The organism is Stenotrophomonas sp. 78350_Sma (assembly GCF_056482105.1).
On record NZ_CM151182.1, the window covers coordinates 810,555 to 866,897 of the forward strand.

Here is a 56,343-nt window from a genome sequence, read left to right on the forward strand (position 1 = left end):
GTTGGGCAGCAGGCCGATCTGCACGAAGATGCCTTCCAGCTCGACGCGGTGGGCGTCGCCGCCGACGCGGTCCTTGTAGACCAGGCCGGTGACGCGGCTGCCGTCGCCCAGCACTTCAGTGGTCTGCGCGCTGGTCAGCACGGTGACGTTGCCGAGGCTGCGCAGCTTCTTCTGCAGCACTTCATCGGCGCGCAGGCTGGAATCGAACTCCAGTAGGGTCACATGCGACACGATGCCGGCCAGGTCGATGGCCGCTTCCACGCCGGAGTTGCCGCCGCCGATCACCGCCACGCGCTTGCCCTTGAACAGCGGGCCATCGCAGTGCGGGCAGTAGGCCACACCCTTGTTGCGGTACTGGTCCTCGCCCGGCACATTCATCTGCCGCCAGCGCGCGCCGGTGGACAGGATCACCGAACGCGACTTCAGCACCGCGCCGTTTTCCAGCTGCACCTGCACCAGGCCGTCTTCACCGGCTGGCACCAGCGCACTGGCGCGCTGCAGGTTCATGATGTCCACCTCGTACTCGCGCACGTGCTGTTCCAGCGCCGTGGCCAGCTTCGGGCCTTCGGTCTCCTTCACCGAAATGAAGTTCTCGATCGCCATGGTGTCCAGCACCTGGCCACCGAAACGCTCGGCGGCGATGCCGGTGCGGATGCCCTTGCGTGCGGCGTAGATTGCCGCTGCAGCGCCGGCCGGGCCACCGCCCACCACCAGAACGTCGAAGGCGTCCTTGGCAGCGATCTTCTCGGCATCGCGCTTGCTGGCATTGGTATCCAGCTTGGCCACGATCTGCTCGAGGGTCATGCGGCCCTGGTCGAACACTTCACCGTTGAGGTACACGGTCGGCACCGACATGATCTCGCGCTTCTCGACTTCGTCCTGGAACAGGGCACCGTCGATGGCCACGTGCTGGATGCGCGGGTTGAGCACCGCGGCCAGGTTCAGGGCCTGCACCACGTCCGGGCAGTTCTGGCAGGACAGCGAGAAGTAGGTTTCGAAGCGGTAGTCGCCTTCCAGGTTCTGCACCTGCTCGATCAGCTCGGCGGTGGCCTTGGACGGATGACCGCCCACCTGCAGCAGTGCCAGCACCAACGAGGTGAACTCGTGGCCCATCGGCAGGCCGGCGAAGGTCAGGTGGATGTCCTGGCCCGGGGTGCCCAGGTCGAACGAGGGCACGCGGCCCTGGCCGTCGCGCAGCACCTGCAGCGAGATCTTGTCCGACAGGCTGTCCAGGGTCTGCAGCAGTTCCAGCATTTCCTGCGACTTGGCGCCATCGTCGGCGTGCGCGGTGATCTGGATCGGGCGGGTCACGCGCTCCAGATAGGTCTTCAGCTGCGACTGCAGGTTGGCGTCCAACATCGGGTCTTCTCCTGGCTTCAGGCAAACAGGGGGCGTGGCACCGCTGTAGAAGGTAGCGGACCAGCAGGGGGTAGGGGTGAACCCAAGACAGCGACCGTGGAAGGGGCTGGCTGGCCAAAGCGAGCGGGCGTTGGCTGTCTTGGGTTCACCCCCACGCCGGCGGGGGGACCGGCACGGGGATGAAGGGCGCACCGTGGCGTGGGGCCACGGCAGGCCGGTACTGCGTTAGATCTTGCCGACCAGGTCCAGCGACGGGGTCAGGGTCTTCTCGCCTTCCTTCCACTTGGCCGGGCAGACCTGGTTCGGGTTGGCGGCGGTGAACTGGGCAGCCTTCAGCTTGCGCAGGGTCTCGGCGACGTCACGGGCGATCTCGTTGGAGTGGATCTCCAGGGTCTTGATCACGCCTTCCGGGTTGATGATGAAGGTGCCGCGCAGGGCCAGGCCTTCCTCTTCAATGTGCACGCCGAAAGCGCGGGTCAGCTGGTGGGTCGGGTCGCCGACCAGCGGGAACTGGGCCTTGCCGACGGCCGGCGAGGTTTCGTGCCACACCTTGTGCGAGAAGTGGGTGTCGGTGGTGACGATGTAGACCTCGGCGCCGGCCTTCTTGAACTCGGCGTAATGGTCAGCCGCGTCCTCGATCTCGGTCGGGCAGTTGAAGGTGAAGGCGGCCGGCATGAAGATCAGGACGGACCACTGGCCCTTCAGGCTGTTGTCGGAAACCTTGATGAACTCGCCATTGTGGTAAGCGTTGGCTTCGAACGGCTGGATCTGGGTGTTGATGAGGGACATCATTTTTCCTCTGGTGAAGGGGAGTGGGTGAATCGACAGGACCTAGGTTACCGATTCGCTTGCGATAAGAACAATCCATTGATTGCATCTATTTGATAGATGGAGTCTATCAAAGTGCCATGAGCAGGCACTGAATCTTGCCGTTCCCATCGTGCAACTGCCTGTATGACAAGGGAAATCGTCCTGAGCGGGTGAAGAGGGCTGATAGCCCCTCCTTATGCCCTCTGGCGAAACCTGAACGGATTCCAGCTTTTCCAGAGCCGAGCCCATGCTCGGCTGCGGACCTGTAGCCGGGCCTACGCTCGGATGTTCCAGAAGCAGCCGAGCATGGGCTCGGCTCTACAATTGCGGAATGTCTTTCCAAACCGAACCCACCCTGCGCCAGATCGTGGCCGATGCCAGCGCCCGCCTGGGCGGCATCGAAGCCCGCCACGAGGCTGAACTGCTGCTGCTGCACGTACTGGACCGCCCGCGCAGCTGGCTGTTCGCCCACGCCACCGATCCGCTGGCCGCCAATGACCAGGCCGCCTTCGAGGCGTTGCTGGCCCGCCGCGTGGCCGGTGAGCCGGTGGCCTACCTGACCGGCCGCCGCGGATTCTGGACGCTGGACCTGGAGGTCGACCCGGCCACGCTGATCCCGCGCCCGGAAACCGAGCTGCTGGTCGAGTTGGCACTGGAGCGCCTGCCGCAAGACCAGTCGCTGCAGCTGGCCGACCTGGGCACCGGCAGTGGTGCGATTGCACTGGCACTGGCCAGCGAACGGCCGCAGGCGCAGGTGCTGGCCACCGATGCCAGCCCGGGCGCGTTGGCCGTGGCCGCGCGCAACGCGGCCCGCCATGAATTGCGCAACGTCCGCTTCGCCGAGGGCGGGCACGACTGGTATGCGCCGCTGCAGGGCGCGCGCTTCGACCTGATCGCCAGCAACCCGCCGTATATCGCCAGCGACGATCCGCATCTGGAACAGGGCGACCTGCGTTTTGAACCGGCTACCGCGCTGGCCTCCGGCGTGGATGGCCTGGATGACATCCGTCGCATCGTCGACGGTGGCCAGGCCCACCTGCTGCCCGGCGGCTGGTTGCTGATCGAGCACGGTTGGGACCAGGGCGAGGCGATCCGCGCGCTGTTCGACGCTGCTGGTTTCACCGAGGTGCAGACCGTGCAGGATCTGGAGCAGCGCGACCGCATCACCCTGGGTCGGCGTCCGGCCTAGAATGGAGGTTCTCCTGCCCCGGCAGGGCATCACCCTGGAGCTGCAAGCATGCGTACGCTGTACCCCGCCATCACCCCCTACGACGTCGGCACCCTGAAGGTCGACGACCGCCACACGCTGTACTTCGAACAGTGCGGCAACCCGGACGGCAAGCCGGTGGTGATGCTGCACGGTGGCCCGGGCGGTGGCTGCAGCGACAAGATGCGCCAGTTCCACGACCCGTCCAAGTACCGCATCATCCTGTTCGACCAGCGCGGTGCCGGCCGTTCCACCCCGCACGCGGACCTGGTGGACAACACCACCTGGGACCTTGTTGCGGATATCGAAAAACTGCGCGAGCACCTCAAGGTCGATCGCTGGCAGGTGTTCGGTGGCAGCTGGGGTTCGACCCTGGCCCTGGCCTATGCCGAAACCCACCCGCAGCGCGTGACCGAACTGGTCCTGCGCGGCATCTTCATGCTGCGTCGCTGGGAGCTGGAATGGTTCTACCAGGAAGGCGCCAACCGCTTGTTCCCGGATGCGTGGGAGCACTACCTCAAGCCGATCCCGTCGGTGGAGCGTCATGACCTGATCTCGGCCTTCCACCGCCGCCTGACCAGCGAAGACGAGACCACCCGCCTGGAAGCAGCCAAGGCCTGGGCGGTGTGGGAAGGCGCGACCAGCTTCCTGCATGTCGATGATGACTTCATCAACAGCCACGAAGACCCGCATTTCGCGCTGGCGTTTGCCCGCATCGAGAACCACTACTTCGTCAACGGCGGTTTCTTCGAAGTGGAAGACCAGCTGCTGCGTGACGCGCACCGCATCGCCGATATTCCCGGCGTGATCGTGCACGGCCGCTACGACGTGGTCTGCCCGCTGGCCAACGCCTGGGACCTGACCAAGGTCTGGCCGAAGGCCAAGCTGGAGATCACACCGGCCTCGGGCCATTCGGCGTTCGAGGCCGAGAACGTGGACGCGCTGGTACGCGCCACCGATAGTTTTGCCTGATACCCACGGGGTCAGAGCCCTTTCCCACGGAAAGGGCTCTGACCCCGGTCCGGAACCCCATCCACGCATGGCGTGGATCTACCACAGCCTGGTAGTGCCGGCCGCTGGCCGGCAACCGGGAAACGGTTGGATCGCGCAGACGCCGACCAGCGGCCGGCGCTACCAATCGCCGGCCAGCAAGGCGTCAGCCAGCACCTGCAGCTTTGGCGAATGCTGGCGCGACGGCGGGTAGATCAACGACAGTTCGCGGCTGCGGCCTTCGAACGGCTGCAGCACGCGCTGCAGCCGGCCATCGGCCAGCGCGTCGGCCACCGCGAAATCCATCACCTGCACGATGCCGATGCCGGCGATGGCCGCTTCCACCAGCGGATCGCCGCTGTCGAATACCATGCGCGTCGGTGGCGTGACCTCGCGCAGTTGCCCGTCCTGCAGGAACTGCCAGTCCACCAGCCGGCCACTGCGCAGGTTGCGCACCGCCAGGCAGGCATGATCCTGCAGCGCGGCCACATCGTCCGGTGCGCCACAGCGGGCCAGATAGCCCGGGCTGGCCACCGTCACCCAGCGCAGCGGCCGCAATGGCCGCGCAACAATGCGCTGGTCGGCGATGACGCCGGTGCGCAGCGCGGCATCGAAGCCTTCCTCGACCAGATCGACCAGGCGGTCGCTGAGCACGGCTTCCACCTGCAGCTGCGGATGCCGTTGCAGCAACGGTGCCAGCATCGGCACCAGCACCTTGCGCCCGAACATCGACGGCGCACTGATCTTCAACGTGCCTGAGGGCGTGCACGGGCGATCGGCCAGCTGCCGCTCGGCATCGTCCAGGCCGGCCAGCAGCGGTGCCACCTGTTCCACGAACTGGCGGCCATCCGGGGTCAGCGCCACGTTGCGGGTGTTCCGCTGCAGCAGCTTCACCCCCAGCGATACTTCCAGCCGCCCGATCGCACGCGACAGGCCGGACTGGCTCAGGCCCAGCTGGCCGGCGGCCACGGTGAAACTGCGGGCTTCGGCCACCTGCACCAGCATGCGCACCGCATTGAGGTCCATCGAGGCTGCATTCATGCGGAAAATCATGACAGAAATGGCGGGTAGGGGGTTTATTGATTCGGCCGCATCAATGAGACTGCGCTCCCCCACCGATCCAGACCGCCGATGCCTCCCCTCAAATACCCGCGCTGGGCGCTGACCCTGCTGGCCACCGCACAGCTGATCATCGCCCTGGATGCCACCATCATCTTCGTCGCCCTGCACGACATGGGGCGCGCGCTGCAGATCAATGCGCAGCAGCTGCAATGGGTGGTCAGTGCCTACACCGTCGCCTTCGGCGGCAGCCTGCTGCTGGGAGGCCGTGCCGCCGACCTGATCGGCCGCCGCCGTTTCTACCGGCTGGGCATGCTGCTGTTCGCACTGGCGTCGCTGCTCGGTGCGCTGGCACCGAATGCCACCCTGCTGATCATCGCGCGCGCCGCGCAGGGCGTCGGTGCGGCCCTGCTGTTCCCCGCCACGCTGGCACTGATCAACACGCTGTACGCCGAAGGCCCGGTGCGCAACCGCGCGCTGGCGATCTGGAGCATGGCCAGCGCGGTGGGCCTGGCGCTGGGCACGCTGCTGGGTGGCGTGCTGACCCAGGCGTTCGGCTGGCCGGCGGTGCTGGCTGTAATCGTGCCGCTGGCCACCGCTTGTGCGGTCGCTGCTGGTGCGTGGCTACCGGCCGATGGCCCGCAGGTGCGAGGCCGCTCCTTCGACCTGGCCGGTTGCCTCACCGTCACCGCCGGCGGCAGCCTGCTGGTCACCACCCTGGTGCAAGGGCCGGAGTGGGGCTGGACGGCGCCGGCCACGCTCATCTGCCTGCTGCTTTCAGCGGTACTGCTCACGGTGTTCGTGCAGATCGAAAAGCGCAGCCGTGACCCGCTGATGCAGTTTTCGCTGTTGCGCCTGCCGGGCCTGCGCGCGGCACTCGGCCTGACCTTCGCCTTCATGAGCAGCTATGGCGTGCAGTACTACTTCCTGGCGCTCTACTTCCAGGATGGCTACGGCTGGAGCCCGCTTCAGGCCGGCATGGCGTTCCTGCTGCCGACATTGGTGTGCACCTTCGGCATCCGTATTGCCGAACGCATGCTGCGGCGCCGTTCGCCACGACAGGTACTGGCCTGGGGCTTCGCCGCTGGTGCCATCGGCATTGCCGCGGTGGCGCTGGCGATGCCGCATGGCGCCAGCTACTGGCCGCTGCTGCCGGGCATCGTGGTGCTGAGCGTGGGCCAGGGCATGAGCTGGACAGCAATGTGGATCGTGGCCGGCCAGGGTGTGCCGGGGCCGCAGCAAGGCGTCGCGTCTGGCATGGCGGCCACCGCCCAGCAGATCGGTGGCGCTTTGGGATTGGCGGTACTGGTGATGATCGCCAACGCCGCGCGTGGCGCGCAGGCGGCAACGAGTCCCGATGCCCTGCAGGGCATGGTCAATGCACAGTACGGCGCCGCGCTGTTCGCCGCGCTCGGCGTGGTGATCGCGCTGGGCCTGCGGCCGGCGCCGGTAGACTCGGCTGCAACTACCTGCCTGAGCAACGAAGCATGATTGCGCTGCTGGACCTGCGACAGACCCTGCACGCCTTCGCAGCCTGCAACGATGATGATGAGGTGTACGGCTCCTTCGGTTGGGTGCACGCCACCGATGACGACCTGCTGCAGGCGCGCTTCTGGTTGCCACCCGATGAGGATGCCGCCTTCGATGAGGAGAGCGAGGTGCCGGTCGAAGCGCGCGCGCTGGGCCTGGGCACGCTCCTGGAACCTGCGACGTTTGCGGATGTGCTCGACGTGCAGAAGCGGCAGCGTCCGTTGTCTTCGTTGCACGACTACGCGCAGGCGCTGGCGTACTACGCCGAGTACGACGCGTTCCAGCAGGTGGAAGGCGTTGACGAGGCACTGGGTGAAGCGGAAGCTGCGGAACAGGTGGCTGCACGCGAGGCAGGTGTGGGCACAGGCATCTTCGCGTCCTTCGATCTGGCGTTGAACGCGTGCCCGGAGGTGCGGATCAAAGCTGCAGCCCAACGCGTGGCGCGGCTGCTGGAGATTCCGGTGGGCGATGCATTGGCGCGCTGCCGCGCGTTGCCGTTGCTGCTGGGCGAAGCCCTGGACCGCAACCGCGCGCAGGCGATCAAGGATCAGTTCGAAGCGATCGGTGCGACCGTGCAGGTATACGGGTTCAAGCCGTTCCCGTGGATGGAGGCTCCAACGTTGCGGTAGTGCCGGCCTCTGGCCGGCAATGCAATGATCCAACTACCCTGAGGTTGCCGGCCAGCGGCCGGCACTACCGATCAGGAATGGATCCACGCGCGTTCAACCGAACGCCAGCAACTGAGGCTGCAACGCGCTGAAGATCCGCGCCAGCCGATCCGCCCACGCGAGCTGCCCAGCCACATCGGCAATCAGGTCCTGGCGGATTTCCAGTTCCACGTGCACCAGCCCACGGCCTTCGCCATGCACCGGCACCGCGTAGTCGCTGGTGCTGCTTACCGAATACGGTTCGTTGTCACCCACCACCAGGTCGCCCTCGTCGCGCAGTGCGTGCAGCAGCGCATGCGCAAAGCGCGTGTCCTGGTGGTAAAGCACGCCGGCATGCCACGGACGCTGCGTGCCGTTCATCGCCGGGGTGAAGCTGTGCATCATCACCAGCAGGGTGGGGCGGCCGGCATCGCGGCGTGCATCAAGCTCGGCGTCGATGCGCGCGTGGTAGGGCGCGTGGATCGCATCGATGCGCTGCTGGCGCTGCGCTGCCGACAGCCCGGCATTGCCTGGCACCACGGTGTGGTCGCTCACTTCCGGAATCAGCGTTGGCGACACCAGCGGGCGGTTGCAGTCGATCAGCAGCCGCGAATAGGTCTGTTCGATCGCCCAGGCATCCAGCCGTTCGGACAGTGCACGGGTGGTGCCGGCAATGCCGATGTCCCAGCCGATATGGCGGTCCAGTTCGGCCTGCGGCAAGCCCAGGCCTGCAAGGGCACGCGGCACCTGCTGGCCGGCATGATCGGCCAGCAGCAGGAACGGCGAGGCGCCCTGCGGCCGGTGGATCGTGTGGATCGCCGGGTCGTCTGTGCCCAGAAGCGCAGGCAGCGCGTGCAGATCGGCGTCAGCCACGCGGGCGTCCATCCAGGTGGTGCTCGATCATCCACAGTCCGGCCCACAGCTTGGCGTCCAGCTCGTAGCCTTCGCCCATCTTCTGCACCAGCCACGCGGCGGCCTGCGCGCGCGGAATCTCATGCACGATGATGTCTTCGCTGTCGTCACCACCGCCCTCACCAACGCGGCGCAGGCCGGTGGCACGCACGAAGGCGATCTTCTCGCTGCTGGCGCCGGAGGAGGTCGGGCCTATCAGCAGCACTTCGGCGTGATCGGCGGTCCAGCCGGTTTCTTCTTCCAGTTCGCGCACGGCCGAAACTTCGATCGATTCGCCTGCATCGATGTCGCCGACCAGGCCGGCCGGCATCTCGATGGTGGGCGCCTGCAGCGGTACGCGGAACTGTTCGACGAACAGCACGTTGTCGTCAGGGGTGACCGCGATGATGATCGCCGCCAGGCCACCGGCATGGGTACGCTCGCTGTATTCCCAGGTGCCTCGCACCAGCATGCGCTGGTACTTGCCTTCATAGACGACGCGCGGGGCTTCGGTATTGCGCTGGCTCATGCGGGCTCGCTGTGGGTGGGAAGAATATCGGGCACGCCGGCGGCATCGAACAGCCGGCGGCGGGTCATCGGGCCGAAGCGCAGGGTCTGGCAGAGGCCGCCGAGCAGCTCGGGATCGGCGTTCTGGCGCAGCAGGCCGGGCTGGCTGCCTTCCAGCGGCGCGTCCAGCGCGATGGTGGTGAGCTGGCGCCAGAGCAGGGCGTGCTCGCGCTGCTCGCGCAGGCGCACTGCCATCTGTGCGGCGCCGCGCAGGCGCAGGAACGGCACTTCGTCCAGGCGTTCGTACAGCACATCCATGCTGCCGAAATGGGCCAGCAGCACGGCGGCGGACTTGCTGCCGACACCACTGACACCGGGAATGTTGTCCACCGCGTCGCCACACAGCGCCAGGTAATCGGCGATCTGGTGCGCATGCACGCCATGTCGTGCCTTCACCCCGGCCACGTCCCAGCGCTGGTTGCGTGCGTAGTCCCACTGTTCGTCGTGGTCCAGCAGCAGCTGCGACAGGTCCTTGTCGGCGGAGATGATCACACCGCGGTGGCTGCCACGGTGCACATGCAGGGCGCTGCCGATCAGGTCATCGGCCTCGTATTCATGGTGGGCCAGAACGGCAAGGCCCAACGCCGCGCACAGCGCCTTGCAGTGCACGAACTGGCGCTTGAGCGCCTCCGGCGCCGGGTCGCGGTTGGCCTTGTAGGCGGGGTACAGACGGTGGCGGAAGCCACTGTCCAGCGCTTCGTCGAAGGCGATGGCGATGTGACGCGGGCGCTCGCGCTCCAGCAGGTCCAGCAGGAAGCGGGCGAAGCCGTGCACGGCATTGGTCGGCCAGCCCTGCGCATCCTGGAACTGATCCGGCAGCGAGTGCCAGGCGCGGAACACGTAGATGCTGGCGTCGACCAGGTACAGCGACGGCGGTGGTACCGGCAGGGTCATGCCGGTGGCGTCCAGTCGCGCAGCAGGGCGGCCGGATCCGGACGCTCGCGCTCGGGCACAGCGGCCTTCGGCGTGCCGACATGGATGAAACCGGCGATGCCTTCGCCCTCGGCCAGGCCCAGGTAGGCGTGCACGGCGGGGTCGAAGGCCATCCAGGCGGTCAGCCACTGCGCGCCGAAGCCCAGCGCCTGTGCGGCCTGCAGCAGGGCGAAGCAGACGCAGCCGGCGGTCATCAGCTGTTCCTGCTCGGGCACCTTCGGGTCCGGGCGCGGGCTGGCCACCACCACGATCACCAGCGGCGCATGGCTGAAACGCTGGCGGTCCTTCTCGAATACCGCCTCGCCGGCATGCGGGTCGCGCTGGCGGCTGCGCTCGGCCAGGAAGTCGCCCAGAGTGTGACGTGCATCGCCGGCGATCTTCAGGAAGCGGAACGGCACGCGCTTGCCGTGATCGGGCACGCGCACTGCCGAAGCCAGCATCCGCTGCAGGGTGGCCGGATCCGGGCCGGGCTCGGCCAGTTGCCGCGAAGGCACGGAGCGGCGGGCATCCAGGGCAAGCAGGGCAGCGGGGTCGGGCATGGAGTCTGAACCGGTCATCACGGGTGTTTGATTATAGTCGGGGTGGTCAATGACGCCGTCTGTGTCGCGTCCTGCCCCTGAATATCAAACTGTGATGAACATCATGCCACTGGCGGGAAAGGGACGACCGCTTCCTCTCGCCTCGTGGGCCTCGCACGGCTTACGATATCTATCTTGCCGGGCCGCCGGTCATGAGGTTTGAAGTGAGGACTGTTTCACTGTCCGTGACGGGCTGGCCGGCCTACCATCGACGTACCGGTACATGGGGTGTACCGGCCGTCGCGATGTCCATGCTGTCTGTCGTACCAGAGAAGGTGGGGAGCCTTCCCGAATGATGAGCGCGCCCACACCGATGGGATCGCCGGGCCGTGACCCGGCCCAGCTTCAGCGTGCCCGGGACATGGTCCTGCCGGCGCTGTGCCAGGCTTTCGGGGCCGCACTGGCGCGTTTCGACGATGCACTGTTCGATCGGGCCGGCAATGCAGGCTCGTCGCAGCTGCTGTTCCTGGATGCGATGCGCGAGCTGCGCCGCCGCCGTGAGGACATCGCCGCCGCCTTCGCCGGCCACCTGCAGCGGGCCTGGGATGCACTGGCCAGTGGCGAGCCGCTGTCGGCCGAAGCCACCCTGTCCGGGCCGGCCGAGGATGGCCTGAGCCTGCTGGCTGAACATGTACTGGAGTCGCGGTTGGCGGTGCGCAATTTCGCCACCGTGCTGCTGCGCGACTTCAAGCCGGTGCTGGCGCGGCTGGACCGGCGCCTGGGCCGCTTGATCGGCGGCGCCGAGCTGGATGCCGACCACAACCCGGTCAGCCCCGAACACCTGGGCGTGGCCATCCATGAGGCCTTTGCCGGCTGCGAGCTGGCGCCGGAAGTGCACCTGGTGCTCATCAAGCTGTGCGAGCGCGACCTGCGCGCGCCGGTGGGCCGTATCTACGAGAAGCTTGACGAGCAGCTGGCCGCCGCTGGCGTGATGTCGCAGATGGGGGCGCCGCGGCGTCCGCTGTCGGCCGCGCCCGACCCGCGCATGGCGCCGGGCGCGGACGATCTGGTCGAGCCGCGCCACGCGGCGGGCTTCGAATCCGACTTCAGCGATGATGAACAGGCCGCACCGGCCTGGGCGCAGCGCTTTGCCGCGCGCTGGTCCGAGCGGCGTGGCCACATGCAGCAGCACCTGGGCGCCGAAGACGGCGACACCGGCGAGGCCCATGCGGGCCAGCAGGGCATGCTGCTGGAGGCGCTGCACGAACTGCTGCAGCAGACCCGCCACGTGCGCGAGGACGCGACGTCGGCCGCACAGGTGGCGATCGGCCAGCAGCGTCCGCTCAGCCAGCGCGAGATGATGTCGGTGCTGTCGCTGCTGCAGGCCACGCCCAGTGCGACGCTGCGTGCGGCCATCGGCGAGGATGGCGAATCCCTGGCGCAGCGGCTGAAGAGTGAAGTGCTGTCCAGCGCCACCCGTCTCGGCGTCGATCCTGGCCAGACCCGGCTGGACCCGCAGGACGAGGACGCGATTGATCTGGTCGGCATGCTGTTCGATGTGATGCTGGACGAACGCGAGCTGGAAGGTCGCTCGCGCGAGCTGATCGGCCGCCTGGTCGTGCCCTTCGTCAAGGTCGCGATGCTCGACCGCCGCATGTTCGTGCAGAAGACCCACCCGGCACGCAAGCTGCTCAACTCGCTGGCCGAGGCCTGCGAAGGCAACACTGGCGAAAGCCAGGCCGAGCGGATGCTGATGGCCAAGGTCGAGGAGATCATCGAGCGCCTGGTCGCCGAGTTCAACGAGAACCTGGCGATCTTCCTGACCCTGGAAGAAGAATTCCGCGAGTTCCTCGTGCAGCACCGCCGCCGCGTGGAAATCGCCGAGCGCCGCGCAGCCGAAACGCAGCGCGGCCAGGAAAAGCTGGAAATGGCCCGCAGCCGGGCCGGTGCCGAACTGGACCGCCGCATCGGCGATGCCACCCTGCCGCCGGCCATCGCCGGGTTCCTGCGCCAGCCATGGCAGCACCACCTGACCCTGGCGCTGCTGCGCGAGGGCGAGGAGGGCGCGTCGGTGACCGAGGCACTGAGCCTGGGCGACGGCCTCCTGGAGGAAGTGGCCGAGGCCCGCCGCCAGATCGTCGGCAAGCCGTGGCTGCAGGCCTGGCAGCCGGTGCTGGCCAAGGTGTTCGCCAGCGTGGGCGTGCACGGCGATGCCGCTACCGGTGCCATCGACGCCCTGCATTACACCCTGCAGGGCATTGCCGAATCGCGGCCGGAACTGCAGCGCGCGCTGCCGGAGCTGCCACAGGTTGCCTTGCCGGCGCCGCCGGTGGCTGAATCGCCGGCGGTGGAGTTGAGCGGCCAGATCGATGCCGATGATTTCGACAATGCCGACGCCGATCGCTTCCGCCGCATGGAAATCGGCAACTGGCTGGACTTTGTCGACAAGGACGGCAAGGTGCAGGCAGGCAAGCTGTCCTGGGTCAGCCCGATTTCCTCGCGCCTGCTGTTCGTCAACCGCCGCGGCGTGCGCTTCTGCGTGGCTTCGCCGGAGGAGCTGGCGGTGATGGTGCGGCTGGGACGGCTGCGTGCGCACGTGGATGACGGTGCCTTCGACAGCGCGATGCAGGGTGTGATCGATCGGCTGGACCCGGGCAGCGCAACACTGCACTGAGCCGTGGCCGCCTGCTAGGATCGGGAAAACTCACCGATCAGCGGGGACCTGCATGGCCGTGGCGTTGCTGGGGATCAAAGAGACCGCGCCGGGCGAACGGCGCGTGGCGTTGACGCCGGAAACCGCGCGCAAGCTCGGCGCCCTGGGCATCACTGTCTGGTACGAGCCCGGTGCTGGACTGGCCGCGGGTTTCACCAATGCAGCGTATGACGATGCTGGTGCCCGCGCGTTCGATGCCAGCCGCTGGGCCGAAATCGACATCCTGTTGTGCGTGCAGGCGCCGGCGGCGGCGCTGCTGGAACAGCTCAAGCCGGGTGCCACCGTGGTTGGCCTGTTGACTCCTGCCAGTGATCCGGCCCTGGCGGCATTGGCTGCCGATGACCGCCTGCACTTGTTCCCGCTGCAGCAGCTGCCGCGCACCACCCGTGCGCAGGCGATGGACGTGCTCAGTTCGCAGGCCGGCATGGCCGGTTACAAGGCCGCGCTGATCGCCGCCGAACGCGCACCACGCTTCTTCCCGATGCTGACCACCGCTGCCGGCACCGTGCGGCCGGCCAAGGTGCTGGTGATCGGTGCTGGCGTGGCCGGACTGCAGGCCATTGCCACCGCGCGCCGGTTGGGCGCACAGGTGGAAGGTTTCGACGTGCGCCCGGAAACCCGCGAGCAGATCCAGTCGCTGGGCGCGCGCTTCCTGGACCTGGGGGTGAGCGCGGCCGGCGAGGGCGGCTATGCGCGCGCGCTGACCGACGAGGAGCGCGCCGAGCAGCAGCGTCGGCTGGCCGACCACCTGCGCGGTGTGGATGTGGTGATCTGCACGGCGGCGGTACCGGGGCGCCCGGCACCCACCATCGTCACTGCCGCAATGGTGGAAGGCATGGCCACCGGCAGCGTGATCGTGGACTTGGCGGCCGAGAGCGGCGGCAACTGCGCACTGACCCAGCCGGGGCAGTGCATCGAGCATCAGGGTGTGACCATCGATGGCCCGCTGGGCCTGGCCAGCCGCGGCGCGACCCAGGCCAGCGAGATGTATGCGCGCAACCTGCTGAACTTCGTCGCGCTGTTCGTGCACGAGGGGCAGCTGGCGTTCGACTGGGAAGACGAGTTGCTGGCCAAGACACGCTGGCTGGCGTGAGTCGGTAGATCCACGCCATGCGTGGATGAACGGCCCCGTGTGCGGACCAAGGTCCGCACCCACCCTGCGGATGCCAGCGTTACCGCGGCTTCGCCGGCGGTGGGTTGTCGCGCACCCAGTCCTTTCGCTGTTCCGGCGTCATCTGCGACCAGCGCTCGCGCAGTGCGTCGCGCTGCGCGGGGGGCAGTTCCCGCATCTGGCCGAACAGGGCCCGGGCCTGCTCACGCTGTTCCGGGCTCATGTGCTCGAAGCGGCGCAGGCCACGGCGGGCCTTGTCGCGTTCCTCAGGGCTCATCGTCTGCCACCGCTGGCCGTGCGAGAGCATGCGCTGGCGCTGGCCGGCATCGGCGCTGTTCCAGCGGTCACGCAGCGGCGCCAGCAGCGATTCCCGCTGAGCTTCGCTCAACTGTTCCCAGGCCGGCAGCGGCGTGGCCGGCGCAGGGCGTGCCGCAGGGGCGGGCGCGGCGCTCTGCGCCAGCGCCGGGAGGGCCGGCAGCAGCAACAGAGTCATCAGCAGGGGCAGGGTGTGCAGTCGGGACATGATTCACTCCATCGCCAGGTCGGTATCGCCCAGCCACAGGTACAGATCGGGATTTTCGTCGTAGAGCGCGCTGTTGTCTTCCACCGAGGCAAGCACAGGTGCCGGCGCCGGGCCCGTCAGCGTGCCATGGCCAGTGAACTGCAGGCCGATACCCAGTGCCACCACCAGCGAACAGGCGCTGGCCAGCCACCAGCGCAAGCGCCCGCGATGGGCGGCCGTGGCGCCGTGGCGGGCCTGGCGCAGCCGTGCCAGCGTGGCCGGCGACAGCGCCTGCAGCGACTGCGCGTGCAGGCTGCGCAGGATGTCATCGGAGGGCAGGGAGCGGTTCACGGGTGGGTCTCCAGGTAGTCCTGCAGCGCCTGCCGGGCGCGTGCCAGGTGGGTTTTTACCGCGCCTTCGCTGCAGCCCATGGCGCGGGCGGTGGTGGCCCCGTCCAGGTCCTGCAGCACGCGCAGGGTGAAGGCTTCGCGCTGGCGGGCGGGCAGGGTGCGCAACGCGTCCACCAGCTGCTGGTACTGCTGGCGCTGTTCATGCGCCTGTGCGGGGTCCGGGCCGGGATCGGCCCAATCGATCTCGCCGCCTTCCGCATCCTGGTTGTCGCGCCAGAACGGCAGGCGGAAGCGGCGCCGGCGCTGCACGTCGATCACGCGCCGGCGCAGGATGCTCCAGAACAGCGGCGCCCATTCGGCAGCCGGCTTGTCGGCGTAGTCCAGCATGCGCAGCAGCGCGTCCTGCACCGCGTCCATGGCGTCGTCGCGCTGGCGCAGGCCGGCCTCGGCGAAGCGGAACGCACGCGGGCCAACACTGGCCAGGAACGCTTCCAGCGATGCTGGCAGTGCATCGGTCTCGGCGCTCGGGGGGACGGGGCTGCTCACCAGCACAGGGTACGGTTCCTCGCTCGGGGTCACCATCGACAACGCGTGAGTGCGGCTTCGGTTGACGCCGGGTGCGCACCGGGTTCAGCCCATGGTTATGATGGGACGACGAAGACAGAGCGGGAGCGTTGCCAGTGAGTGACGGGTTCGTGGCGCTGTACATCTTCATGCTGGCGGCCATCGCCGGCCACGTGATCATTTCGCGGGTGCCGGTGATCCTGCATACCCCGCTGATGTCGGGTTCCAACTTCATCCACGGCATCGTGCTGATCGGCGCGATGGTGGTGCTGGGGCACGCGCAGACACCGCTGGAAAAAGCCCTGGGCTTCCTCGCCGTGGTGCTCGGTGCCGGCAACGCCGCCGGTGGCTACGTGGTCACCGCGCGCATGCTGGAAATGTTCAAGCCGAGCGCGCCCAAGGGCGGCAAGGACGAGCCGAAGGAGCCGCAGGCTTGAACATCAGCACCGTCGAACTGCTCGATTGGCTGGTCAAGGCCAGCTATCTCGTCGCCGCCACGCTGTTCCTGCTGGGCCTGCAGCGCATGGCCTCGCCGCTGACCGCGCGCAGCGGCATCCGCTGGGCCGGGCTGGGCATGCTGCTGGCCACGGTGGCGACCGTCTTCCTTCCCGAACTGCACAACGTGCCGCTGATCCTGGTGGCGCTGCTGCTGGGCGCGGGCCTGGCCTGGTGGTCGGCCGGCAAGGTGGCCATCACCGACATGCCGCAGATGGTGGCGCTGTACAACGGCATGGGCGGTGGCTCGGCGGCGGCCATCGGCGCGGTGGAACTGCTGCGCTACGCCTTCCTTGCCAATCGCGATACCAGCCACTGGAGTGCGCAGGCGCTGGCCGACCTGGCCGCGCGCCAGCCGTCGGGCATGGTGCTGCTGCTGGCGGTGGTCGGCGCGGCGATCGGTGCGGTGTCGCTGTCCGGTTCGGTGATTGCCTGGGCCAAGCTGGATGGCCGGCTGGACAAGCGCGTGACCTGGCCCGGCCAGCAGGTGATGAACCTGCTGGTGGCACTGGCGGTGGTGGTGCTGGCGATCATCGCGGCCAGCACGCTCAACACCTGGGCGATCGTTGCCTTCTTCGTGCTGGCGCTGGCGCTGGGCGTGCTGATGACGCTGCCGATCGGTGGCGCCGACATGCCAGTGGTGATCTCGCTGTACAACGCCTTCACCGGCCTGGCGGTGTCGTTCGAAGGCTACGTGCTGGGCAACGAGGCGTTGATCATCGCCGGCATGATGGTCGGCGCGGCCGGCATCCTGCTGACCCGGTTGATGGCCAAGGCGATGAACCGGCCGATCCGTAACGTGTTGTTCTCCAACTTCGGCGGTGGTGCTGGCGGGGAAGCGCAGGCGATCAGCGGTTCGCAGAAGCCGATCGAGGCGTCGGATGTCGCGGCGATGATGGCCTACGCCGAGCGCGTGGTGATCGTGCCTGGATACGGCATGGCCGTGGCGCAGGCCCAGCACAAGATCTGGGAACTGGCGCAGCGGCTGGGCCAGCGCGGGGTCAAGGTGAAGTTCGCGATCCACCCGGTGGCCGGGCGCATGCCTGGGCACATGAACGTGCTTCTGGCCGAGGCGGGCGTGCCCTACGACCTGATCGCCGACATGGACGACATCAACCCGGAGTTCGCCAACACCGACGTGGTGCTGGTGATCGGTGCCAACGACGTGGTCAATCCGGTGGCACGCACCGACCCGGCCAGCCCGATCTACGGCATGCCGGTGCTGGACGTGGTCAACGCGCGCAACGTGGTGGTGATCAAGCGCGGCAAGGGCACTGGTTTTGCCGGCATCGAGAATGCGCTGTTCTATGCCGACAACACCCGCATGCTGTACGGCGATGGTGCGGAAGCGGCAGCGTCGCTGGTGAGCGAACTGAAGGCGCTCGACGGCGGGCATTGAGGTCCGGCTGCATCCGGTGGGTGCGGACCTTGGTCCGCACGCTCTTGCCGGCCAGCGGCCGGCACTACCCTCCCATCCACGCATGGCATGGATCTACCCGCGCATCCCCGGTAGCGCCGGGCCATGCCCGGCGGGCGCAGCAAGCGGCACGCTCAGCGCGCCAGCCAGGCACCCACGGCGACACCCACGGCCAGCCAAAGCCATTCCACGGCGCCATTGGCCAGGGTGATCAGGGTCCAGGCCAGGTGCGGGCCCATGCGCAGGCTGGCGTCCCACAGGTCCAGCCCGATCGAGCCGCCCATCCAGGCGCTGGCGATGGCCCAGTTGGCCGCGGCGGCCACCAGCAGGGTGCCCAGTACGACCAGGGCAATGCGCAGCCGGCCCGGGCCCAGCGTGCCCATGCGCAGCATGAACACCAGTTCCAGGGCGGTCAGTACCGCCATCCAGCCGACCTGCCGGCCGGTCATCAGCGCCAGCACCATCCAGGCAAGGGGAGCAACAACCAGACCCAGCAACAGCATGATGGGCCAGAGCCAGGTCACGGTCCTGGCACGCGCGGCATTGGAGGACATCGAAGCTCCCTGAAGATCAGCCACAGGATACTGTGGTTTGCCGCAGTGCACCGGCGGCCGCGGGGCGGCTGGGCTAGAATGCCGTCTTGCGTGGCCCCGGCCACGGCCCCATATCGGTACCCATGTATTCCCGTAGCAGCGAACCTGTCCACTTCGAACGCGATTGCGAGGCCGTGATGGTCCCGCAGGGCGACACCGTGACCCTGCCCGCCGGCAGCTATGGGTACATCACCCAGGCGCTGGGCGGCAGTTATTCGGTGTTCGTCGAGGGCAACCTGTTCCGCATCGCCGGCAAGGATGGCGACGCCATCGGCAAGGAGGCGCCGGCACCGCTGGAACTGCCGGCCGACGCCACTGATGAACAGGTGGAACAGCTGGTATGGCAGCAGCTGCGCACCTGCTTCGATCCGGAAATTCCGGTCAATATCGTCGAACTCGGCCTGGTTTACGAGGTCGAGATCAAGCACTTGGATGAAGGCCAGCGCGAGATCGACGTGAAGATGACCCTGACCGCACCGGGCTGCGGCATGGGCGACATCCTGGTCGACGACGTGCGCAGCAAGCTTGAAATGATCCCGACGGTGGCCGAGGCCGACGTCGACCTGGTGTTCGACCCGCCGTGGAACCAGCACATGATGTCCGAGGCGGCCCGGCTCGAGACCGGCATGCTTTGACCCAGGGCCCGCAGTGACGCGGGCCCGGCACTACCCGCAACCAGAACAGGAATCCTCCGGTGTCCCAGTCCATCCCCAGCTTCGCCGTCACCCGTTCGGACCACCCGCGCAGCGCTGAAGAGCGCGCCCAGATCCTGGAGAAGCCGGGCTTCGGCCTGCATTTCACCGATCACATGGTGGAGGTGCGCTGGGACAAGGATGCCGGCTGGCACAACGCCAACGTGCGTGCCTACGGTCCGCTGCAGCTGGATCCGGCCGCAGCCGTGCTGCACTACGGTCAGGAAATCTTCGAAGGCATCAAGGCCTACCGCCATGCCGATGGCTCGATCTGGACCTTCCGTCCGGATGCCAACGGCCGCCGCCTGCAGCGTTCGGCACAGCGCCTGGCGCTGCCGGAACTGCCGGTGGAGATCTTCGTCGAATCGCTGAAGCAGCTGATCGCCGTGGACAGTGCCTGGGTGCCGTCGGCTGATGAGTCCAGCCTGTATTTCCGTCCGTTCATGATTGGCGATGAAGCCTTCCTTGGCGTGCGCGGCGCGCACAAGGCCGGTTACTACGTCATCGCCAGCCCGGCCGGCCCGTACTTCGCCAAGGGCGTCGCCCCGGTGTCGATCTGGCTGTCCACCGAATACGCGCGCGCGGCCAAGGGCGGCACCGGCGCCGCCAAGTGCGGTGGCAACTATGCTGCCTCGCTGCTGCCGCAGCAGAAGGCGCAGGCGCAGGGCTGCTCGCAGGTGCTGTTCCTCGACCCGGTGGAAGGCAAGTACCTGGAAGAGCTGGGTGGCATGAACGTGTTCCTGGTCTACAAGGACGGCACGCTGGTGACCCCGGAACTGTCCGGCAGCATCCTCGAGGGCATCACCCGCGAGAGCATCCTGCAGCTGGCCCGCGACCGCGGCATGAAGGTCGAAGAGCGCAAGGTCACCATCGACGAGTGGAAGAACGGCGTGGCCTCCGGTGACATCGCCGAAGTGTTCGCCTGCGGTACCGCCGCGGTGGTCACCCCGATCGGCCAGCTGAAGGGTGAGGGCTTCTCGGTGGGCGATATCAACGCCCCGGCCGGCGAGGTGACCATGTCGCTGCGCAAGGAACTGACCGACATCCAGTACGGCCGCCTGCCGGACCGCCACAACTGGCTGGTCAAGCTGGGCTGATCGCCCGCGGTCAACTGTAGAGCCGAGCCCACGCTCGGCCGGTTTTCCGGAAAGCCCGTCCCAGTGACGGGCTTTCTGCGTTGTGGGCCCGCCCGCCAGACCGCAGCAGGTGATTGCTTGACGCAAATAGGTTTGCGATGCAAACTGAATTCAAGCGACCCCGGTGGAGCGTGTCATGCAGCAGCCGTCCGTCATTGATCCTTCCTCGCGCCTGCAGGCGCTGACCCGTGAGTACTCCCGGTACTCGCGAAGTGCCGGGGGCCTGTCGGCGATGGCAGGCGGCTTCGCCTGCCTGGCCTCGTTCCTTGCCGGCGCCCTGTTGCCGACCACCCTGGCGCTGCGCATCGTGCTCATTGCCCTGCCGGTGTTGTGGATCGTCGGCAAGCAATGGCTGGCACGCCGTTACTACCAGCGGCTGGGTCAGGTCGAGGAGCAGGTCACGCCGGTTGAACGCAATTTCCAGCGCTTCTTCATCGCCTTCACCGCGCTGGTAAGCGTGCTGGTGATCGGCAGCGTGCTGCCCCGGATGGTGCCGATGGGCGAGTTGCCCTGGGATCTGCGCGCCATCGGCTATCTGGTCGTGGTGGCACTGTTGCCCTGGATGGTGTGGCGCTGGCTGCGTACGCCGCTGGAGTTCATCGTGGGCGTGTTCCTGCTGTGCCAGGCCGCGCTGGCCTTCACCGGGCAGGCGTATGGCTTCGGCCCGAGCACCGCCGTGTTCCCGTTGGCATCCATCGCGCTGATCGTGGTCGGTTGGCGTGACCACCAGCGCTTCCAGCGGCTGCAGGTGGAGATGCGCGCGTTCATGGCGGCGCGGACGAACGTCGAATGACCCAGCTGCCTGATTCCAGAGCGTTGCTCCAGCTCGACCGCTTGATCCATGAGCCGGCACGGCTGCTGATCCTGTCGATCCTGGCAGGTGCCGAATCCGCCGAGTTCGGTTTTGTCGAGCATCTCAGCGGGTTGAGCAAGGGCAACCTCTCCAGCCATTTGAGCAAGCTTGAAGCGGCAGGGCTGGTCGCCATCGACAAGTCGTTCCGTGGCAAGCGCCCATTGACCACCTTGCAGTTGACGCCGATGGGCCGCACTGCCCTGGCCGAGTACCGCACGCAGCTGGCGGCGATCGTTGCCGGCATTCCCGATCCGGATCGAAAGGACTCCTGAAATGACATTGCTCCCGCGCCTGTTTGCAGTTCTGGTTGTTTCCTTCTCTGCCCTCACCGGCGTGGCCGCGGCCGCAGATCCGCGCCAGCAGGGAGCCGCGCTGACCGCGCAGTTCTACGAAGGGCACATCGATGCCCTGTGGGAACGGATGACCCCGCAGATGCAGGCGGGGCTGCAGTCCCCGCAGAGCCTGGTGGCGCTTCGCGAGCAGGTGCTGGCGGGCTGGGGCACGGAAACCGAGCTGGTCAGTGAGAAGGTCGAGAAGGTTGATGGGTTCGACACCTATCTGCGGCAGGCGCGCTTCGCCAGGAGCCCGGCCATCATCCAGGTGCTGTGGGCCATCGATGCCGACGGGCGGATCGGCGGCTTCTACATCCGCCCGCTGCAGACCACGCCGCCGCAGGCCGCGGCGAGCGGGTTCCTCGACTACCAGACCCGCACACGGCTGCAACTGCCGTTCGATGATGAATACTTCGTGTTCTGGGGCGGGCGAACTGTCGAACAGAACTACCATGCGGCCCATGCCGGCCAGCGCTTCGCGCTGGATCTGCTGATGATCCGCGATGGCCGTTCGCACCGTGGCGATGGCCTGCGCAACGATGACTACTACTGCTTCGGTCGCCCGATTCTCGCACCGGCCGACGGCACGGTGGTGGAGGTGATCGAGGGGGTCGCCGACAACGTGCCGGGCCAGATGAATGCCGCCCAGCTCACCGGCAACCGCGTCATTCTCGATCACGGCAATGAGGAGTACTCGGTGCTGGCGCACCTGCGCCAGGGTAGTGTGCGCGTCGCCCAGGGACAGGTGGTCCGCAGTGGCGCGCACCTCGGTGACTGTGGCAACAGCGGCAACTCGTCCGAGCCGCACCTGCACTATCAGCTGCAGGCCGGGCCCGTGTTCGGTGTCGGCGAAGCGCTGCCGGCACAGTTCTCCGGCTACGTGGCCGATGGCCAGCCGGTTGTACGCGGTGAACCGGTCAAGGGGCAGCGTATCCGGCCTGCCGGCGTTGCGCAGGCGAAATAGCCAGCGCGTCCAACGCAGCGGGCAGGGCACCGTGCGGATGCTGCGCGACCGCTGGTGTGGGCAGTCGACGCCGATGTCGGCAAAGTCATTCCAGGACACGTGACGACCCAGTCAGGTCTGTGCAGGACACGAGAAAGTTCCTTCACCTTCACAAACCCTCGACCCGAAAAGTCTCAGAACGAACATTTCATCTTGCTGAAAAGACGCTGAAAATCTTGTGGTGTCCGGTTTCGGCCTTTAGCGTCATCTGCACGGCGGATCGTTAGGGGGATCCGCTGACTCACCGGACTTCGAACCTCGCCAATGCAAGCCAGCCCATGGTTCGGGCCGGTGCTTCTGCCGATTCCGGCATTCACACCACAAGAAAGGGAAATACGATGTCCCAGGTAACGCAACCGCGTGTGCGTCGAGTGTGGGTGGTCCTTGGTGCGTCCGTTCTGTCATCGCTGCTGCTGGCCACGCCTGCGCTGGCCGGTGATGTCCAGCTCAGCGGCCTGCAGTCCGCTCCGACGCACCAGCGTTTCATCGTGAAGTACCGCGACGGCAGCGCCGCCGTGGCCAGCACCACTGCGCTGGCTTCGTCGCTGAAGACGGCCGCCGCTGGCCTGGCCAGCAGCCAGGGCCGCGCGCTGGGCCTGCAGGAGGTCCGCAAGCTGGCCGTTGGCCCGACCCTGGTCAGGACCGATCGTCCGCTGGACCGGGCCGAATCCGAGCAGCTGATGCGCAAGCTGGCCGCCGACCCGAACGTGGAATACGTCGAGGTCGATCAGATCATGCGTGCGACCCTGACCCCGAATGACACCCGCTTCAGTGAGCAGTGGGGCTTCGGCACCACCAATGCCGGCATCAACATCCGGCCGGCCTGGGACAAGGCCACCGGCACCGGTGTCGTTGTCGCGGTGATCGATACCGGCATCACCAACCACCCGGACCTCAACGCCAACATCCTGCCCGGCTATGACTTCATCAGCGATGCGGCGATGGCGCGCGATGGCAACGGCCGCGACAACAACCCGAACGATGAGGGCGACTGGTACGGCGACAACGAGTGCCAGGCCGGTTACCCGGGTTCGAACTCCAGCTGGCACGGTACCCACGTCGCCGGCACCGTGGCAGCAGTGACCAACAACAGCACCGGCGTGGCCGGTACCGCGTTCAACGCCAAGGTCGTGCCGGTGCGTGTGCTCGGCAAGTGCGGCGGCTACACCTCCGACATCGCCGATGCGATCGTGTGGGCTTCCGGCGGCACCGTCAGCGGCGTACCGGCCAACGCCAACCCGGCCGAGGTCATCAACCTCTCGCTCGGTGGCGGTGGCAGCTGCTCGACCACCTACCAGAATGCGATCAATGGTGCGGTCGGCCGTGGCACCACCGTGGTGGTTGCCGCTGGCAACAGCAACACCAACGTGTCCTCGTCGGTGCCGGCCAACTGCCCGAACGTGATCGCGGTGGCGGCCACCACCTCGGCCGGTGCGCGTGCCAGCTTCTCCAACTATGGCAATGGCATCGATATCTCGGCACCGGGCCAGGGCATCCTCTCGACCCTCAACAGCGGCACCACCACGCCGGGCAGCGCCAGTTACGCCTCGTACAACGGCACCTCGATGGCGGCACCGCACGTGGCCGGCGTGGTCGCGCTGATGCAGTCGGTCGCTCCGAGCCCACTGAGCCCGGCGCAGGTCGAAAGCATCATCAAGAGCACCGCACGTCCGCTGCCGGGCGCCTGCTCGGGTGGCTGCGGCGCCGGCATCATCGACGCCAATGCCGCCGTGGCTGCGGCGATCAACGGTGGCGGCAATCCGAACCCGGGTGGCAATGTGCTGCAGAATAACGTGCCGGTGACCGGCCTGGGTGCTGCGACCGGTGCCGAGTTGAACTACACCGTTGCGGTTCCGGCTGGCAGCACCCAGCTGCGCGTGGCGATCAGTGGCGGCAGCGGTGATGCCGACCTGTATGTGCGCCAGGGCAGTGCCCCGACCGATACCACCTACACCTGCCGTCCGTACCTGAGCGGCAACAGCGAGACCTGCACCATCAACAGTCCTGCCGCCGGCACCTGGTACGTGCGGGTGAAGGCGTACAGCACCTTCTCGGGCCTGACCCTCAACGCCCAGTACTGAGCCCAAGCCCCTCTCCATGGGCACGCCCCGGCCTAGGCCGGGGCGTTTTTGCTTTGGGCAGGTGCCGACCTTGGCCGGCACGCTGTTCCTCAGACCGACTCGAAGCGGTTCGCGGCCACGTTCTTGCGTACGTGCTGAGGGTCGAAGATCCGGCCGTTCATGGCGATGTACACGCCGCTCGGCAGCGACTGCACCGCACCGATCGCGCAGCCGATGTTGAACTCCGCATCCGAACCTCGGAAACGCGCCGGGCTGAGTGCGCCGGTCATCACGATGGTCTTGTCCGGGATCGTCGCCAGCACCTTGCCGGTCTGCACCATCGAATCGGTGCCGTGAGTCACCAGCACGTGGCGGGTCGGCTGCGCGGCGATGGTGGCGCGGATCAGTTCGCGGTCCTCATCGTTGATGTGCAGCGAATCCTTGCGCAGGATCGGAATCACGTTGAAGCGGAACGTCACGCCCAGCTCGCGCAGGATCATGCCGATCTGGGGGTCGCCGATCTGGTAGTCCGACTTGTCGTCGAAGTAGATCTTGTCGATCGTGCCACCGGTGGTGACGACCAGGAGCTCTTCCATCATGTGCATGCGCGAAACCAGGACAGGTACAGCGGCGCGGGGCCAGGAACACAGATGATACGGCCCGGCGGGCGCAGCGTCAGCGTCGCTTGCCGAAGCGGGCGCGCAGCCCTGGCAGGCTGGCGCTGAAGATCACCAGCAGGGCCAGCGCGATCTCGATCAGCGCCAGCCAGCGCGTCTCCGGGTGGCTCCAGGCGCTCATCACGCCGTGGCTGAACCAGCCCAGCGCCAGCACCGAGGCCCAGAAACCCGCCTTGCGCCAGCCCAGGCGTAGTGCGATGGCCAGCGCCAGCGGTGGCGCGGTGAACACCAGCTGGGTGGCCAGCCAGTGCTTGTCATTGATGAACCAGCCGGCGAACAGCGCGGCCAGCCCCATCAGGGCCAGCAGCAGGACCGTGCGCGGCGGCCGGTTCATCGGGCCAACCGCTGCGCGATGTCGGCCACCCGGCGGCCCAGCGCACGGGCCAGCACGGCCTCGTCGTCGGTCGGCTGCGGATCGTCGGCGGCACCGGCCACGTGGCTGGCGCCATAGGGCGTGCCGCCACTGGTGGTATGGCTCAGCGCCGGTTCGGTAAACGGAATGCCGACGATCACGCAGCCGTGGTGCAGCAGCGGTACCTGCATCGACAGCAGGGTCGATTCCTGGCCGCCATGCATCGAGGCGGTCGAGGTGAACACCCCGGCCGGCTTGCCCGAGAGGGTGCCGTTGACCCATTCGGCGCCGAGACCGTCGAGGAAATGCTTCACCGGCGCGGCCATGTTGCCGAAGCGGGTCGGGCTGCCGAGCAGCAGGCCCTGGCACTCGACCAGGTCCTGCACGCTCACATAGGGGGCGCCATCGTCGGGTACAGGCGGCTGCGCGGTCTGGGTCACCGCGGCCACCGGCGGCACCGTGCGCAGGCGCGCGCTCATGCCCGGCACTTCGCCGATGCCCCGCGCGATCTGGCGCGCCAGCCGTGCCACCGAACCGCCCCGGCTGTAGTACAGCACCAGAATCTCGCCCATCGTGCCCGCTTCTCCTCGTCGTGTGGCCACCAGTATGGCTATCCTGCCAGCATTCCGCATCGGGTACCCTTCCACCGATGGAACCTCTGGATACGCTCAACCTGTGGATGGAGCGCGCGCGGGATCGCGCACGGGCCATCAGTTTCGGCCGCTTCCTGTGGCATCGCTTCCTCGACGACCGCCTGTTCCAGGCAGCGGCGGCGCTGGCGTACACCACGGTGTTCGCGCTGGTGCCGCTGGCCATCGTGGTGTTCGGCGTGCTCTCGGCCTTCCCTGTCTTCGACCGCTGGAGCGACCAGCTCAGCGATTACGTCTTCTCCAACTTCGTGCCCAATGCCGCGCGCGCGGCGGAGGGCTACCTGCGGCAGTTCTCGGCCAGTGCCGGCCAGCTCACCGCCGCCGGCTTCATTGCGCTGGTGGTGTCACTGCTGATCACCCTCAACAGTGTTGAAGAGACCTTCAACCAGATCTGGCGGGTTGGGTCGACCCGGCCCAAGCTGACCCGTTTCCTGGTCTACTGGACGGTACTCACCCTGGGCGCGATGCTCGCCGCCGCTTCGCTGGCGGTGTCGGCGCGGGTGTTCGCGATGCCACTGTTCGGGACCCAGGAAGGTCGTTGGCTGGCCGAGTTCGCATTGCGGCTGGCGCCGATCCTGATCGAGTTCGTCTGCATCACGCTGATGTTCCGGGTGGTGCCGCACCACACCGTGAAATGGCGGCACGCGGTGCCCGGCGCGATCCTGGCGGCGGTCATCCTGGAACTGGTGAAATGGGGCATCGGTGCCTACCTGGGCAGTTTCCAGTCCTACCAGAAGCTGTATGGCACGGTGGCCTTCGTGCCGATCCTGCTGCTGTGGATCTACCTGTGCTGGGTGGCAGTGCTGCTGGGGGCATCGTTGTCTTCGTCGATGGCCGCCTTCCGCTACCAGCCGGTGGAACTGCGCCTGCCGCAGGGTTACGAGTTCTATGGCCTGCTGCGCCTGCTGGGCCGCTTCCACCATGCACGTGCCAAGGGCAAGGGCCTGGCCGATGATGAAATCCTGCGGCTGGAGCCGATGCTGACCGATTCGCTGCTGCAGGACCTGGCCTGCAACCTGCAGGAGATCGGCCTGCTGCGCCGCGATGAACGTGGTGAATGGCTCTTGTCGCGTGACCTGGACCAGGTCAGCCTGGCCGATCTGTACGAATGCACCCAGCTGCGCATCCCGGTGGCCGAGCAGCATCTGCCGTACCGGGACGACAGCCTGGGTCGCGCCGCATTGGCGGCACTGGACGACCTGCGACTGCCCCTGCGCGAACGCCTCAAGCGCAAGGTCAGCGATATCTACACCGAATCTGGAGACATGCCATGACCCGCAAGACCCCGTTGCTGCTGCTCCCGCTGGCCCTCCTGTTGGCCCTGGCGGCCTGCAAGCCGGCACAGGAGCCGACCCCGGCCAGCAGCCAGCCGCCGGCGCAGGCACCGACACCGAGCACGCCGGCACCGGTCGAGGAGACCCCGGCCGAACGCATCACCGCCGAGTTCCCGACGCTGAAGATGAAGGCGGTCGATGGCAGCGACTACGACCTGGCCGCGCACCGCGGCAAGTGGGTGGTGGTGAATTTCTGGGCGACCTGGTGCGCGCCGTGCCGCAAGGAAATGCCGGAGTTGTCGGCGCTGCATGCGATGCGCAGCAACATCGAAGTGGTCGGCCTGGCCTATGAGGACATCGAAGCGCCGGAAATGCAGGCGTTCCTGACCAAGCATCCGGTGACCTATCCGATCGTGATCGTCGACCCGTTCGATCCGCCCGCCGATTTCGCCACGCCGCGCGGCCTGCCGCTGACGCATCTCATCGATCCGCAGGGCAAGCTGGCGCACAGCTTCCTCGGCCCGGTGACTGCCGCCGACATCGAAAAGCAGATCGCGGCTGCCAAGTAGTGGGTTGGTCGGCAGGGCCTGCGGCCCTGCACCCGCGGTAGTGCCGGCCGCTGGCCGGCAGCAACAGCAACAGCGTGCATTCCGTGGGTGGGCGGGGCGGTGTCGGAGTGCGGGGACGCCGCAAGTACGTCCCTGTAGGCTTGGCAGCCGCTTGCTCGTGTGCGCTTTCCTGCGCACACGGCAAGACCGGGGTTGGGCGTCCTGCCCAACCCGCCCGAGGCATGCCTCGGGCCCATGCGGCTGACACCCCGCACTCCGACACCGCCCTACCTCTGACAGATTTCTGCGATCTGGTAGATCCACGCCATGCGTGGATGAATCTCCATCGAGTTCGAATACTTCGACAATCGGACAAAGAGCATCCACGCATGGCGTGGATCTACAGAATGCAATGCCGACAGATCGCGGAGATCTGTCGAAGGCGGGGTGGGTCCGGTTGCGGGGGCGTGAGCCGCATGGATGCGGCGACCGAGCTTACATGGACGTACTTGCAGCGTCCCCCGAAACCGGACCCGCCCCGCCATCCCTCAGGAAGCCCGCCGTTGCTGTTGCTGTTGCCGTTGCTCTGGCTTCGGCAGGTGCAGGGCCGCAGGCCCTGCCGAACAAACCCTATTCCTCGACCGGGAAGTCCTCGATCGGCTTCAGCACATCGTAGTGCTCGCGGTGCAGCTTGCCCTTCAGCTTCGGCAGCTCCGGCAACGGCGCATCCACGCGCGTATCCGGCAGCCGGTCCAGCAGGTTGCGCACCAGCGTCAGCCGGCCCAGGCGCTGGTCGTTGAAATCCACCAGCGTCCACGGCGCCGCTTCGCGGTGGGTGGCGCGCAGCATCGCCTCGCGTGCCTCGGTGTAGGCGCTGTACTTGCTGCGTGATTTCAGGTCCACCGGAGAGAGCTTCCAGCCCTTCAGCGGGTCGATATGACGCTCGGCGAAGCGCTTTTCCTGCTGCTCCTGGTCAACGCACAGCCAGTACTTGAACAGCAGGATGCCGTCGTCCACCAGCAGCTGCTCGAACACCGGCGCCTGGCGCAGGAACTGCTGGTACTCGGTCTCGCTGCAGTAGCCCATCACCCGCTCCACGCCGGCACGGTTGTACCAGCTGCGGTCCATCAGCACGATCTCGCCGGCGGCCGGAAGGTGCGACGCGTAGCGCTGGAAGTACCACTGCGTGGCTTCTCGGTCGGTGGGCTTGGGCAGTGCCACCACCCGGCACTGGCGAGGGTTGAGGTGCTGGCTGATGGCCTGGATCGCGCCGCCCTTGCCCGCCGTGTCACGCCCTTCGAACAGCACCAGCAGGCGTTGCCCGCTGTGCTGCACCCAGCGCGCCATCGCGGTCAGTTCCAGCTGCAGTGGCAGCAGCAGTTCGTCGTAGTCCTTGCGCTTGAGCTTGGCCATCGTCACACCACGCGGGAAGGAAGCCCGAGCGTAGCGCACCGTCGCGTCACCGCATGTAGAGGCAGGGCGACCGCCGCTGGGATGAGATCGATTGGGTATCGATTGGGTGCCGACTGGGTAGAGTCGACTATCGCGCGCAGCGCGGGGTTTTCGGCTTCCGGCCGAGAGCAGTCGACTGACAGTCGACTCTACCCAGCAGGCATTTTCCAGTAGACATTACCCAGTCTGTTCCGCTGTTCCCAGCCAGCCGTGCTCGCGCGCCAGCTGCTGCACCAACGCCGACAGATCATGGGCAAACCCGCCCATGTCGAACAGCCCGCTGCGCTCGCGTGCCTGCGCCAGTTCAGCACGCAACGCGGCCAGCGCAGCCGGGTCGTTGCCCAGTGCACTGGCGGTGGCGATGAACGCGGCATCGTCGGCGACGTTCAGCCGGGCCAGGCCAAGGTGATGGTTGAGGCTGCCGGCCACGCGCGCGGCGAAAGTGTCGCCCGGGCAGGTCAGCACCGGGCAGCCGGCCCACAGCGCATCGGAGGCGGTGGTGTGGGCGTTGTACGGATGCGTGTCCAGGAACAGGTCGGCCAGCTGATAACGGGCCAGGTACTGCGGATGCGGCAGCTTGTCCATGAACACCAGGCGCGCCGGGTCCAGGCCCGCGGCCTCTGCGGCGGCACGCAGGCGCGCGTCGGCCTGGCCGGGCCCGGACAGCAGCCACAGCACGCTGCAGGGCACCGCCTGCAGCACTGCAAAGGCACGGCCCATGCTGCGCGGGTTGAGCTTGTAGCTGTTGTTGAAACAGCAGAACACCACGCCCTGCACGGGCAGACCGCAGTCGGCACGCGTCGGCGCAGGCTCCAGCACGCGCGTGTTGTCCGACGGCTGGAAGGCTCGCGGCAGGCGCAGCGCGCGTTCGTTGTAGTGCGGCTCCAGTGCGGGCGGCAGCGCGAAGGCATCGCCGATCACCGCATCCATCCACGGCCCCCCCGACGTGCCCGGATAGGCCAGCCAGTTCAGCTGCAGCGGGGCAGGGCGCATCGCCAGCACTTCCGGCGCGCCGCCACCGCCCCAGCCACGCAGGTCGAACAGCAGGTCGATGCCCTGTGCGCGGATGCGTGCGGCGGTATCGGCATGACGCAGGCCGGCCACATCATGCAGCTGCGTCGCTGTCTGCAGGCGCTGGCGGATGCGGCTGCCATCGTCGCGGTTCAGTGCGAACAGATGCAGTTGCAGTGCGGGGTCGTGACGCAGCTGCTCGAACAGCGCCACGGTCAGCAATCCGGTCGGATGTGCGCCGAACCCATTGGAGAGGAAACCGACGCGCAGCGGGCCGTGCGGGCGCACCGTTGCCGGCGGCAATGGCCGCACCGAGGCAGCCACAGCCACCGCACGGGTGCGTGCGCAGGCCAACTGCTCGGCAGCGCTGGCGTCCTCGCTGAGGAAGGCAAACGGCTCGACCACGCCCTGGCCGCTGGCCACGGCGGCGCGCACCTGTGCGGCCAGCGAGTCCACGTCCTGCCAATCGCACAGGCGACGCTGCCAGGCCAGGCGCTGGGCGGCGATGTAAGGTTCGGCCGGCATCAACCCATGTGCGCGTCGATAGGCCGCCGACGCACCTTCGGCATCATCGGCATCTTCCAGTGCGTGGCCCAGCCACAGCGCAATGCCGGGATGTTGCGGTGCCAGTGCCGAGGCCTGGCCGAGCAGCTTGGCTGCATCGCCATGTGCACCGGCCATCCACGCCACGCGGCCGAGCCGCGCCAGTGCTTCGGGGTGGTTCGGGCGCAGCTGCAGGGCACGTCGCGCGGCCTGTTCGCCGGCAGCGATGTCGCCGGCTTCCAGTTCCACGTCGGCCAGCATCACCCAGGCGACGAAGTCGTCGGGCTGGCGGGCAATCGCTTGCTGCAGGTGCTGTCGCTGCTGCCAGGCCGACATCGTGCTCAGCCTGCCGACAGCTGGGCCAGGGCGTCGACCTGGTGTTCGTGGCTGAGCCGCTGCAGCAGCGGGTCGAGGTCACCGGCCAGGATGTTGGGCAGGTCGTACAGGGTCAGTCCTTCCACACGGTGATCGGTGATGCGCCCCTGCGGGAAGTTGTAGGTTCGGATGCGCTGGCTGCGGTCACCACTGCCCACCTGCAGGCGCCTCGACTCGGCCTGCGCGGCATCCTGGCGCTGGCGCTCGGCGTCCAGCAGCTGCGCCTTCAGGCGCTTCATCGCCTTGTCGCGGTTGGCGTGCTGGCTGCGCTCGGTCTGGCATTCCACCACCACGCCGGTTGGCACATGGGTGATGCGGATGGCCGATTCGGTCTTGTTGACGTGCTGGCCGCCGGCGCCGGAGGAGCGGAACGTATCCACCTTCAGGTCGGCCGGATTGATGACGATGTCATCGACTTCGTCGGCTTCGGGAATGATCGCCACGGTAGCCGCCGAGGTATGGATGCGGCCCTGCGATTCGGTGGCCGGCACGCGCTGCACGCGGTGCGTGCCCGATTCGAACTTCAGGCGCGAAAACGCGCCACGCCCGACCACGCGTGCCACTACTTCCTTGTAGCCGCCATGCTCACCGGGGTTGTCCGATTCGATCTCGACCTTCCAGCCCTGGCGTTCGGCATAGCGGGCGTACATGCGGAACAGATCGCCGGCGAAGATCGCTGCTTCGTCGCCGCCGGTACCGGCGCGCACTTCCAGGAACAGGTTGCCCTCATCGCGCGGGTCGCGCGGTACCAGCAGCAGGGCAAGCTCCTGTTCCAGTTCCTGCAGGCGGGCCTGGGCCGCGGCGATTTCCTCGTCGGCCAGTTCGCGCAGGTCGGGGTCGGCGCGCATGCCTTCGGCCGCGGCCAGGTCGGCCTTGGCGCGGGTTTCGTCGGCCAGTGCGGTGGCGACCGGCTCAAGTTGGGCGAATTCGCGCGAAAGATCGCGGAAGCGGGTGTTGTCGGCGACCACATCGGGTTCGGCGAGCAGGCGTTCCAGTTCTTCGCGGCGCTCGGCCAGCGCTTCCAGCTTACGGCGCAGGGTCGGCGTCATCGGGTCTCACGGGTGGGTGGCGGTAACCCGGCGTGGCCGGGAACAGGCGCTCGGCGGCGCGGGTCAGGTCGGCATCGCCACTGAGCGCGGCTGCGCGCAGGGCGGCGGTCGGCGGGTGCAGCAGGCGGTTGGTCAGGCCATGGGCCAGCAGTTCCAGCACTTCATCGGCCGGCTTGCCGTTGGCCAGTTGCTGGCGCGCGCGCTCCAGCAGTTCGGCGCGGGTGGCCTCGCCGAAGGCGCGCAGCTGCCGCAGCGGGGCCTGGTGGGCGCTGGCCTGCAGGGTTTCGACGAAACGCGAGACCTGCAGGTCGATGATCGCCTCGGCCTCGGCGGCCGCCTCGCGGCGTCCACGGCGGTTGTCTTCCACCGCGCGCTCCAGGTCGTCGACGGTGTAGAGGAAGGCGTCGTTGAGCGTGCCGACCTCTGCCTCGATGTCACGCGGCACGGCCAGGTCGAACAGCAGCATCGGTTTGTGCCGGCGCGCGCGCAGGGCATTGGCCACCATCTCGCGGTGGATCACCGGTTCGCGTGCGGCGGTGGCCGAGAACACCACGTCGGCCTCGCCGAGGTGGCGGTCCAGTTCAGTCAACGGCAGGGCCACGCCGCCGTGGCGGCTGGCCAGCTCCTGCGCGTGGGCGAGGGTGCGGTTGGCGATCAGCAATCGCCGCACCTTGCCTTCACTCAGGTGGCGTGCAGCCAGCTCGATGGTCTCGCCCGCGCCCACCAGCAGCACGGTGGAATCGTCCAGGCGTGCGAAGGCGTTCTGCGCCAGGCGAACTGCGGCCGAGGCGACCGACACCGGATTGGCGCCGACCTGGGTGTCGGTGCGCGCACGCTTGGCGACCGAGAAGGTCTGCTGGAACAGGCGGTCCAGGCGCTGGCCGAGCAGGCCGTGGTCACGCGCGGTCGACCAGGCATCCTTCACCTGGCCGAGGATCTGCGGTTCACCCAGCACCATCGAGTCCAGGCCGGTGGCGACCCGGAACAGGTGGCGCACGGCCTCGGCATCGGCGTGCTGATACAGGTAGCCCTGCAGGTCGCCGGCCTGGGTGTGCAGCCACTGGTCCAGCGCCTGTGCCGAATCGGCCACGGCATACAGCTCGGTGCGGTTGCAGGTGGACAGCAGCACCGCCTCGGCGATCTGCGGAGTATCGCGCAGCGAACCGAGCGCGCGCGGCAACGCCTCACCGGCGAAGGCCGCGCGCTCGCGCAGCTCCACCGGTGCGGTCTGGTGATTCAGTCCGAGCACCCACAGGGTCATTGTTCAGTTGCTTGCGATAAGCTGCTGGCCATTGGACGACATTTTAAGGCCCCGATGCCGACGATGCCCGCATTGATTCGCATCCCCAGTGTTCTGCTGCTGTCCCTGGCCTGCAGCCAGGCCCTGGCGGCGGTGCCGGCCAAGGCCCCCGTACGGGCCCCGGCCACTGAGGAACTGGCGCTGGAACCGGTGATGGCCGGTGAGTTCGCCCTGCAGGCCGGCAAGCTGGCCGAGGCCGCGCGCTGGTACCTGCAGGCCGCCCAGCAGACCGACGGCGACGCCGGCCTGGCCGAGCGCGCGACCCGCATTTCCATGCTCGCCAACGATGATGCCAGCGCCGCCAAGGGCCTGGCCCTGTGGCAGCAGCGGGCCCCGCGCTCGTTGACCCTGCGCAGTGCGGCCGGTGCGCTGGCCATGCGCCAGGGCGATGTGAAGGCTGCCCGCACCGAACTGCAGGGCCTGCTGGCCGACCCCGACGAGCGCGGCTGGAAGTTCGCCCTGGCGGCCCTGATCGGCGGTGGCCGCGATCCGGCGGTGCCCGCGCAGGTGCTGGGCGAGCTGGTCGAGGTCAACGCCATTCCGCCGAAGATCGAGGCCTGGCAGGAGTTCGGTCGCCTTGCCCTGCGCATGGACAAGCCCGACCTGGCGCGGCGCATGATCGATGAAGTGGTCAAGCGTTTCCCGGAAGAACCGCGCGTGGCGCTGCTGCGTGCCAGCCAGCTGCAGCAGGCCGGGGAGACCGGCAAGGCGCTGTCGCTGCTGCACGATGTGGAGCCGAAGACCCGCCAGGACCCGGAACTGCGCAATGCGGTGGCCATTGCCTATGACAGCCTCGGCCAGCCGTCCGCCGCCGAGCGCGTGCTGGCGTTCGGCCCGCAGGACGTGCAGACCTGGGGCATGCGTGCCTCGCTGCTGGCCAAGCAGGGTGACAAGGCCGCGCTGTCCAACCTCTACAACGAGCTGTCGCGGCAGGCGGCCAAGCCGGACCCGGCGCAGCGCCTGCTGCTGGGCAAGATCGCCGAGTACCTGAAGCGTTACGCCGAGGCCGTGCAGTGGTACCACAGCGTGCCCGGTGGCGATGAGTTGAGTGAGGCGCGCCTGCGCGCGGCCAACGCCCAGGCCCTGGCCGGGCGCCTGCCGCAGGCATTGGATGAAGTGCACGCGATCCAGTCCGATGCGGTGGTTGACGACGACGTGCGCCGCGACGCCTACCTGCTGGAAGCCGAACTGCGCCAGCGCGCCGACGACACTGCCGGGGAGTTGGATGCGCTGGCCCGCGGCCTGGCCGCTTACCCGGATGACAACGGCCTGCTGTACGCCCGTGCGCTCACCTGGGAACGCCGCGACGACATTCCGCGCGCCGAGGCCGATCTGCGCAAGATCCTGGTGACCGACCCGGAGAACGTGCCGGCTTTGAACGCGCTGGGTTACACCCTGGCCGATCGCACCGGTCGCCTGCAGGAAGCGCTGGAGCTGATCGACCGCGCCCGCGTGGCCGAACCGGACAACGCCGCCATCGTCGACAGCTATGGCTGGGTGCTGTATCGCCTGGGTCGCAAGGAAGAAGCACTGGTGCAGCTGCGTCGGGCATGGACCCTGGCCAAGGACCCGGAGATCGCTTCCCACGTAGGCGAAGTGCTGTGGGTGCTGGGCAAGCATGACGAGGCCCGCCATTTCTTCGAGGAAGCGGCCAAGCTCGATCCTGAAAACCGCGCGCTGCTGCGCGCCCGCGAGAAATTCAATCCATGAGTGTTTCCCTGATCCGGCCGCTGCTGTTGGCGGCCGTGACCCTGGCGGTGACTGCCTGTACCAGCGTGGGCACGCAGAAGACCCCGGCGCCGGCGGTGGTCGAGGTTGTTTCGGCCGAAGCGGCGCAGGTCGAGGCGGCGCGCGTGGCCGTGCTGCACGCGCAGCCGGACTGGGCTTTCCAGGGCCGGGTCGCGGTCAGCAAGGGCAAGGACGGCGGCAGCGGTCGCATCGACTGGAAGCAGGAAGGGCGCCGCTATGTGGTCGAGCTGAGCGCGCCGGTGACCCGGCAGAGCTGGAAGCTGACCGGCGATACCCATTCCGAAGCCGGTCGCCTGGAGGGACTGGCCGGCGGGCCGCGTGACGGCGAGGACGCCCAGCAGCTGCTGCTGGAAGCGACTGGCTGGGACATTCCGGTCAACCAGCTGCCGGCGTGGATCCGTGGCCTGGTGGCCGGTGATGCTGCTGGTCCGGAAAAGGTCGAACGCGACGGTGAAGGCCGGCCGCGTCGCATGCAGCAAATGGGCTGGCAGGTGCAGTATCTGGACTGGTACCCGGCCGAGGCTGGGCGCCCGGCGGTGCCACGCCGGATCGAGGCCAGCAATGGCGACGCCAAGGTACGCCTGCTGGTGGACCAGTGGGGGCAGGGCACCCCATGAGTGGGGCAGTCGACGGCGCGGGCTGGTCCTGGTGGCCGGCCCCGGCCAAGCTGAACCTGTTCCTGCACATCACCGGCCGCCGGGCCGACGGCTACCACGAACTGCAGACCGTATTCCGCCTGCTGGACTGGGGGGATCGCATCGGCCTGCGCCTGCGTGAGGACGGCCAGGTGCGCCGGCAGGGGGACGGCCTGGCGGGCGTGGCCGAGGCCGACGATCTGGCCGTGCGCGCAGCGAAGCTGCTGAAAGAGGCGGTCAATGTCGCGCAAGGTGTCGACATCATCGTCGAAAAAAACGTTTCTGCAGGTGGTGGTTTTGGCGGCGGTTCCTCCGATGCGGCCACCGTGCTGGTTGTGCTGAACCGGCTCTGGCGGGCCGGTCTGGACGAGGATGCGCTGGCCGCGCTGGGCCTGCGTCTGGGCGCGGACGTGCCGGTGTTCGTGCGCGGCCGCAATGCCTGGGCCGAAGGCGTGGGCGAGCGCCTGCAGCCGATCACCCTGGGCCCGGCTTGGTACGTGGTGGTCGAACCGGGTGTTCATGTTCCCACCCCGGCCCTGTTCGCAGACCCGGATTTGACGCGCGACAGCCCAGTTGCGAAAATAGAGGACTTCGCTTCCGGGACCCTGGTCGGGAACGCGTTCGAACCGGTGCTGCGCCGCCGCGAGCCTGCCGTAGAGGCGGCGCTTGTCGCGTTGAGCAAGATCGGGTCCGCGCGGCTGACCGGTTCGGGAAGTGGTTGTTTCGTCGAGTTCGCATCGCAGTCTGCCGCAGAGCAGGGACGGTCGAAGTTGCCGAAGGAGTTGCGGGCAAGGGTGGCAGCGGGCGTTGCGCGTTCGCCACTGCTGGATGCACTCGAGCAACACTGATTTATCAATGCAGGGGCGTCGCCAAGAGGCCCAAGGCACCAGGTTTTGATCCTGGCATTCGTAGGTTCGAATCCTACCGCCCCTGCCAATAGCGGCTGTGTCCGCGCCTTCCAGCGCATTGCCTGCGCGGGACGTGGAAACAGCCGCGGTGTTGTCAGCAGCAAGGGTCCATCAGGGTCCTTGCCGACTCCGGATCCCCGCCACTCGTCCCCGCCCGAGACAATCATGATGCAAGAGTCCCCGAACCTGCTGGTCTTTTCCGGCAACGCCAACAAACGTCTGGCGCAGAACATCTGCAAGGAACTGGGGGTTCGCCCGGGCAAGGCGCTGGTCTCGCACTTCTCCGATGGTGAAGTGCAGGTGGAGATCGAAGAGAACGTCCGCAAGCAGGACGTGTTCGTGATCCAGCCGACCTGCGCGCCGAGCGCGGAAAACCTGATGGAACTGCTGGTGTTGATCGACGCGCTCAAGCGCGCATCGGTGGCCAGCGTGACCGCCGTGGTGCCGTACTTCGGCTACTCGCGCCAGGATCGCCGCATGCGTTCCTCGCGCGTGCCGATCACCGCCAAGCTGGCGGCCAAGATGTTCAGCACCGCTGGCGCTGATCGCGTGCTGACCGTCGACCTGCACGCCGACCAGATCCAGGGCTTCTTCGATATTCCGGTGGACAACGTGTATGCGTCCCCGCTGCTGCTGGCCGACATCTGGCGCGCCTACGGCACCGAGAACCTGATCGTCGTCTCGCCGGACGTGGGCGGCGTGGTCCGCGCCCGTGCCGTGGCCAAGCGCCTGGATGACGCCGACCTGGCGATCATCGACAAGCGCCGCCCGCGCGCCAACGTCTCCACCGTGATGAACATCATCGGTGACGTCGAAGGCAAGACCTGCGTGATGGTCGATGACATCGTCGACACCGCCGGTACCCTGTGCGCCGCTGCCGCTGCCCTGAAGGCGCGCGGTGCGCTCAAGGTCGCCGCCTACTGCACCCACGCTGTGCTGTCGGGCCCGGCAGTGGACAACATCACCAATTCCCAGCTCGACGAGCTGGTGGTGACCGACACCATCCCGTTGAAGGACGCGGCGCGGGTGTGCAGCAAGATCCGCCAGCTGAGCGTGGCGGAAATGCTGGCCGAAACGATGCGCCGCATCGCCTTCGGCGAGTCGGTCAGCTCGCTGTACGTCGACTGAGTTTTTCGTCCCCGCCGGCGACGGCGGGGACATACCCCGGGTGCTTCTGGTCGCGGAAGCATCTTCAACCGCCACGCCGCAAGGCGAGGCAACAACCTGAGTAGTCGAAAATGTCGAAGACCCATGAAATCAAGGTCACCAAGCGTGAACTGCAGCGTAAGGGTGCGAGCCGCCGCCTGCGTCACGCTGGTGTGATCCCGGCCATCGTGTACGGCGGCAACGCCGAGCCGGTCGCCATCAGCCTGGACCACAACGAAATCTGGCTGGCCCAGCAGAACGAGTGGTTCTATGCCTCGATCCTGGACCTGAACCTGGACGGCCAGGTGCAGAAGGTGCTGCTGCGTGACATGCAGCGCCACCCGTACAAGCAGCTGATCATGCACCTGGACTTCCAGCGCGTGAACGAGAACGAAGCCCTGACCGCTTCGGTCCCGCTGCACTTCATCAACGAAGACACCTCGCCGGCTGGCAAGGCTGCCGACGTCGTGGTCGCCCACGAACTGAAGGAAGTGACCATCAGCTGCCTGCCGAAGGACCTGCCGGAGTCGATCGAAGTCGACCTGGGCGAGCTGAAGGCCGGTGACATCGTCTACCTGTCCGACATCAAGCTGCCGAAGGGCGTGGAAATCCCGGCCCTGGCGCTGGGCAAGGACCACGACGACGCCATCGTCACCGCCAAGGCCGGCAAGGTCGACGCGGCTGACGAAGAAGCGGCTGCCGCCGAGTAATACCGCTACGGTGCCTGCCTCCGGGCAGGCACCGTGTTGGAAGGAACCATGGCAGGACTGCGACTGATCGTCGGTCTGGGCAATCCCGGATCGGAACACGCCCGGACCCGGCACAATGCCGGGTTTCATTTCGTTGAGGCCCTGGCGGAAAAAGCCGGTGCGCGATGGAATGTGGACAGCAAGCTGTTCGGCGAGACCGCCAAGGTCGAGATCGCCGGGCAGACGGTGTGGCTGCTCAAGCCCGCCACCTTCATGAATCTCAGCGGCAAGTCGGTCACCGCCGCACAGCGGTTCTGGAAGATCGAGCCGGAAGAAACCCTGCTGGCCCACGACGAACTGGACCTGGCGCCCGGCGTGGCGCGGCTGAAGTTCGACGGTGGCCACGGCGGACAGAACGGCCTGCGCGACACCATCCGCCTGCTCGGCCACGGCAAGTTCCACCGCCTGCGCGTGGGCATCGGCCACCCCGGCCACAAGGACCGCGTGGTGGGTTGGGTGCTCGGCCGCCCGTCGAAGGACGACGACGGGCTGATCGCGCGCGCCATCGACGATGCGATCGACGTCATGCCGCTGGCGGTACAAGGCGATTTCAGCGAAGCGATGAAGCAGCTGCACACCCCGAAATGAATGGTAGGTACCGACCGTTGGTCGGTACGGAGAATGATTGGAAAAGCAGCGCCCAGGTCGCTGTTTCCCCAATCACTTTCACCCCAGAGAGCTGTCACCCATGGGTATCAAATGCGGCATCGTCGGCCTGCCCAACGTCGGCAAGTCGACCCTGTTCAATGCACTGACCAAGGCGGGCATCGCCGCGGCGAACTTCCCGTTCTGCACCATCGAGCCGAACGTCGGCATCGTGCCGGTGCCGGATCCGCGCCTGGGTGAGCTGGCAGCGATCATCAACCCGCAGAAGGTCATCCCGACCGCGGTCGAGTTCGTCGACATCGCCGGCCTGGTGGCCGGTGCCGCCAGCGGTGAAGGCCTGGGCAACAAGTTCCTGGCGCACATCCGCGAAGTCGATGCGATCACCCACGTGGTGCGCTGCTTCGAGCACGGCGACATCGTGCACGTGGCCGGCAAGGTCGATCCGATCTCGGACATCGAAACCATTGATACCGAGCTGGCGCTGGCCGACCTGGACAGCGTCGAGAAGGCACTGAACCGTGCCGAACGCGCAGCCAAGGGTGGCGACAAGGATGCAGCGGCGCGCAAGCCGGTGCTGGCCAAGCTGCAGGCCGCGCTGTCGGATGGCAAGGCCGGTCGCTCGGCGGGCCTGGACGAGGAAGAGAAGGCGCTGGTGCGCGATCTGTTCCTGCTGACCCTGAAGCCGGTGATGTACATCGCCAACGTGCTGGAAGACGGTTTCGAGAACAACCCGCACCTGGACGCCGTGCGCGCGCACGCCGCCGCTGAAGGCGCGCAGGTGGTGCCGGTGTCGGCCGCGATTGAAGAAGAGCTGTCGCAGCTGGACGACGAAGACCGCGATACCTTCCTGGCCGACCTGGGCCTGAGCGAGCCGGGCCTGAACCGCGTGATCAACGCGGCCTACAGCCTGCTCGGCCTGCAGACCTACTTCACCGCTGGCGTGAAGGAAGTCCGCGCGTGGACCGTGCGCAAGGGCGCTACCGCCCCGCAGGCCGCCGCGGTCATCCACACCGACTTCGAGAAGGGCTTCATCCGCGCCGAGACCATCGCGTATGACGACTTCATCAAGTACAAGGGCGAAGCTGGCGCCAAGGAAGCCGGTCGCCTGCGCCTGGAAGGCAAGGAATACCGCGTGCAGGAAGGCGACATCCTGCACTTCCGCTTCAACGTCTGATCCTGCGGCAGCGGATCGACCCTGGACGCCCCGCCTTGCGCGGGGCGTTCGCGTTTCCGCGGGTGGACAAAAAAACACCACGTTGCGAAACGCTTGCGGTGTGACGCTCGCCGGCACTTGTCCACAGCAAACTCCCATTGCTTTCCACGCCGGGTGTGGAAAACCGGCGAACCTGATGTAGAGCCGAACTCACGCTCGGCTTAGGGGGGGGCATCAGCCGAGTGCGGGCTCGGCTCTACCCGGCTTGCCCGAGCAACGTGGGTAAATATTCGCCATGCTTCGAAACGCTTGCGTGGTAATGCTCCCACCCACTTGTCCACATCAAATCCCAACCACTCTCCACGCCGGGTGTGGAAAACCACGGGTGGGTATGGACAAAAATTCACCACTCCCTGAAATGCCTGGTGCGTGGCGCTCGCCGCCACTTGTCCACACCAAACCCCCATCGCTTTCCACGCGGCATGTGGAAAAAGCGCCCGGCACTCCCTTGCCGGGTTCTTCCCGCATCACCAGTTGTACGAGATGCCCAGCTGGGCGCCGACATCGCGGAAGCCTATGCCACCGCTCTGCCGACTGATCTCTCCCCAGCCGCGCCATCCGCCGGACAGGTTCAGCTGCATGCCGGCCTTGGCCTCGTAGATGTCACGCGGCAGCTGGCGGCGCAGTTGCTCGCCGTCCATCGCCAGCCCCGCGCCATTTCCGCCGGACCACCAGTTCACCGCCACGTACGGGTGCACCTGGCCCTGCGCCGGGCTCAACCCACGGCTGTACAGGCGCAGGCCGAGACGGGTGCTGGTCTCGCCACCACCGCGGTCCTCGACCACCGTGCCGTTGGCCTCGACCACGCGGTCGCTGTCATAGCGGCTGTGCACCACCTGCAGCTGCGGTTCCAGGTAGATGCCGCGCTGCGCGGTGCGCCGCAGGGGCAGTACATAGCCGGCCTCGGCCGACGCACTCCAGTTGCGGGCGTCATAGCGCTCCTTCTGCAGGCCTTCGCCCTGCACGCTGTTGCGGAAGCGGCCGTACTGCAGCCAACCATCCACATAGGCACCGCCCTGCATGCGCGCATCCTGCAGCCAGGTGGCATAGGCACCCACGCTGGTGCCAGTGACCACGCCACGCGCGGCGTAGCCGGTCACCTGCGAGCGGCTGTCATTGCGCGCGCGGCCGTGGCCGAGCATCGCACCCGCCTGCAGCTCGCCGGTGCCACCCACCTCGAAGCGGTGGCCGACGCCGACCAGCACGCTGCTGATCTGGCCATCGACCTGGACCTGGCGGGTGCGGCCGTGGCTGTCAGGCTGCGCGCTGCGAAGGTGCATCCAGGCCACGGCATCGCCGCTGGCGCCGGCCTCGGCGGCGGGATCACCGGCGCGGTCATGCAGGCTGTGCCGGAACATGTCCAGTGCGGCGCTGCGGTTGGCCAGGTAGGCCGCCGGTTCCGGGCGTTCCACCTGCGGGCGCGGCGGATCGATCGGCGGCTCCGGCGGTAACGGCGGATCGATCGGCGGTTCCGGCGGTGACGGCGGATCGACCGGCGGTTCCGGCGGCTGCGGCGGATCAACCGGGGGCTCCGGCGGTTCCGGCGGATCGACCGGCGGTACGTACTCCGAACGCAGGTACCAGTTGCCATCATCCGGGGTCGACACGCCACCCTTGAACAGGAAGTAGTCGTAGGCGCCCGCAACCGCGCGCCCCTGCAGGCTGAACTGTGCATCCGACTGGCCAGCCACGGTGATCAGGCGGGGGCCCTCCTGGGGCAGGGCCCGGGCGCGGCGGGGGGGGCGCGCGCCCGCGGGGGGGGGGGCGGGGGTGTGGGGGTACCAGCTGGTCGCCCAGCGAAGTGTCGTCGCCCAGCGCGCGGTTGAAGATCCACTGGCCACCGTTGCCCACATAGTCGCCGCTGACGGTGACGGTCTTGAAGCCGCCCGCCGCCGGCGCATCGAAGGCGATGGTGCCGGCGTGTTCGAGCGCGCCGACGCTGGAACTGGCACGCACGTTCCACTGGCTGCTGCCATCCAGCGCCAGCTGTGCGACCTGATAGCCCGAGTCGTTGCGCAGGGCACCGCTGAACGTGGTGCCGTTGCCCAGCACCATGTGCACGTCAGCCGTTGCGCTGTCGACCACCACGTCACCGCGCAGCGTGCTGGCGTTGGCGCTGAAGTCGATGCGGCTGGTCGCCACGCTGCTGCCATCGGTGAATACCGTGTCGCTGACCCGCAGCAGGCGGCCACTGCCGTCGCCTGCAGTCACATCGCTGCCATTGACGGCCAACGCATGGTTGCTGCCCTGCAGCCAGAACGCGGCGCCGCTGGCGGTCTCGATGTGGCTGTCATTGAAGGTGGCACGGTTCCAGTACGGGCCGAACGCGGTCAGGTAGGAGCGGTAGCCGCCGCTGTTGCTGCCGGTCATGCGGATGTCCAGGCGATCGGCCTGGGTCAGCCGCGCCGTGTTCATGTGCACGATGCCGAACACGTTCTCGCCGTCGCTGCGGATCGCAACGGTGTCGAGCAGCGCGGTGGCGGTGGAGCCACCGATGAACACACCACCGCCGCCATTGCCGCGCACGTCGATCACGTTGCCGCTGGCTTCAATGCGGCTGGCGGTGCTGCCGGTGGAGCCGGTCACGCGTACGCCATAGGTTGCATCGCCGTGCGTGGTGATCCGGCCGCCCTGCACGGTGGCGACGCCGCCGGCGATCTCAACGCCGTAGCCGTAGGTGTCGGTCCAGGTGTCGATGCTGCTGTCGGTCAGCTGCAGGCGCGACTCATCGCTGGCCAGCCAGAATCCGGAGTAGCCGTCGCGGACATCGAACGCGGCATCGCGGGCGGTCAGCTGGCCCCAGCTGTTGATGTTCACGCCATAGCCGCCCACGGTGTAGAAGCTGCCGCCGTTGATCACCGCGCTGGAATAGGTCTTGTTGATGCGGCTGCCAAGCAGGCGCATGCTGCCGCCCACCGAGTGCGCTTCGACGTTCTCCAGCAGCACGCTGCCACCGCTGTCGATATCGAACCAACCGTTCTGCAGGTAGGTGTCGTACAGCTCGGCGCGGCTGCCCACGCCATCGACGGCGACGCCGGCGAGGGTGCCGCCGGGGGCGAGGGTGATCCGGCTGTTGCGGATCATCAGCAGGCCAGCGCTGTCGGCGCGCAGGCGGGCACCGCTGTCAGCGCTCATCTGCAGGTTGTCCAGGTGCACTTCACTGCCCTTGCCGTTGGCACCGACCAGGGTGCCGACGCCGCCGGTCATCGCGATGCGGCCGCCGGTGTAGCGGATCACGCCGCCGTTGTAGGCCTGCACGCTGCCGTATCCGCTGGCGTTGCGCGTGGTCTCAATGTCGACATCACGCGCATCGATCACACTGCCGGCACCATTGGCATACAACGCATAGACGCCCACGCCGGTGGCCGGTGCGATCGACAGCGTCGCCCCGCGCAGCTGTACCTGGCCGCCATTGGCGGCAGACACGGCACTGCCATTGCCGGTCACGTTGATGCGGCTGCCGTCGATCAGTGCGTTGCTGCCAGCACCGGTGACGGTCAGTGCGAAGCCGCCCGCGCTATGGGTGAGGACATCATCGGCACCCAGCTGCAGGCTGTTGCCGTCGCTGATCTGCACGGGGCCGGTCAGATTGGCGGCATGGGCGGGTAGTGCCGCCCACAGGGCGGTCGCCAGCAGGCTGGGAAGGAGGGGGGCAGGCGTGAGGCGCGCGCGCGCGGACGCACGGCGGCGCCGAGTCGGGGATGCGTACATGCTGTTGGACTTCCTGTGGCAGGGCGCAGCGCGGCTGCGCGAACTGGCGCGGCAGGGCCGCGTCGCTGCGGAAGCCACTCGCAATGGCGGCTGCAGGCGCCATCGGACTTCCGTCCCCCACGGCGACGCAGCAACGGCCGGCAGGCGCACCATGGCGGGATGCGTCCAGCCTAGAAATCGGCACCGTCCTATGGAATCAGGCGTTTCCTAAAGCCACGACAGGCCCTGTGCAGGCCCGGCAGGGTTCAGCCCGGAGTCGGCCTCAGGCGAACAACGAGGCCTGCAGGCAGTACTCGATCAGCGCCTGGTCACTGTCCACGCCGAGCTTGCGCATCGCACTGATCTTCTGCGTGCTGACCGTCTTGGCGCTGCGCTGCAGCTGGCGAGCGATGTCGCCCACGCTCATGCCGCCGGTGAATAGCCGGATCACTTCCAGCTCGCGCGGCGACAGGCGTGCACGGACCGCATCGGCATCGGCCGGCTCGCTCGCCGCTACCGGCAGCAGGCCCGGGGGCCGGTAGACGCGGTCGGCCAGCACCACCCGCAGGGCCTGCACCAGGCTGCCCAAGCCATGGCTCTTGAGCACCACGCCCCGCGCGCCAGCGGCATACATCGCCGCAACCAGCGACGGGTTGGACACCATCGTCAGCACCAGCAGGCGCGTCTCCGGGAAGCTGCGGCGCAGGAACGAGATCAGCTTGATACCGTCCCCGAAGCGGTCACCGCCGGGCATGCTGTAGTCGGTGATCACCGCCTGTGGCCGGGTCCGGGTCATCAGCTCGATCAGCGTGGCCGGGTCGGCGGCTTCACCCACGACGTCCAGGTCCAGCTCCCCGGCCAGTACGTCGCGGATGCCGGCAAGCACGATCGGGTGGTCGTCGGCGATGAGGATCCGTGTGGTCATGGCAGGGTCGGGTCGTCGGAAAGGGAGGAGGAGGCTGTCTCGAGCAACGGGCGCAGCAGCTGTTCGAGGTGTCGCTGGAAGCCGGTCAGGGCGGTGGCCTGGGTGGCCAGATCGTCGCCGCCATCAAGGCATTGTTCGATCTGCAGGCCGCTGTCCACAAGCGCAGGCGCACCGACGATGACCAGCGCGCCGCGAATGCGATGCAGCACCTGAACCACCCGTGCCGGATCGGCTGCAGTGATCGCCTGGCGCAGGCTGTCCAGGTCGGCCTGCATGGTCTGCACGAACAGCGCCTGCATCTTCACCGGAACCTGCAGCGGGAGATCACCGTCGTGCGTAGCGGTGGATACAGGAGCTTCCTGCACTGCGGCTGCCGGTGCATCGCCGTGGGCGATCCGGGTCAGCAGGCGTTGCAGCGCTTCCAGCGTGATCGGCTTGACCAGCACGCCCTGCATGCCGGATTCCTGGCAGCGCTGGCGCTCGGCGGGGTCGGCGTTGGCGGTGGCACCGTGAATCGGCACGCTGACACCACGTGCCCGCAAGGCACGGGCCAGGCCGTAACCATCCAGCCCGGGCATGTTCAGGTCGGTCAGCACCAGCGCGAACGTGTCTTGCTGCCAGTAGCCCAGCGCTTCGTTGCCATCGCTGGCGACCACGGCGCGGCAGCCGAGCTGTTCCAGCTGGTCGCGCAGGATCGCCTGGTTGATCGGGTTGTCCTCGGCCACCAGCACCTGCAGGCCGAAACGGCGCGTCGCCGGCAGGCGCCCTTCGGCGCTTGCCGCCAGCGGCTGGCCACTGGCCGCGGCCAAGGCGAGCACGATCGCATCGAACCGGTGCAGGCCAACCTGCCAGAAACCATCAATGTGCCGGGGCCGCACGCCGCCTTCGCGGCAGGCGATCACGCGCGCGCCATTGGCACCGTCCGGCAGCGGGCCGTCCAGGACCAGGTCGAGCAGCACGGCGACCGCGGGCGAGTCCGCCGCGCTGTCTTCCCGGTACACGCTGGCGTGTGCACCGCGCCGCTGCAGGCGTTCGCACAGCGATTGCACCAGCTCGCGCACATTGCCCCGCACCTGGACCTGCAGGCCCGCAGGCAGCTGCGGCGCAGGGGATTGCAGCGGATCCTCCGGCGCCGGTGGCAGCGGCAGTTCGACGCTGAAACTGCTGCCCAGGCCGCTCTCGCTGACCACGCGCAGCTGGCCTTCCATCAACGCCACAAGATGCGCGCAGATGGCCAGGCCCAGGCCGGTGCCGCGCATCGCGTCGGTGCCCGGGTTGGCCTGGAAGAACGGCTCGAACAGGTGCGCCTGGTGTTCGCTGGCAATGCCAATACCCGTATCGGCGACCTGCCACTGCAGCCAGCAGTGCTGCTCCTGCCAGCGTGCCGAAACGCGCACCACCACGCGCCCGCTGTCGGTGAACTTCAGTGCATTGCTTATCAGGTTGTTGAGTACCTGGCGGATCCGTGCGGCATCACCGCACACCACGGGTGGCACGTCGGCATCGATGCAGGCGTAGAACTGCAGCCCCTTGTTGGCGGCCGCGGCAGCATACGAGTCGAGTGCATCCTCAGTCAGCCGCACCGGGTCGAACGGGCTGGGTTCCAGGCTCAGTTGCCCGGCCTCGGCCTTGCTGACGTCGAGGATGTCGCTGATCAACTGCATCAGGGTCGAGGAGGAACGTTGGATCGTCGCCAGATAGTCCTGCTGCCGCGCATCCAGTGGCGTGAGTCCGAGCAGTTCGAGGGTGCCGAGCACGCCGTACAGCGGCGTGCGGATTTCATGGCTCATGGTGGCCAGGAACTGGCTCTTGGCCCGGTTGGCCTGGTCGGCGGCACGGCGCGCCTGCTGCAGCACCTGTTCGGCTTCGTGCTGGCTGCTGAGGTCGATGAACAGGCACAGCACCGCCGGCTCGCCGCGATAGCGCGCCGGCGTCGCCGTCACCAGCAGGTGGCGGCCTTCGGGTGTGGTGTAGGCCAGCCCATCGCCGAGCGTGGTTCCCCCGGCGGCCAGCACGCTGCGCCGCCAAGGGCCATGCCAACCTCCGCTGTGATGGTCTTCGCCCAGCCAGCGGCGGGCGAGGGCGTTGTCCAGCAGCACATTGCCATCGGTACGGCGCAGCAGGCACAGCCCGATCGGTGCGTTGTCCAGGATGGTACGGCTGAAGGCTTCGCTTTCCAGCAGGCGCGCGTGATTGCTGCGCAGCGGCTCGATGACCGAACGCCGATACGCGCGCAGCACCAGCGTGCCACCCAACGCCAGCAGCAGGGCCACCACGGTCGCGCCGAGCAAGGGCCCCTGGGGATGCTGGAACACCTGCCGCCAGCTGACGTGGTAGACCGCCAGCCAGCCGCGCTCGCTGCGCATGCGGAACTGCAGGCCTTCAAGGCCCGCCTGCCAGGAGGTGCCCGCGTCGCTGGCGCCGCTGGCGTCTGCAGCATCGCCCAGCAGGCGCTGGCCGTTGGCATCGAACAGCGACAACCGCTGGAACACCGGCACACCCAGCACCTGACGGTAGTCATCGACACGTGCCGGATCGAGCAGGCAGGCCAGGGCGGCCAGCGAGCCATCGCTGGGCTCGCCCCACAGGCGCGCGTCCTGTGGCGCATGCGCAATCGCCAGCAGACGGGTCTGGCCATCGCGCCAGGGCACGTCAACCCAGACGATTCCACCGCGCTGCAGGGCTGGCTGCGTGGCCAGCACCCGGTGGATGTCGCTGATCGCAGGGCGCAGGTGGTGCGGACTGTTCTGGCTGGCGTCAGCGCCGGTCATCTGCACCGGCGCCAGCACGCCGCGCGTGCCTTGGCCATCGACCAGCAGGCATTGCGGTGGTGGGTAGCGCGAGGCTGACCAGAATGTGCCGTAGAAGCGCAGGAAACGGTCGCCCAGCTCGGTCGGTGGCGAAAGGCTGGCGCCCTCGCTTCCGATCACCGCGAAGTTGGCGAACAACGGCCCGCGTTGCAGCTCCACGCTGGCATCGGCAACCGGCTGCCCACGCGCGCCGACATCATGCAGCCGCCACTGGCGCAGGAAACGCTCCTGCTCGCGCAGCGTGCCGTCCAGGCGGCGGAAGTGGTACTCGATCTTGCTGCGCTCTTCGTTCAACAGCTGCGAGCCGGCCGACAGCAGCAGTCCGGCCTGCAGGGTCGCCAGCACCACCACGCCGATCAGCAGGGCGTGGACACGCAGCGAGCGGCGAGCGAGTCGGCGTACAGGGGCGGCCTCGGCCGGCATGGCAGGTCTCAGAGCAGGGGGCGGGCAGCGGCGCCGGTGGCGGCAGCGCAAAGTCCGCCGCCACTGCACAGACAGGATCGTCAATGCCGCTTGATGATTTTGTGAAGCCGCCGTGGAATCCGTGTCAGCGCAGGGCGGCCCGCGGTCTTTCGTCCAGTTGCGGTGCTTCTTCGTCCAGCAAACGGGTGAACTCGTCCGACGGCAGCGCCTGCGAAATCAGGAAGCCCTGCACCTGGCTGCACCCCAGATGCCGCAGTGCGGCCAGATCGGCATCGCTTTCCACGCCTTCGGCCACGATGGTCAGGCCCAGCTGGTTGGCCAGTGCGATCACCGTCGACAGGGTCAGATGCAGGGCCGGGTCACGGGCGCAGCCGCTGACCAGCGCACGGTCGATCTTGACCTCGGTGAAGGGGGTATTGACCAGATTGTGGACCGAACTCAGGCCCTGCCCGAAATCATCCTGGGCCAGGCCGAAGCCCTTCATGCGCAGGCGGCAGGCACCGGCATAGAAGTCGCTGACGTGCCGCGTGGTGCTGTTCTCCATCAGTTCGAAGCACAACTCGCCGGGCGTACCGCCGTGGGCCAGGGTCAGCGCCAGCAGCTCATCGGGCAGGTCCGACTGCTCCAGCAGATGAGGCGGCAGGTTGATCGATACCGGTACCCGGAAGCCTTGCTTGCGCCAACGGGCCTGTGCGCTGATGCTGGCCTTGAGCATCATCCGCAACAGGTCGCCCTCCAGCCCGTAGCGGCAGATCGCCGGCAGGAAGCTGCCAGCGGCCAGCGTACCCAGCTGCGGGTGGCGCCAGCGCACCAGTGCTTCGGCCGCCACCACCCGCCCGGACTGCAGTGACTTCTTCGGTTGGAACCAGGCCGTCAGGCTGCCATCGGCCATGGCCTGGCGCAGCTGCGACGCGTCCGGTTCGGGGGCTGCCGCCGCCGCGCCTGACGGTGTCTTGCCGGTGACCGGACGCGCCTGCGCCAGGGCTTCGAACAGCGCGTCCACGTCGGCGGCCGCCACCGGCTTGGGTAGCAGGCCGACCACATCCAGCCCCAGCGATTCGGCCATCAGCCGCGCCGAGGTCATCATCCGCCGCAGTGCTGCGCTGACCACGGCGAGGCGGGGCGGGCGTGGCTGTGCCGCCAGCGCCTGGATGAACTGGATGCCGTCCTGCCCAGGCATCAGCAGGTCACTGACCACCAGGTCGTAGGGCTGGCAGGCACACAGTGCGATGGCGGCATCCACGTCTTCGCAGGCGTCGACCTGGACGCCGGCGTGGCTGCCGAACAGATTGGCCAGGAAACCACGCTGGAAGGGCTGGTCTTCCAGGATCAGGACACGCAGGGTCATGCGGGGTCTCCTTGGCGCAAAGCGGTGAGCGCCTTGCGCAGGCGGGCGATGTCGATGGGTTTGCTCAGGTAGCCCTGCATGCCGCTGGCCAGGCAGCGCTCGCGCTCCTCGGCGGTGGCATTGGCGGTGGCGCCGATCACCGGCACCGGGTTGCCGTCATCGCGCAGCTGGCGGGCCAGCGCATGGCCGTCCATGCGCGGCATGTTGATGTCGGTCACCACCAGATCGAAGGACTGCTCGCGGCACCGCTGCAGGGCTTCCACGCCGTCCTGTGCCAGCTCCACATCGCAGCCGAGGGTGCGCAGCTGCTCGGCCAGGATCACCCGGTTGATCGGATTGTCTTCAACGGCCAGCACGCGCAGGCCCAGCGGCATCGGCGTTGCCACGCGGGTGGTCTCCGGCTGCGCCGCGCGTTGCTTCTGCACGTTGGCCAGTGCATTGCCGATCGCAGTCATGCCATGCAGGGTCACCACCAGGCTGCCATCGGCGGCGAGGATGGGCTGGTCTCCGCCCTCGATCGATGCCACCACGCGCGGGCCCGCCCAGGCCAGCGGTATTCCGGCTTCGCCATCCATCAGGATCGCGCCGTCATGGTCCAGCAGCGTCGGGTCGCCCAGCAAGGGCTGCGCATTGGCACCCCATCGACACAGCCAGCCACAGGCGCTGTCGACCAGCTCGCGGTCGCGGCCACGCACCAGGATCGGCGGCTCCGGCAGCAGCGCGGGACCATCCTCGGCAGCGGCCAGCACCGGCAAGGGCAGGCGGACGCTGAAGCTGCTGCCCAGGCCGGGCTCGCTCACCACCTGCAACTCGCCGCTCATCAGGCGCACCAGGCGGTCGCTGATGGACAGGCCCAGGCCGGTGCCCTGCGCACTGGCCGCGCCGCGGACCTGGCGGAACGGTTCGAACAACCGTGCCTGTTCCTCCGCAGCGATGCCCACGCCGGTATCGGTCACCTGCCAGGCCAGCACGCTCGATTCACCTTCGCGCTGCACCTGGCGCACGCGCAGCACCACCCGGCCATGCTCGGTGAACTTGATCGCGTTGCTGAGCAGGTTGCCCAGCACCTGGCGGATGCGGTCGGCATCACCGAGCACGCGCGTGGGCAGGCGCGGATCGGTACAGACCAGGATCTGCAGGCCCTTGCAGGTGGCCGACGCGGCGAAGCTGCGCAGCACGCTCTCGGTCAGCTCGCGCGGCGAGAACGCCGCCGGCTCCAGGCTGAGCTGCCCCGACTCGATCTTGGAAACATCCAGCACATCGCTGATCAACTGCAGCAGGACCGACGAGGAACTCTCGATCGTGCGCAGGTACTGCGACTGCCGGGCATCCAGCGAGGTGTGGCCCAGCAGCTCCAGCGTGCCGAGCACACCGTACAGCGGGGTGCGGATTTCATGGCTCATGGTGGCCAGGAATGCACTCTTGGCCTGGTTGGCCGCATCGGCGGCCTGGCGTGCCGACGACAGTGCGGCCTGTGCCTGGCGGTGCCGGGAAATGTCATGGAAGACGCATAGCAGGACGTCGTCGCCCTGATAGCGGCAGGCTGCGTGCAGCACCTGCAGCTGGCGCCCGTCGCGGGTGGTGAATTCCAGTCCACGCCCGCGCTCGCCGGCATGTCCGCGCCATGGCGCCTGCCAGTCGCTGTGCTCGCCTTCTTCGCCAAGCCAGTCGCGAAGCAACTGGTTGGAGAGCAGCAGCGCGCGGTCGCTGCGGCGCAGGACGCAGATGCCGACCGGCGCCATGTCGATCACCGTCGAGCTGAAATCCAGATTCTCCAGCAGGCGGCGGTGTTGCTGCAGGGCCGGCTGGATCAGCTGGAGGTCCACGCGATGCCGCAGCAGGCGCAGTGCGATGGCAGCGAGCAGCAGCGACAACATGCAGGCCAGCAGGGACACCGCCAGGTCGCCCAGCAGAAGCTGCGGTGGCAGGTGGTAGACCAGCCGCCAGCCATCAGTGCCGACACTTTTCACCAGCGCCACCCCACGCGGCAGCCCGCCGCTCCACAACATGCCGAAGCTGTCGTCCTGGCGCTCCCGCAGGGTCTTCCAGCCCGCACCATCCAGCCGCGGGGCCTGGCTGGACAATGCGGGCTGCCCGGCACGGTCGAGCAGCGCATAACCGCCAATGCCCTGGCCGTCGATCATGTTCGCCGCTGCCGCGCCATCGAGCAGCAGCACCAGCCACTGTGTCGGATGGGGGCCTGCCTGTACCGGCTGCGCCAGTGCAACGCCCCTGTCGCCCGGACGCAGCCAGTACACCGGATCGGCCCCGTCGAGGCTGCCGCTGCGTGCCTGCAGCGCACGCAGCGATGGCAGGTGGGCCAGGTCCACGTCGACCTCGCCGCCGGCCAGCCAGTGCGCGCCGTGCGCATCGACCAGCAGCAGATGCGTCTGCAGTGCCTGCAGCGTGTGTTCGGCGCGCGCTGACAGCAGCAGCCGTTGGCCCGGCTGGCCACCGGGACCATCCAGCGGCACCTGGCGCATGCCTTCGCTGTTCGTGGCAGGTGCATCCGGGTTGCCGGCCAGCACCGAATCGCCCAGGTAGCGCAGCAGGGCTTCGCGCTGGTCGAAATAGATCTGGGCCCTGTAGGCCGCTGCGTTCATCTCGCGGCGATGGGTCGAGATGTCCTCGGTGAATGCCGTGAGCAGGTAGAACCCGGCCGCGGCGGCCAGGCAGATGAAGACGCACACGGTCAGGCAGCGCAGCAACACCGACGCGGTGGTCGATGGCACGGTCTGCTGCAGCGAAGGGCGGGGGAAGCGGAACATGCAACGATGCTAGGGAGCGGCGCGGACGGCGCGGAATCAGCTGTTTCCTAAAATCCCCCGCTGGCCGGTCGGGCCGGAGCCTGCGCGTGGGTACTGTTCAGGCGGCGGAAAAAAGAACCCCCGCCGAAGCGGGGGTCTCCTGTAACGGCATTGGCCAGGCACTTACAGTGCGCTGCCGCCGAACTTGTGGGTGTACTGCAGGTTGATGGTGCGGCCGACGCTGTCGAACCAGGACACGTCGTAGTACGGGTACGCGGTGTAGGTGGCGTCCTTCGGCGGCATCTTGTTGAACACGTTGACCACCGACAGCGACAGGCGCGAATGGTCGTCGAAGCGGTACTGCACCGACGCGTTGTAGCGGTAGGTCGCCTTCACGTATGGGCTGTCACCGCTTTCCCAGTCGAACGACTGGTCGTAGTTGTCCGAGGTCGGCAGCTTGCCCAGGCGCGAACCGTAGACCGTGGCCGACCACGCGTCCTTCTCCCAGGTCACGCTCAGGCTGGTCTTGGTGCGCGGGATGTCGAATCCGCTGTTGACCGCGAACTGGTCCAGGGTCGGATCGCCGGGGTAGCGCTGGAAATCGTGCTTCTTCACCCAGGTGTGGGTGCCATTGAGGATGAAGTCGCCGATGCCGGTCTGCAGGCGGTAGCGCAGGCCGACGTCGATGCCGGAGGTGGACTCGCGGGCGACGTTGATCGGGGCCACGCGCACGCCGTACAGGCGGCCATCGCTGGTGCGGGTGATGCGGTCGAGCGCATCCACGCAGGTCGGCGAGCTGATGTCGGCAGTGCCGAGCCGGCAGTTCGCTTCGTTGGCCAGGATGGTGCGCACATCCATGTCCTGAACCTGCTTGCGCATGTCGATGTCGAACCAGTCCACCGACAGGTCCAGGCCGATCGCCGGCGACCAGACGAAGCCAGCGCTCCACGAGGTGCTGGTTTCCGGGTCGAGCTGGCGGTTGCCGGTACGGCTGCGGATCAGGTTGCGCTCGTAGTCGGAGCAGTCGCTGGCGCCGTCGGCACGGCAGCTGTACAGGTCCTCTGCAGTGGTCTCGTCATTGCCGGGGCCGGCGAACACGTAGTGCAGGTCCGGTGCGCGGAACGCCGTGCCATACGAACCACGTACCAGCAGGGTGTCGATCGGGCGCCATTCCAGGCCGCCGCTCCAGGTCGCCTTGCCGATGGTGTGGCCCGAATAGCGATACTGGTCGTAACGGCCGGCCACGCTCAGGTTGACCGTCTCGTGCAGCGGCATGCGCAGCTCGGCGGCGGTCGCCCAGCGGTTGCGCGAGCCCTGGCCGTCCGAATCCTTCCAGCTGTAGTAGTAATACTGGGTGGCCAGCGGATCGGGATTCAGCGCGTAGGCCTGCTGGCCCACTTCCACGGTCGCGGCGAAACCGGCATCACCGCCCGGCAGGCCGAACAGCGCCGAGTTGGTCAGGGTGAACGCTGCCGTCTCGGTGCGCGACTTCGGCGAATAGGTGGTGCGTGCGGCAATCGAATCGTACTCGGCGCGGGTCAGCGGCCGGTACAGCCGCGACGGATCCGCGTTGTAGATCGGGAAGCCATCATCATCCACACCCAGCTGCGGGCCCAGGAACAGGTCATTGGCCTTGGCGGCGATAATCTGCGCCCAGCTGATCCGCGACTGGTACTGCGAGTAGCTCAGGGCCGCTTCGTAGTCCCAGTTGCCAATCAGGTTGCCCTTGAAGCCGGTGGTCACGCTGAAGGTTTTCTGCGTGCTGCGTACCATCGCATTGCGCAGGCCGCCCATCTCCTCGGGCGAGAACTGGCGCTGCCAGAACTCGATCTCGCCGGTGGCCTGGTTGTTGAAGTAGCCCGACTCGTCGCCGCTGGCATCCATCCGGCCCCATTTGGTGACATCGCGCATCAGCGACATCGTGTGGTAGCCCAGCTGCACGTCGGCAAACCACTGCTGGCCATTGTCGAAGTCGTAGCTCAGCGATGCGTAGCCGTTCGCACCACGGCGCTTGCTGAGGATGGTGCCGTAGCCGATCGACGCGTCGCTGCCGCAGTAGTAACCGTACTTCGGACGGTAGGCGCGGTAGGTGCTGCCCTGGTTCTGCCCGGCCAGGGCTTCGCAGGTGGCGGCACCCGGGTCCAGGTAGTTGTCGTCGTAGTCGGTGCGCAGATAAGCGCGGCGCGCGATGCGCGAACCCTCGGTGGGGCCATCCTGGGTCGAGTCCTGGATGTCGCGCTCATAGGCCCACAGCGGGGTCTGCGACTGCAGCTCGACGCTGTATACGGCGTTGAAGTTGCCACGGCTGAAGCCGCTGGCCAGGCTCATGTCGAACGACTCGCCACCGCCTTCGGTGGTGGTGCCCATGCGCATGTCGATGGTGGTGCCGTCGGCCTTTTTCTTCAGGATGAAGTTGACCACGCCGGCGATCGCGTCCGAACCGTAGATGGCCGAGGCGCTGCCGGTCAGTACTTCGATGCGCTCGATCATGCCCAGCGGGATGTTGGAAACGTCGGTGAAGTTGCTGCGGCCCTTGAACGGCATCGGGAAGTCGGCGATGCGGCGGCCGTTGACCAGTACCAGGGTGTGGTTCGGGCCGAGGCCGCGCAGGTCCACCTGCTGGGCGCCCGGCGAGAAATCGGCGCCACTGGAAGACTGCTGGCTCTGCGTCTCACCGCCGTTCTGGGTCATCGCACGCAACACGTCCGGCACGCTGGTGAAACCACTGGAGCGGATCTGCTCGGCATTGATCACCGTGATCGGAGCGGGGCCTTCCACCTGGGCGCGCGGAATGCGCGAGCCGGTGACCTGCACCGCGTCCAGCTGTTGAACCGAAGAGGAAGCCGGTGCCTGGGCCGCCGCGGAAGCAGCCACGCCCATCAACGCCAGCTGGATCGACCACGCCATCGCCTGTCTACGCATGAGGAATTCTCAAAAATGATGCCGGCCCGCAGAGGAGGGGCCCTGTCCCCCATTCAGATTTCTGGAATGGGCGCGCGCATTTAACGCCTTTTTTATGTCCTTGACTACTGGGTCCCTATCTGGCAAAGAGTGAAAACGCTTGCAAGTCGATTTTGTTCAGGGAGATCAAGATGCGACGCCTCGACCGGACCCTGCGTAGCCCCTTCGCCTGGCTGGCGCTGCTGGTGCTGGCCTGGCCATTGGCCACGCCCGCGCAGGACCTGCAGGGCCCGGGCTTTGCCTACTACGAAGTCGGCGATCTGGAGGCCCCGCGCCCCGGGCCGCGCGCGCCGGCGATGATGCTGATGGGCGGTGGCGAATGGGTGCCGGACGCCTTCCAGTGGTGGCTGAAGCAGGCCGGCAATGGCCGTGTGCTGATCCTGCGTGCCTCTGGCGGCGACGAACTGCAGGACCGCCTGTACCGCGAGATCGGCGGCACCACCGCAGTGCAGACCCTGGTCTTCGACAGCCGTCGCGGTGCCGACGATCCGGCAGTGCTGCGGGTGGTCGCCGCCGCTGATGCCATCTTCATTGCCGGCGGCGACCAGTCGCGCTACATCCGCTTCTGGAAGGGCACCGCACTCAACCGCGCGCTCAACGCCCACGTGCGCGCCGGCAAGCCGATCGCCGGTACCAGCGCTGGCCTGGCCATCCTCGGTGGCTATGCCTATGGCGCCATGGATGGCGGCAGCATCACCTCCGCCGGTGCGCTGGCCGACCCGATGGGCAGTGCGGTGACCATGGACAGCGGCTTCCTGCAGATGCCCTACCTGCAGCGCGTGGTCACCGACACCCATTTCGACAAGCGTGACCGGCTCGGTCGCCTGATCGTGTTCGTGGCACGCGCCGCGCAGGACAGCGGCGACCCCG

The 56,343-nt window shown here is 67.6% G+C and carries 49 protein-coding genes and 1 tRNA gene (2 of these 50 running past the window's edge); 25 read left to right on the top strand and 25 right to left on the bottom strand.

The window, feature by feature from the left end; genetic code table 11:
• Together ahpF and ahpC are read right to left on the bottom strand one after the other, a co-directional pair.
• Nucleotides 1-1,359, bottom strand: partial view of an alkyl hydroperoxide reductase subunit F gene (ahpF, locus tag ACZK4H_RS03570; protein WP_099552741.1) — the 5' portion only. Its footprint begins 234 nt before the window's first position; only the first 1,359 of its 1,593 coding nucleotides appear in the window; it begins with the start codon at nt 1,357-1,359; the stop codon falls past the left edge of the window.
• Nucleotides 1,360-1,584: 225 nt separating this feature from the next.
• The gene (gene ahpC / locus ACZK4H_RS03575; RefSeq protein WP_014036055.1) at nt 1,585-2,148 is read right to left on the bottom strand and encodes an alkyl hydroperoxide reductase subunit C; all 564 of its coding nucleotides are present in this window, start codon (nt 2,146-2,148) and stop codon (nt 1,585-1,587) included.
• A 352-nt stretch (nt 2,149-2,500) separates the two neighbouring features.
• On the opposite strand from ahpC, the gene prmC reads away from it, so the two are divergent.
• Entirely contained in the window at nt 2,501-3,358 is an 858-nt protein-coding gene (gene prmC / locus ACZK4H_RS03580) for a peptide chain release factor N(5)-glutamine methyltransferase (RefSeq protein WP_099552740.1), read from the top strand.
• 48 nt (nt 3,359-3,406) lie between these two features.
• On the top strand, nt 3,407-4,348 hold the full coding sequence (pip, locus tag ACZK4H_RS03585) for a prolyl aminopeptidase (RefSeq protein WP_032130095.1): 942 nt from the start codon (nt 3,407-3,409) through the stop codon (nt 4,346-4,348).
• Nucleotides 4,349-4,507: 159 nt separating this feature from the next.
• Here the strand turns inward: pip and ACZK4H_RS03590 are convergent, their stop codons facing one another.
• Complete coding sequence (locus tag ACZK4H_RS03590; protein WP_099552763.1) at nt 4,508-5,392, bottom strand: LysR family transcriptional regulator; 885 nt, start codon at nt 5,390-5,392, stop codon at nt 4,508-4,510.
• A gap of 105 nt (nt 5,393-5,497) precedes the next feature.
• Between ACZK4H_RS03590 and ACZK4H_RS03595 the strand changes: the two genes are divergently transcribed.
• Nucleotides 5,498-6,916: an MFS transporter gene (locus ACZK4H_RS03595; protein ID WP_099552739.1), complete on the top strand. Its 1,419-nt coding sequence runs from the start codon at nt 5,498-5,500 to the stop codon at nt 6,914-6,916.
• Nucleotides 6,913-7,584, top strand: coding sequence for a DUF7716 domain-containing protein (locus ACZK4H_RS03600; RefSeq protein ID WP_099552738.1), 672 nt, complete (start codon nt 6,913-6,915; stop codon nt 7,582-7,584). The genes ACZK4H_RS03595 and ACZK4H_RS03600 overlap by 4 nt, the downstream gene beginning before the upstream one ends.
• Before the next feature lie 93 nt (nt 7,585-7,677).
• Here ACZK4H_RS03600 and ACZK4H_RS03605 read toward each other — a convergent pair whose 3' ends face one another.
• From ACZK4H_RS03605 to ACZK4H_RS03620, 4 genes are read right to left on the bottom strand one after another with little or no spacing between them, the layout of a single operon-like run.
• Nucleotides 7,678-8,475, bottom strand: coding sequence for an N-formylglutamate amidohydrolase (locus ACZK4H_RS03605; protein ID WP_099552761.1), 798 nt, complete (start codon nt 8,473-8,475; stop codon nt 7,678-7,680).
• Complete coding sequence (locus ACZK4H_RS03610; RefSeq protein WP_099552737.1) at nt 8,468-9,022, bottom strand: NUDIX hydrolase; 555 nt, start codon at nt 9,020-9,022, stop codon at nt 8,468-8,470. Before ACZK4H_RS03610 ends, ACZK4H_RS03605 begins: the two co-directional genes overlap by 8 nt.
• Nucleotides 9,019-9,954, bottom strand: a complete 936-nt coding sequence (locus tag ACZK4H_RS03615) for a 5'-3' exonuclease (RefSeq protein WP_099552736.1) — start codon at nt 9,952-9,954, stop codon at nt 9,019-9,021. Before ACZK4H_RS03615 ends, ACZK4H_RS03610 begins: the two co-directional genes overlap by 4 nt.
• A complete protein-coding gene (locus ACZK4H_RS03620) occupies nt 9,951-10,532 on the bottom strand; it encodes a nitroreductase family protein (RefSeq protein WP_099552762.1) in 582 nt (193 codons plus the stop codon). The genes ACZK4H_RS03615 and ACZK4H_RS03620 overlap by 4 nt, the downstream gene beginning before the upstream one ends.
• Nucleotides 10,533-10,863: 331 nt before the next feature.
• On the opposite strand from ACZK4H_RS03620, the gene ACZK4H_RS03625 reads away from it, so the two are divergent.
• Both ACZK4H_RS03625 and ACZK4H_RS03630 read left to right on the top strand, forming a co-directional pair.
• Nucleotides 10,864-13,185: a DUF1631 domain-containing protein gene (locus ACZK4H_RS03625; protein ID WP_099552735.1), complete on the top strand. Its 2,322-nt coding sequence runs from the start codon at nt 10,864-10,866 to the stop codon at nt 13,183-13,185.
• A gap of 52 nt (nt 13,186-13,237) precedes the next feature.
• Entirely contained in the window at nt 13,238-14,317 is a 1,080-nt protein-coding gene (locus tag ACZK4H_RS03630) for an NAD(P) transhydrogenase subunit alpha (RefSeq protein WP_099552734.1), read from the top strand.
• A 79-nt stretch (nt 14,318-14,396) separates the two neighbouring features.
• On the opposite strand, the gene ACZK4H_RS03635 is transcribed toward ACZK4H_RS03630, so the two are convergent.
• From ACZK4H_RS03635 to ACZK4H_RS03645, 3 genes are read right to left on the bottom strand one after another with little or no spacing between them, the layout of a single operon-like run.
• A complete protein-coding gene (locus ACZK4H_RS03635; RefSeq protein WP_012479217.1) occupies nt 14,397-14,858 on the bottom strand; it encodes a DUF3106 domain-containing protein in 462 nt (153 codons plus the stop codon).
• Between the two features lie 3 nt (nt 14,859-14,861).
• On the bottom strand, nt 14,862-15,188 hold the full coding sequence (locus tag ACZK4H_RS03640; protein ID WP_099552733.1) for a hypothetical protein: 327 nt from the start codon (nt 15,186-15,188) through the stop codon (nt 14,862-14,864).
• Nucleotides 15,185-15,769 (bottom strand): RNA polymerase sigma factor, encoded by a 585-nt coding sequence (locus ACZK4H_RS03645; protein ID WP_099552732.1) that lies wholly within the window; start codon nt 15,767-15,769, stop codon nt 15,185-15,187. The genes ACZK4H_RS03640 and ACZK4H_RS03645 overlap by 4 nt, the downstream gene beginning before the upstream one ends.
• A 98-nt stretch (nt 15,770-15,867) precedes the next feature.
• Between ACZK4H_RS03645 and ACZK4H_RS03650 the strand changes: the two genes are divergently transcribed.
• Both ACZK4H_RS03650 and ACZK4H_RS03655 read left to right on the top strand, forming a co-directional pair.
• Nucleotides 15,868-16,188 (top strand): NAD(P) transhydrogenase subunit alpha part 2, encoded by a 321-nt coding sequence (locus ACZK4H_RS03650; protein WP_005408173.1) that lies wholly within the window; start codon nt 15,868-15,870, stop codon nt 16,186-16,188.
• Nucleotides 16,185-17,645 carry an NAD(P)(+) transhydrogenase (Re/Si-specific) subunit beta gene (locus ACZK4H_RS03655; RefSeq protein ID WP_099552731.1) on the top strand — a complete coding sequence of 487 codons (1,461 nt, stop codon included), beginning with the start codon at nt 16,185-16,187 and terminating at the stop codon, nt 17,643-17,645. The genes ACZK4H_RS03650 and ACZK4H_RS03655 overlap by 4 nt, the downstream gene beginning before the upstream one ends.
• 152 nt (nt 17,646-17,797) lie before the next feature.
• Here the strand turns inward: ACZK4H_RS03655 and ACZK4H_RS03660 are convergent, their stop codons facing one another.
• Complete coding sequence (locus tag ACZK4H_RS03660; protein WP_099552730.1) at nt 17,798-18,217, bottom strand: hypothetical protein; 420 nt, start codon at nt 18,215-18,217, stop codon at nt 17,798-17,800.
• Nucleotides 18,218-18,339: 122 nt separating this feature from the next.
• On the opposite strand from ACZK4H_RS03660, the gene sufT reads away from it, so the two are divergent.
• The 6 genes from sufT (at nt 18,340) to ACZK4H_RS03690 (ending at nt 24,353) form a co-directional block, all read left to right on the top strand.
• Complete coding sequence (gene sufT / locus ACZK4H_RS03665; protein ID WP_012479222.1) at nt 18,340-18,891, top strand: putative Fe-S cluster assembly protein SufT; 552 nt, start codon at nt 18,340-18,342, stop codon at nt 18,889-18,891.
• Nucleotides 18,892-18,950: 59 nt separating this feature from the next.
• On the top strand, nt 18,951-20,045 hold the full coding sequence (locus ACZK4H_RS03670) for a branched-chain amino acid aminotransferase (protein ID WP_099552729.1): 1,095 nt from the start codon (nt 18,951-18,953) through the stop codon (nt 20,043-20,045).
• Nucleotides 20,046-20,220: 175 nt separating this feature from the next.
• Entirely contained in the window at nt 20,221-20,877 is a 657-nt protein-coding gene (locus ACZK4H_RS03675; RefSeq protein ID WP_099552728.1) for a hypothetical protein, read from the top strand.
• Nucleotides 20,874-21,209 (top strand): transcriptional regulator, encoded by a 336-nt coding sequence (locus ACZK4H_RS03680; RefSeq protein WP_046985218.1) that lies wholly within the window; start codon nt 20,874-20,876, stop codon nt 21,207-21,209. The genes ACZK4H_RS03675 and ACZK4H_RS03680 overlap by 4 nt, the downstream gene beginning before the upstream one ends.
• A gap of 1 nt (nt 21,210) precedes the next feature.
• Nucleotides 21,211-22,233, top strand: a complete 1,023-nt coding sequence (locus tag ACZK4H_RS03685; RefSeq protein WP_099552727.1) for a M23 family metallopeptidase — start codon at nt 21,211-21,213, stop codon at nt 22,231-22,233.
• A gap of 377 nt (nt 22,234-22,610) precedes the next feature.
• The gene (locus tag ACZK4H_RS03690) at nt 22,611-24,353 is read left to right on the top strand and encodes a S8 family peptidase (RefSeq protein WP_099552726.1); all 1,743 of its coding nucleotides are present in this window, start codon (nt 22,611-22,613) and stop codon (nt 24,351-24,353) included.
• 89 nt (nt 24,354-24,442) lie between these two features.
• On the opposite strand, the gene ACZK4H_RS03695 is transcribed toward ACZK4H_RS03690, so the two are convergent.
• The 3 genes from ACZK4H_RS03695 to wrbA all read right to left on the bottom strand — a co-directional run bounded on the left by ACZK4H_RS03695 (nt 24,443) and on the right by wrbA (nt 25,933).
• The gene (locus ACZK4H_RS03695; protein WP_010481766.1) at nt 24,443-24,928 is read right to left on the bottom strand and encodes an asparaginase domain-containing protein; all 486 of its coding nucleotides are present in this window, start codon (nt 24,926-24,928) and stop codon (nt 24,443-24,445) included.
• A 79-nt stretch (nt 24,929-25,007) separates the two neighbouring features.
• Nucleotides 25,008-25,343, bottom strand: a complete 336-nt coding sequence (locus ACZK4H_RS03700; protein WP_099552725.1) for a DUF2069 domain-containing protein — start codon at nt 25,341-25,343, stop codon at nt 25,008-25,010.
• Nucleotides 25,340-25,933: an NAD(P)H:quinone oxidoreductase gene (gene wrbA / locus ACZK4H_RS03705; RefSeq protein WP_005408181.1), complete on the bottom strand. Its 594-nt coding sequence runs from the start codon at nt 25,931-25,933 to the stop codon at nt 25,340-25,342. Before wrbA ends, ACZK4H_RS03700 begins: the two co-directional genes overlap by 4 nt.
• A gap of 77 nt (nt 25,934-26,010) precedes the next feature.
• On the opposite strand from wrbA, the gene ACZK4H_RS03710 reads away from it, so the two are divergent.
• Together ACZK4H_RS03710 and ACZK4H_RS03715 are read left to right on the top strand one after the other, a co-directional pair.
• On the top strand, nt 26,011-27,285 hold the full coding sequence (locus tag ACZK4H_RS03710) for a YihY family inner membrane protein (RefSeq protein WP_099552724.1): 1,275 nt from the start codon (nt 26,011-26,013) through the stop codon (nt 27,283-27,285).
• Nucleotides 27,282-27,854 (top strand): TlpA family protein disulfide reductase, encoded by a 573-nt coding sequence (locus tag ACZK4H_RS03715; protein ID WP_099552723.1) that lies wholly within the window; start codon nt 27,282-27,284, stop codon nt 27,852-27,854. The genes ACZK4H_RS03710 and ACZK4H_RS03715 overlap by 4 nt, the downstream gene beginning before the upstream one ends.
• 609 nt (nt 27,855-28,463) lie before the next feature.
• Here the strand turns inward: ACZK4H_RS03715 and ppk2 are convergent.
• The 4 genes from ppk2 to hemA form a co-directional block, all read right to left on the bottom strand.
• A complete protein-coding gene (ppk2, locus tag ACZK4H_RS03720) occupies nt 28,464-29,246 on the bottom strand; it encodes a polyphosphate kinase 2 (RefSeq protein ID WP_014036078.1) in 783 nt (260 codons plus the stop codon).
• A 216-nt stretch (nt 29,247-29,462) separates the two neighbouring features.
• Entirely contained in the window at nt 29,463-31,175 is a 1,713-nt protein-coding gene (locus ACZK4H_RS03725; protein WP_099551249.1) for an O-linked N-acetylglucosamine transferase, SPINDLY family protein, read from the bottom strand.
• A gap of 5 nt (nt 31,176-31,180) precedes the next feature.
• Nucleotides 31,181-32,263 carry a peptide chain release factor 1 gene (prfA, locus tag ACZK4H_RS03730; RefSeq protein WP_099551248.1) on the bottom strand — a complete coding sequence of 361 codons (1,083 nt, stop codon included), beginning with the start codon at nt 32,261-32,263 and terminating at the stop codon, nt 31,181-31,183.
• The gene (hemA, locus tag ACZK4H_RS03735; protein WP_099551247.1) at nt 32,241-33,524 is read right to left on the bottom strand and encodes a glutamyl-tRNA reductase; all 1,284 of its coding nucleotides are present in this window, start codon (nt 33,522-33,524) and stop codon (nt 32,241-32,243) included. Before hemA ends, prfA begins: the two co-directional genes overlap by 23 nt.
• A gap of 63 nt (nt 33,525-33,587) precedes the next feature.
• Here hemA and ACZK4H_RS03740 point away from each other — a divergent pair, with 63 nt between their 5' ends.
• From ACZK4H_RS03740 to ychF, 8 genes are all read left to right on the top strand, one after another.
• Nucleotides 33,588-35,273, top strand: coding sequence for a tetratricopeptide repeat protein (locus ACZK4H_RS03740; RefSeq protein WP_197577790.1), 1,686 nt, complete (start codon nt 33,588-33,590; stop codon nt 35,271-35,273).
• Nucleotides 35,270-35,929 carry a lipoprotein insertase outer membrane protein LolB gene (lolB, locus tag ACZK4H_RS03745; protein ID WP_099551245.1) on the top strand — a complete coding sequence of 220 codons (660 nt, stop codon included), beginning with the start codon at nt 35,270-35,272 and terminating at the stop codon, nt 35,927-35,929. Before ACZK4H_RS03740 ends, lolB begins: the two co-directional genes overlap by 4 nt.
• Nucleotides 35,926-36,795 carry a 4-(cytidine 5'-diphospho)-2-C-methyl-D-erythritol kinase gene (ispE, locus tag ACZK4H_RS03750; RefSeq protein ID WP_099551244.1) on the top strand — a complete coding sequence of 290 codons (870 nt, stop codon included), beginning with the start codon at nt 35,926-35,928 and terminating at the stop codon, nt 36,793-36,795. Before lolB ends, ispE begins: the two co-directional genes overlap by 4 nt.
• Nucleotides 36,796-36,806: 11 nt before the next feature.
• A tRNA-Gln gene (locus tag ACZK4H_RS03755) sits at nt 36,807-36,883 on the top strand.
• Nucleotides 36,884-37,023: 140 nt separating this feature from the next.
• Nucleotides 37,024-37,983 carry a ribose-phosphate diphosphokinase gene (locus ACZK4H_RS03760; protein ID WP_005415400.1) on the top strand — a complete coding sequence of 320 codons (960 nt, stop codon included), beginning with the start codon at nt 37,024-37,026 and terminating at the stop codon, nt 37,981-37,983.
• Nucleotides 37,984-38,093: 110 nt separating this feature from the next.
• Nucleotides 38,094-38,711, top strand: a complete 618-nt coding sequence (locus ACZK4H_RS03765; RefSeq protein WP_099551243.1) for a 50S ribosomal protein L25/general stress protein Ctc — start codon at nt 38,094-38,096, stop codon at nt 38,709-38,711.
• Between the two features lie 48 nt (nt 38,712-38,759).
• On the top strand, nt 38,760-39,338 hold the full coding sequence (gene pth / locus ACZK4H_RS03770) for an aminoacyl-tRNA hydrolase (protein ID WP_099551242.1): 579 nt from the start codon (nt 38,760-38,762) through the stop codon (nt 39,336-39,338).
• Between the two features lie 100 nt (nt 39,339-39,438).
• Entirely contained in the window at nt 39,439-40,530 is a 1,092-nt protein-coding gene (gene ychF, locus ACZK4H_RS03775; protein WP_099551241.1) for a redox-regulated ATPase YchF, read from the top strand.
• A 506-nt stretch (nt 40,531-41,036) separates the two neighbouring features.
• On the opposite strand, the gene ACZK4H_RS03780 is transcribed toward ychF, so the two are convergent.
• The 7 genes from ACZK4H_RS03780 to ACZK4H_RS03810 all read right to left on the bottom strand — a co-directional run bounded on the left by ACZK4H_RS03780 (nt 41,037) and on the right by ACZK4H_RS03810 (nt 55,434).
• The gene (locus ACZK4H_RS03780) at nt 41,037-42,260 is read right to left on the bottom strand and encodes an autotransporter family protein (RefSeq protein ID WP_478473054.1); all 1,224 of its coding nucleotides are present in this window, start codon (nt 42,258-42,260) and stop codon (nt 41,037-41,039) included.
• Nucleotides 42,160-44,280: a hypothetical protein gene (locus tag ACZK4H_RS03785; RefSeq protein ID WP_478473055.1), complete on the bottom strand. Its 2,121-nt coding sequence runs from the start codon at nt 44,278-44,280 to the stop codon at nt 42,160-42,162. The genes ACZK4H_RS03780 and ACZK4H_RS03785 overlap by 101 nt, the downstream gene beginning before the upstream one ends.
• A 262-nt stretch (nt 44,281-44,542) precedes the next feature.
• Nucleotides 44,543-45,184, bottom strand: coding sequence for a response regulator (locus ACZK4H_RS03790; RefSeq protein ID WP_099551239.1), 642 nt, complete (start codon nt 45,182-45,184; stop codon nt 44,543-44,545).
• On the bottom strand, nt 45,181-48,417 hold the full coding sequence (locus tag ACZK4H_RS03795) for a hybrid sensor histidine kinase/response regulator (RefSeq protein ID WP_099551238.1): 3,237 nt from the start codon (nt 48,415-48,417) through the stop codon (nt 45,181-45,183). Before ACZK4H_RS03795 ends, ACZK4H_RS03790 begins: the two co-directional genes overlap by 4 nt.
• Nucleotides 48,418-48,541: 124 nt before the next feature.
• Nucleotides 48,542-49,765, bottom strand: coding sequence for an EAL domain-containing response regulator (locus ACZK4H_RS03800; RefSeq protein ID WP_478473056.1), 1,224 nt, complete (start codon nt 49,763-49,765; stop codon nt 48,542-48,544).
• The gene (locus ACZK4H_RS03805; RefSeq protein WP_099551236.1) at nt 49,762-52,533 is read right to left on the bottom strand and encodes a response regulator; all 2,772 of its coding nucleotides are present in this window, start codon (nt 52,531-52,533) and stop codon (nt 49,762-49,764) included. The genes ACZK4H_RS03800 and ACZK4H_RS03805 overlap by 4 nt, the downstream gene beginning before the upstream one ends.
• A gap of 162 nt (nt 52,534-52,695) precedes the next feature.
• Nucleotides 52,696-55,434 carry a TonB-dependent receptor plug domain-containing protein gene (locus ACZK4H_RS03810; RefSeq protein ID WP_099551235.1) on the bottom strand — a complete coding sequence of 913 codons (2,739 nt, stop codon included), beginning with the start codon at nt 55,432-55,434 and terminating at the stop codon, nt 52,696-52,698.
• A gap of 170 nt (nt 55,435-55,604) precedes the next feature.
• Between ACZK4H_RS03810 and ACZK4H_RS03815 the strand changes: the two genes are divergently transcribed.
• Nucleotides 55,605-56,343, top strand: partial view of a cyanophycinase gene (locus ACZK4H_RS03815; protein WP_099551251.1) — the 5' portion only. The gene runs 281 nt beyond the window's last position; 739 of the gene's 1,020 nt are visible here — the first part of the coding sequence; its start codon is at nt 55,605-55,607; its stop codon lies off the right edge, out of view.

What these genes read in the sequence shown, in the direction of transcription:
- ahpC (WP_014036055.1), bottom strand. Translation starts at nt 2,148, where the DNA reads ATGTCCCTCATCAACACCCAGATCCAGCCGTTCGAAGCCAACGCTTAC.
- prmC (WP_099552740.1), top strand. Translation starts at nt 2,501, where the DNA reads ATGTCTTTCCAAACCGAACCCACCCTGCGCCAGATCGTGGCCGATGCC.
- pip (WP_032130095.1), top strand. Translation starts at nt 3,407, where the DNA reads ATGCGTACGCTGTACCCCGCCATCACCCCCTACGACGTCGGCACCCTG.
- ACZK4H_RS03590 (WP_099552763.1), bottom strand. Translation starts at nt 5,392, where the DNA reads ATGGACCTCAATGCGGTGCGCATGCTGGTGCAGGTGGCCGAAGCCCGC.
- ACZK4H_RS03595 (WP_099552739.1), top strand. Translation starts at nt 5,498, where the DNA reads ATGCCTCCCCTCAAATACCCGCGCTGGGCGCTGACCCTGCTGGCCACC.
- ACZK4H_RS03600 (WP_099552738.1), top strand. Translation starts at nt 6,913, where the DNA reads ATGATTGCGCTGCTGGACCTGCGACAGACCCTGCACGCCTTCGCAGCC.
- ACZK4H_RS03610 (WP_099552737.1), bottom strand. Translation starts at nt 9,022, where the DNA reads ATGAGCCAGCGCAATACCGAAGCCCCGCGCGTCGTCTATGAAGGCAAG.
- ACZK4H_RS03615 (WP_099552736.1), bottom strand. Translation starts at nt 9,954, where the DNA reads ATGACCCTGCCGGTACCACCGCCGTCGCTGTACCTGGTCGACGCCAGC.
- ACZK4H_RS03620 (WP_099552762.1), bottom strand. Translation starts at nt 10,532, where the DNA reads ATGCCCGACCCCGCTGCCCTGCTTGCCCTGGATGCCCGCCGCTCCGTG.
- ACZK4H_RS03625 (WP_099552735.1), top strand. Translation starts at nt 10,864, where the DNA reads ATGATGAGCGCGCCCACACCGATGGGATCGCCGGGCCGTGACCCGGCC.
- ACZK4H_RS03630 (WP_099552734.1), top strand. Translation starts at nt 13,238, where the DNA reads ATGGCCGTGGCGTTGCTGGGGATCAAAGAGACCGCGCCGGGCGAACGG.
- ACZK4H_RS03635 (WP_012479217.1), bottom strand. Translation starts at nt 14,858, where the DNA reads ATGTCCCGACTGCACACCCTGCCCCTGCTGATGACTCTGTTGCTGCTG.
- ACZK4H_RS03645 (WP_099552732.1), bottom strand. Translation starts at nt 15,769, where the DNA reads ATGGTGACCCCGAGCGAGGAACCGTACCCTGTGCTGGTGAGCAGCCCC.
- ACZK4H_RS03660 (WP_099552730.1), bottom strand. Translation starts at nt 18,217, where the DNA reads ATGTCCTCCAATGCCGCGCGTGCCAGGACCGTGACCTGGCTCTGGCCC.
- sufT (WP_012479222.1), top strand. Translation starts at nt 18,340, where the DNA reads ATGTATTCCCGTAGCAGCGAACCTGTCCACTTCGAACGCGATTGCGAG.
- ACZK4H_RS03675 (WP_099552728.1), top strand. Translation starts at nt 20,221, where the DNA reads ATGCAGCAGCCGTCCGTCATTGATCCTTCCTCGCGCCTGCAGGCGCTG.
- ACZK4H_RS03680 (WP_046985218.1), top strand. Translation starts at nt 20,874, where the DNA reads ATGACCCAGCTGCCTGATTCCAGAGCGTTGCTCCAGCTCGACCGCTTG.
- ACZK4H_RS03685 (WP_099552727.1), top strand. Translation starts at nt 21,211, where the DNA reads ATGACATTGCTCCCGCGCCTGTTTGCAGTTCTGGTTGTTTCCTTCTCT.
- ACZK4H_RS03690 (WP_099552726.1), top strand. Translation starts at nt 22,611, where the DNA reads ATGTCCCAGGTAACGCAACCGCGTGTGCGTCGAGTGTGGGTGGTCCTT.
- ACZK4H_RS03695 (WP_010481766.1), bottom strand. Translation starts at nt 24,928, where the DNA reads ATGGAAGAGCTCCTGGTCGTCACCACCGGTGGCACGATCGACAAGATC.
- ACZK4H_RS03700 (WP_099552725.1), bottom strand. Translation starts at nt 25,343, where the DNA reads ATGAACCGGCCGCCGCGCACGGTCCTGCTGCTGGCCCTGATGGGGCTG.
- wrbA (WP_005408181.1), bottom strand. Translation starts at nt 25,933, where the DNA reads ATGGGCGAGATTCTGGTGCTGTACTACAGCCGGGGCGGTTCGGTGGCA.
- ACZK4H_RS03710 (WP_099552724.1), top strand. Translation starts at nt 26,011, where the DNA reads ATGGAACCTCTGGATACGCTCAACCTGTGGATGGAGCGCGCGCGGGAT.
- ACZK4H_RS03715 (WP_099552723.1), top strand. Translation starts at nt 27,282, where the DNA reads ATGACCCGCAAGACCCCGTTGCTGCTGCTCCCGCTGGCCCTCCTGTTG.
- ppk2 (WP_014036078.1), bottom strand. Translation starts at nt 29,246, where the DNA reads ATGGCCAAGCTCAAGCGCAAGGACTACGACGAACTGCTGCTGCCACTG.
- ACZK4H_RS03725 (WP_099551249.1), bottom strand. Translation starts at nt 31,175, where the DNA reads ATGTCGGCCTGGCAGCAGCGACAGCACCTGCAGCAAGCGATTGCCCGC.
- prfA (WP_099551248.1), bottom strand. Translation starts at nt 32,263, where the DNA reads ATGACGCCGACCCTGCGCCGTAAGCTGGAAGCGCTGGCCGAGCGCCGC.
- hemA (WP_099551247.1), bottom strand. Translation starts at nt 33,524, where the DNA reads ATGACCCTGTGGGTGCTCGGACTGAATCACCAGACCGCACCGGTGGAG.
- ACZK4H_RS03740 (WP_197577790.1), top strand. Translation starts at nt 33,588, where the DNA reads ATGCCCGCATTGATTCGCATCCCCAGTGTTCTGCTGCTGTCCCTGGCC.
- lolB (WP_099551245.1), top strand. Translation starts at nt 35,270, where the DNA reads ATGAGTGTTTCCCTGATCCGGCCGCTGCTGTTGGCGGCCGTGACCCTG.
- ispE (WP_099551244.1), top strand. Translation starts at nt 35,926, where the DNA reads ATGAGTGGGGCAGTCGACGGCGCGGGCTGGTCCTGGTGGCCGGCCCCG.
- ACZK4H_RS03760 (WP_005415400.1), top strand. Translation starts at nt 37,024, where the DNA reads ATGCAAGAGTCCCCGAACCTGCTGGTCTTTTCCGGCAACGCCAACAAA.
- ACZK4H_RS03765 (WP_099551243.1), top strand. Translation starts at nt 38,094, where the DNA reads ATGTCGAAGACCCATGAAATCAAGGTCACCAAGCGTGAACTGCAGCGT.
- pth (WP_099551242.1), top strand. Translation starts at nt 38,760, where the DNA reads ATGGCAGGACTGCGACTGATCGTCGGTCTGGGCAATCCCGGATCGGAA.
- ychF (WP_099551241.1), top strand. Translation starts at nt 39,439, where the DNA reads ATGGGTATCAAATGCGGCATCGTCGGCCTGCCCAACGTCGGCAAGTCG.
- ACZK4H_RS03785 (WP_478473055.1), bottom strand. Translation starts at nt 44,280, where the DNA reads ATGTACGCATCCCCGACTCGGCGCCGCCGTGCGTCCGCGCGCGCGCGC.
- ACZK4H_RS03790 (WP_099551239.1), bottom strand. Translation starts at nt 45,184, where the DNA reads ATGACCACACGGATCCTCATCGCCGACGACCACCCGATCGTGCTTGCC.
- ACZK4H_RS03795 (WP_099551238.1), bottom strand. Translation starts at nt 48,417, where the DNA reads ATGCCGGCCGAGGCCGCCCCTGTACGCCGACTCGCTCGCCGCTCGCTG.
- ACZK4H_RS03800 (WP_478473056.1), bottom strand. Translation starts at nt 49,765, where the DNA reads ATGACCCTGCGTGTCCTGATCCTGGAAGACCAGCCCTTCCAGCGTGGT.
- ACZK4H_RS03805 (WP_099551236.1), bottom strand. Translation starts at nt 52,533, where the DNA reads ATGTTCCGCTTCCCCCGCCCTTCGCTGCAGCAGACCGTGCCATCGACC.
- ACZK4H_RS03810 (WP_099551235.1), bottom strand. Translation starts at nt 55,434, where the DNA reads ATGCGTAGACAGGCGATGGCGTGGTCGATCCAGCTGGCGTTGATGGGC.